General features: G+C 62.6%; 55 protein-coding genes and 1 tRNA gene (2 of these 56 running past the window's edge). 18 read left to right on the top strand and 38 right to left on the bottom strand.

The features are described from left to right. From AAC029_RS03220 to obgE, 8 genes are all read right to left on the bottom strand, one after another. On the bottom strand, positions 1–958 hold the 5' portion of the coding sequence (locus AAC029_RS03220; RefSeq protein ID WP_339743880.1) for a S41 family peptidase. 350 nt of this gene lie to the left of the window's left edge; 958 of the gene's 1,308 nt are visible here — the first part of the coding sequence; its start codon is at positions 956–958; the stop codon falls past the left edge of the window. A gap of 30 nt (positions 959–988) precedes the next feature. Continuing rightward, complete coding sequence (locus tag AAC029_RS03215; protein ID WP_339743878.1) at positions 989–2,215, bottom strand: peptidoglycan DD-metalloendopeptidase family protein; 1,227 nt, start codon at positions 2,213–2,215, stop codon at positions 989–991. A 31-nt stretch (positions 2,216–2,246) separates the two neighbouring features. Continuing rightward, positions 2,247–2,705 (bottom strand): 23S rRNA (pseudouridine(1915)-N(3))-methyltransferase RlmH, encoded by a 459-nt coding sequence (rlmH, locus tag AAC029_RS03210; RefSeq protein WP_339743876.1) that lies wholly within the window; start codon positions 2,703–2,705, stop codon positions 2,247–2,249. A gap of 12 nt (positions 2,706–2,717) precedes the next feature. After that, entirely contained in the window at positions 2,718–3,062 is a 345-nt protein-coding gene (gene rsfS / locus AAC029_RS03205; protein ID WP_339743874.1) for a ribosome silencing factor, read from the bottom strand. A 127-nt stretch (positions 3,063–3,189) separates the two neighbouring features. Continuing rightward, positions 3,190–4,194: an L-histidine N(alpha)-methyltransferase gene (egtD, locus tag AAC029_RS03200; protein WP_339743872.1), complete on the bottom strand. Its 1,005-nt coding sequence runs from the start codon at positions 4,192–4,194 to the stop codon at positions 3,190–3,192. Positions 4,195–4,225: 31 nt separating this feature from the next. Continuing rightward, a complete protein-coding gene (locus AAC029_RS03195; RefSeq protein ID WP_339743870.1) occupies positions 4,226–4,879 on the bottom strand; it encodes a nicotinate-nucleotide adenylyltransferase in 654 nt (217 codons plus the stop codon). After that, complete coding sequence (gene proB, locus AAC029_RS03190) at positions 4,872–6,008, bottom strand: glutamate 5-kinase (RefSeq protein WP_339743868.1); 1,137 nt, start codon at positions 6,006–6,008, stop codon at positions 4,872–4,874. Before proB (AAC029_RS03190) ends, AAC029_RS03195 begins: the two co-directional genes overlap by 8 nt. Then, positions 6,005–7,039 carry a GTPase ObgE gene (gene obgE / locus AAC029_RS03185; RefSeq protein ID WP_339743866.1) on the bottom strand — a complete coding sequence of 345 codons (1,035 nt, stop codon included), beginning with the start codon at positions 7,037–7,039 and terminating at the stop codon, positions 6,005–6,007. Before obgE ends, proB (AAC029_RS03190) begins: the two co-directional genes overlap by 4 nt. A gap of 240 nt (positions 7,040–7,279) precedes the next feature. Here obgE and AAC029_RS03180 point away from each other — a divergent pair, with 240 nt between their 5' ends. Next, a complete protein-coding gene (locus AAC029_RS03180; RefSeq protein ID WP_339743864.1) occupies positions 7,280–7,873 on the top strand; it encodes a hypothetical protein in 594 nt (197 codons plus the stop codon). 104 nt (positions 7,874–7,977) lie between these two features. After that, positions 7,978–8,922 (top strand): hypothetical protein, encoded by a 945-nt coding sequence (locus AAC029_RS03175; protein WP_339743862.1) that lies wholly within the window; start codon positions 7,978–7,980, stop codon positions 8,920–8,922. 15 nt (positions 8,923–8,937) lie between these two features. Here AAC029_RS03175 and AAC029_RS03170 read toward each other — a convergent pair whose 3' ends face one another. From AAC029_RS03170 to AAC029_RS03155, 4 genes are all read right to left on the bottom strand, one after another. Then, a complete protein-coding gene (locus tag AAC029_RS03170) occupies positions 8,938–9,480 on the bottom strand; it encodes a GNAT family N-acetyltransferase (protein WP_339743860.1) in 543 nt (180 codons plus the stop codon). Between the two features lie 122 nt (positions 9,481–9,602). Beyond that, a complete protein-coding gene (gene rpmA, locus AAC029_RS03165) occupies positions 9,603–9,872 on the bottom strand; it encodes a 50S ribosomal protein L27 (RefSeq protein ID WP_339743858.1) in 270 nt (89 codons plus the stop codon). 2 nt (positions 9,873–9,874) lie between these two features. Next, positions 9,875–10,558, bottom strand: coding sequence for a 50S ribosomal protein L21 (locus AAC029_RS03160; protein ID WP_339743856.1), 684 nt, complete (start codon positions 10,556–10,558; stop codon positions 9,875–9,877). A gap of 187 nt (positions 10,559–10,745) precedes the next feature. After that, entirely contained in the window at positions 10,746–11,054 is a 309-nt protein-coding gene (locus tag AAC029_RS03155; protein ID WP_339743854.1) for a hypothetical protein, read from the bottom strand. 209 nt (positions 11,055–11,263) lie between these two features. On the opposite strand from AAC029_RS03155, the gene AAC029_RS03150 reads away from it, so the two are divergent. Both AAC029_RS03150 and AAC029_RS03145 read left to right on the top strand, forming a co-directional pair. Continuing rightward, a tRNA-Ser gene (locus AAC029_RS03150) sits at positions 11,264–11,351 on the top strand. A gap of 113 nt (positions 11,352–11,464) precedes the next feature. Further along, a complete protein-coding gene (locus AAC029_RS03145) occupies positions 11,465–13,342 on the top strand; it encodes an acetyl-CoA hydrolase/transferase C-terminal domain-containing protein (protein ID WP_339743852.1) in 1,878 nt (625 codons plus the stop codon). 9 nt (positions 13,343–13,351) lie between these two features. Here AAC029_RS03145 and mnmH read toward each other — a convergent pair whose 3' ends face one another. Further along, positions 13,352–14,413, bottom strand: a complete 1,062-nt coding sequence (mnmH, locus tag AAC029_RS03140) for a tRNA 2-selenouridine(34) synthase MnmH (protein WP_339743850.1) — start codon at positions 14,411–14,413, stop codon at positions 13,352–13,354. Between the two features lie 71 nt (positions 14,414–14,484). Here mnmH and selD point away from each other — a divergent pair, with 71 nt between their 5' ends. After that, positions 14,485–15,537 carry a selenide, water dikinase SelD gene (gene selD / locus AAC029_RS03135; protein WP_339743848.1) on the top strand — a complete coding sequence of 351 codons (1,053 nt, stop codon included), beginning with the start codon at positions 14,485–14,487 and terminating at the stop codon, positions 15,535–15,537. 24 nt (positions 15,538–15,561) lie between these two features. Here selD and moaC read toward each other — a convergent pair whose 3' ends face one another. The 9 genes from moaC to AAC029_RS03090 form a co-directional block, all read right to left on the bottom strand. Then, positions 15,562–16,044, bottom strand: a complete 483-nt coding sequence (gene moaC, locus AAC029_RS03130) for a cyclic pyranopterin monophosphate synthase MoaC (protein WP_339743902.1) — start codon at positions 16,042–16,044, stop codon at positions 15,562–15,564. A 2-nt stretch (positions 16,045–16,046) separates the two neighbouring features. Then, positions 16,047–16,562: a molybdenum cofactor synthesis domain-containing protein gene (locus tag AAC029_RS03125; protein WP_339743846.1), complete on the bottom strand. Its 516-nt coding sequence runs from the start codon at positions 16,560–16,562 to the stop codon at positions 16,047–16,049. Continuing rightward, positions 16,559–17,029: a molybdenum cofactor biosynthesis protein MoaE gene (locus AAC029_RS03120; protein WP_339743844.1), complete on the bottom strand. Its 471-nt coding sequence runs from the start codon at positions 17,027–17,029 to the stop codon at positions 16,559–16,561. The genes AAC029_RS03125 and AAC029_RS03120 overlap by 4 nt, the downstream gene beginning before the upstream one ends. A 2-nt stretch (positions 17,030–17,031) precedes the next feature. Then, positions 17,032–17,280: a MoaD/ThiS family protein gene (locus AAC029_RS03115; RefSeq protein ID WP_339743842.1), complete on the bottom strand. Its 249-nt coding sequence runs from the start codon at positions 17,278–17,280 to the stop codon at positions 17,032–17,034. 3 nt (positions 17,281–17,283) lie between these two features. Continuing rightward, the gene (gene moaA / locus AAC029_RS03110) at positions 17,284–18,303 is read right to left on the bottom strand and encodes a GTP 3',8-cyclase MoaA (protein WP_339743840.1); all 1,020 of its coding nucleotides are present in this window, start codon (positions 18,301–18,303) and stop codon (positions 17,284–17,286) included. Between the two features lie 170 nt (positions 18,304–18,473). Continuing rightward, positions 18,474–18,905 carry an arsenate reductase (glutaredoxin) gene (arsC, locus tag AAC029_RS03105; RefSeq protein WP_339743838.1) on the bottom strand — a complete coding sequence of 144 codons (432 nt, stop codon included), beginning with the start codon at positions 18,903–18,905 and terminating at the stop codon, positions 18,474–18,476. Further along, complete coding sequence (arsB, locus tag AAC029_RS03100; RefSeq protein WP_339743836.1) at positions 18,902–19,930, bottom strand: ACR3 family arsenite efflux transporter; 1,029 nt, start codon at positions 19,928–19,930, stop codon at positions 18,902–18,904. Before arsB ends, arsC begins: the two co-directional genes overlap by 4 nt. Then, positions 19,930–20,406 (bottom strand): ArsI/CadI family heavy metal resistance metalloenzyme, encoded by a 477-nt coding sequence (locus AAC029_RS03095; RefSeq protein ID WP_339743834.1) that lies wholly within the window; start codon positions 20,404–20,406, stop codon positions 19,930–19,932. Before AAC029_RS03095 ends, arsB begins: the two co-directional genes overlap by 1 nt. After that, positions 20,403–20,765: a metalloregulator ArsR/SmtB family transcription factor gene (locus AAC029_RS03090; protein ID WP_339743832.1), complete on the bottom strand. Its 363-nt coding sequence runs from the start codon at positions 20,763–20,765 to the stop codon at positions 20,403–20,405. The genes AAC029_RS03095 and AAC029_RS03090 overlap by 4 nt, the downstream gene beginning before the upstream one ends. A 250-nt stretch (positions 20,766–21,015) precedes the next feature. Between AAC029_RS03090 and AAC029_RS03085 the strand changes: the two genes are divergently transcribed. Beyond that, entirely contained in the window at positions 21,016–22,260 is a 1,245-nt protein-coding gene (locus AAC029_RS03085) for an MFS transporter (protein WP_339743900.1), read from the top strand. A 48-nt stretch (positions 22,261–22,308) separates the two neighbouring features. On the opposite strand, the gene AAC029_RS03080 is transcribed toward AAC029_RS03085, so the two are convergent. The 4 genes from AAC029_RS03080 to AAC029_RS03065 all read right to left on the bottom strand — a co-directional run bounded on the left by AAC029_RS03080 (position 22,309) and on the right by AAC029_RS03065 (position 27,048). Further along, positions 22,309–24,429 carry a DEAD/DEAH box helicase gene (locus AAC029_RS03080; RefSeq protein ID WP_339743830.1) on the bottom strand — a complete coding sequence of 707 codons (2,121 nt, stop codon included), beginning with the start codon at positions 24,427–24,429 and terminating at the stop codon, positions 22,309–22,311. 170 nt (positions 24,430–24,599) lie between these two features. Then, positions 24,600–25,250, bottom strand: coding sequence for a fructose-6-phosphate aldolase (fsa, locus tag AAC029_RS03075; RefSeq protein ID WP_339743828.1), 651 nt, complete (start codon positions 25,248–25,250; stop codon positions 24,600–24,602). Between the two features lie 128 nt (positions 25,251–25,378). Further along, complete coding sequence (locus tag AAC029_RS03070) at positions 25,379–26,668, bottom strand: FAD-dependent oxidoreductase (protein WP_339743826.1); 1,290 nt, start codon at positions 26,666–26,668, stop codon at positions 25,379–25,381. 32 nt (positions 26,669–26,700) lie between these two features. After that, positions 26,701–27,048, bottom strand: coding sequence for a metalloregulator ArsR/SmtB family transcription factor (locus AAC029_RS03065; protein ID WP_339743824.1), 348 nt, complete (start codon positions 27,046–27,048; stop codon positions 26,701–26,703). A gap of 88 nt (positions 27,049–27,136) precedes the next feature. On the opposite strand from AAC029_RS03065, the gene AAC029_RS03060 reads away from it, so the two are divergent. From AAC029_RS03060 to AAC029_RS03035, 6 genes are all read left to right on the top strand, one after another. Continuing rightward, on the top strand, positions 27,137–27,493 hold the full coding sequence (locus AAC029_RS03060; protein ID WP_339743822.1) for a rhodanese-like domain-containing protein: 357 nt from the start codon (positions 27,137–27,139) through the stop codon (positions 27,491–27,493). An 8-nt stretch (positions 27,494–27,501) separates the two neighbouring features. Beyond that, a complete protein-coding gene (locus AAC029_RS03055; protein ID WP_339743820.1) occupies positions 27,502–28,491 on the top strand; it encodes an efflux RND transporter periplasmic adaptor subunit in 990 nt (329 codons plus the stop codon). Then, complete coding sequence (locus AAC029_RS03050; RefSeq protein ID WP_339743818.1) at positions 28,488–31,757, top strand: efflux RND transporter permease subunit; 3,270 nt, start codon at positions 28,488–28,490, stop codon at positions 31,755–31,757. The genes AAC029_RS03055 and AAC029_RS03050 overlap by 4 nt, the downstream gene beginning before the upstream one ends. Beyond that, positions 31,754–31,948 (top strand): DUF2892 domain-containing protein, encoded by a 195-nt coding sequence (locus AAC029_RS03045; RefSeq protein ID WP_339743816.1) that lies wholly within the window; start codon positions 31,754–31,756, stop codon positions 31,946–31,948. The genes AAC029_RS03050 and AAC029_RS03045 overlap by 4 nt, the downstream gene beginning before the upstream one ends. Before the next feature lie 118 nt (positions 31,949–32,066). Beyond that, positions 32,067–33,302, top strand: coding sequence for an FAD-dependent oxidoreductase (locus AAC029_RS03040; protein ID WP_339743814.1), 1,236 nt, complete (start codon positions 32,067–32,069; stop codon positions 33,300–33,302). Positions 33,303–33,404: 102 nt separating this feature from the next. After that, positions 33,405–34,304, top strand: coding sequence for an acyl-CoA thioesterase II (locus tag AAC029_RS03035; protein WP_339743812.1), 900 nt, complete (start codon positions 33,405–33,407; stop codon positions 34,302–34,304). 100 nt (positions 34,305–34,404) lie between these two features. Here the strand turns inward: AAC029_RS03035 and AAC029_RS03030 are convergent, their stop codons facing one another. Continuing rightward, on the bottom strand, positions 34,405–35,643 hold the full coding sequence (locus AAC029_RS03030; RefSeq protein WP_339743810.1) for a TetR/AcrR family transcriptional regulator: 1,239 nt from the start codon (positions 35,641–35,643) through the stop codon (positions 34,405–34,407). Between the two features lie 166 nt (positions 35,644–35,809). Between AAC029_RS03030 and AAC029_RS03025 the strand changes: the two genes are divergently transcribed. Then, positions 35,810–37,870: a 3-hydroxyacyl-CoA dehydrogenase NAD-binding domain-containing protein gene (locus AAC029_RS03025; RefSeq protein WP_339743808.1), complete on the top strand. Its 2,061-nt coding sequence runs from the start codon at positions 35,810–35,812 to the stop codon at positions 37,868–37,870. Between the two features lie 57 nt (positions 37,871–37,927). Here the strand turns inward: AAC029_RS03025 and putP are convergent, their stop codons facing one another. From putP to AAC029_RS03010, 3 genes are read right to left on the bottom strand one after another with little or no spacing between them, the layout of a single operon-like run. Continuing rightward, the gene (putP, locus tag AAC029_RS03020) at positions 37,928–39,436 is read right to left on the bottom strand and encodes a sodium/proline symporter PutP (RefSeq protein WP_339743806.1); all 1,509 of its coding nucleotides are present in this window, start codon (positions 39,434–39,436) and stop codon (positions 37,928–37,930) included. A 51-nt stretch (positions 39,437–39,487) separates the two neighbouring features. Continuing rightward, positions 39,488–40,744, bottom strand: coding sequence for a glutamate-5-semialdehyde dehydrogenase (locus tag AAC029_RS03015; protein WP_339743804.1), 1,257 nt, complete (start codon positions 40,742–40,744; stop codon positions 39,488–39,490). Between the two features lie 50 nt (positions 40,745–40,794). Beyond that, positions 40,795–41,574 carry a pyrroline-5-carboxylate reductase gene (locus tag AAC029_RS03010; RefSeq protein WP_339743802.1) on the bottom strand — a complete coding sequence of 260 codons (780 nt, stop codon included), beginning with the start codon at positions 41,572–41,574 and terminating at the stop codon, positions 40,795–40,797. Positions 41,575–41,870: 296 nt separating this feature from the next. On the opposite strand from AAC029_RS03010, the gene proB (AAC029_RS03005) reads away from it, so the two are divergent. Next, complete coding sequence (gene proB / locus AAC029_RS03005) at positions 41,871–43,028, top strand: glutamate 5-kinase (protein ID WP_339743800.1); 1,158 nt, start codon at positions 41,871–41,873, stop codon at positions 43,026–43,028. A gap of 7 nt (positions 43,029–43,035) precedes the next feature. Here the strand turns inward: proB (AAC029_RS03005) and AAC029_RS03000 are convergent, their stop codons facing one another. The 7 genes from AAC029_RS03000 to AAC029_RS02970 form a co-directional block, all read right to left on the bottom strand. Then, positions 43,036–44,187 (bottom strand): CaiB/BaiF CoA-transferase family protein, encoded by a 1,152-nt coding sequence (locus AAC029_RS03000; RefSeq protein WP_339743798.1) that lies wholly within the window; start codon positions 44,185–44,187, stop codon positions 43,036–43,038. An 88-nt stretch (positions 44,188–44,275) separates the two neighbouring features. Beyond that, complete coding sequence (modC, locus tag AAC029_RS02995; RefSeq protein WP_339743796.1) at positions 44,276–45,376, bottom strand: molybdenum ABC transporter ATP-binding protein; 1,101 nt, start codon at positions 45,374–45,376, stop codon at positions 44,276–44,278. Then, positions 45,366–46,037, bottom strand: a complete 672-nt coding sequence (gene modB, locus AAC029_RS02990; protein ID WP_339743794.1) for a molybdate ABC transporter permease subunit — start codon at positions 46,035–46,037, stop codon at positions 45,366–45,368. Before modB ends, modC begins: the two co-directional genes overlap by 11 nt. After that, positions 46,037–46,801 (bottom strand): molybdate ABC transporter substrate-binding protein, encoded by a 765-nt coding sequence (gene modA / locus AAC029_RS02985; RefSeq protein WP_339743792.1) that lies wholly within the window; start codon positions 46,799–46,801, stop codon positions 46,037–46,039. Before modA ends, modB begins: the two co-directional genes overlap by 1 nt. A gap of 96 nt (positions 46,802–46,897) precedes the next feature. Then, on the bottom strand, positions 46,898–48,145 hold the full coding sequence (locus AAC029_RS02980; RefSeq protein WP_339743790.1) for a cyclopropane-fatty-acyl-phospholipid synthase family protein: 1,248 nt from the start codon (positions 48,143–48,145) through the stop codon (positions 46,898–46,900). After that, positions 48,145–48,918, bottom strand: coding sequence for a DUF1365 domain-containing protein (locus AAC029_RS02975; protein ID WP_339743788.1), 774 nt, complete (start codon positions 48,916–48,918; stop codon positions 48,145–48,147). Before AAC029_RS02975 ends, AAC029_RS02980 begins: the two co-directional genes overlap by 1 nt. Further along, positions 48,915–50,264 carry an FAD-dependent oxidoreductase gene (locus tag AAC029_RS02970; protein ID WP_339743786.1) on the bottom strand — a complete coding sequence of 450 codons (1,350 nt, stop codon included), beginning with the start codon at positions 50,262–50,264 and terminating at the stop codon, positions 48,915–48,917. Before AAC029_RS02970 ends, AAC029_RS02975 begins: the two co-directional genes overlap by 4 nt. 193 nt (positions 50,265–50,457) lie before the next feature. On the opposite strand from AAC029_RS02970, the gene AAC029_RS02965 reads away from it, so the two are divergent. Beyond that, a complete protein-coding gene (locus AAC029_RS02965) occupies positions 50,458–51,036 on the top strand; it encodes a sigma-70 family RNA polymerase sigma factor (RefSeq protein WP_339743784.1) in 579 nt (192 codons plus the stop codon). Beyond that, positions 51,033–51,725, top strand: a complete 693-nt coding sequence (locus tag AAC029_RS02960) for a ChrR family anti-sigma-E factor (RefSeq protein WP_339743782.1) — start codon at positions 51,033–51,035, stop codon at positions 51,723–51,725. The genes AAC029_RS02965 and AAC029_RS02960 overlap by 4 nt, the downstream gene beginning before the upstream one ends. A 29-nt stretch (positions 51,726–51,754) precedes the next feature. Here AAC029_RS02960 and AAC029_RS02955 read toward each other — a convergent pair whose 3' ends face one another. Further along, complete coding sequence (locus AAC029_RS02955) at positions 51,755–53,926, bottom strand: EAL domain-containing protein (RefSeq protein ID WP_339743780.1); 2,172 nt, start codon at positions 53,924–53,926, stop codon at positions 51,755–51,757. Positions 53,927–54,134: 208 nt separating this feature from the next. On the opposite strand from AAC029_RS02955, the gene AAC029_RS02950 reads away from it, so the two are divergent. Together AAC029_RS02950 and AAC029_RS02945 are read left to right on the top strand one after the other, a co-directional pair. Next, on the top strand, positions 54,135–54,482 hold the full coding sequence (locus AAC029_RS02950; protein ID WP_339743778.1) for an Hpt domain-containing protein: 348 nt from the start codon (positions 54,135–54,137) through the stop codon (positions 54,480–54,482). Positions 54,483–54,652: 170 nt separating this feature from the next. Continuing rightward, positions 54,653–55,256, top strand: the 5' portion of a protein-coding gene (locus AAC029_RS02945; protein ID WP_339743776.1) for a hypothetical protein. The gene runs 734 nt beyond the window's last position; only the first 604 of its 1,338 coding nucleotides appear in the window; its start codon is at positions 54,653–54,655; the stop codon falls past the right edge of the window.

Here is a 55,256-nt window from a genome sequence, read left to right as displayed (position 1 = left end):
CCGAACCCTTGCCGAAACTGGTCATGCCGACCAGTTCGGCGCGTTCGCGATCTTGCAGCGCACCGGCAACGATTTCGGCAGCACTGGCCGAGCCCTCATTGATCAGAACCACGATCGGAGCGCCGTTGAGCCGGTCACCCGGACGCGCATTATAGCGCTGGGTGTCGCGCGGATCGCGATTGCGGGTCGAAACGACCTCGCCGCCATCGAGGAAGACATCCGTCACCCCGATCGCCTGGTCGAGCAGACCGCCCGGATTATAGCGGATATCGAGGATCAGGCCGGGCAGAGGTCCGCCATTTTCCTCTTCCAGATCGGAAATGCCTTCGAGCAGCATTTCCGTGGTGCGCTCATTAAAGCCGGCAATGCGCAGATAGGGAATGCCGTCATCAATGCGGGTGGCGACGGTGCGCAGCGGGATGGTGTCGCGCACCAGCGTGACGTCAAACGGATCTTCGGTGCCGCGCGCAATGGTGATAGTCACCGGCTCGCCAACAGCGCCGCGCATCATTTCGACCGCACTGTCGACGGTGATGCCGATAATGCTGTCGCCGTCGACGGCGATAATGCGGTCATTGGTCCGCAGGCCGGCGCGTTCGGCCGGTGTGTCGCTGATCGGTGAAACAATGGTGATGTATTCGTCGCGCTTGGTCACTTCCATGCCCAGCCCGCCATACTCGCCGCGCGTTGTGACGCGCAGGTCTTCATAGGCATCGGGATTGTGATAGGCGGAGTGAGGGTCGAGCGATGCCAGCATGCCGTCAATCGCGGCTTCGATCAGCGCCGTCTGATCGGTCTCGGTGACGTAGTCGGACTCAATACGGCTCAGCACATCGCCGAACAGCTCAAGCTGGCGGAATGTCTCCGAATGGTCCTCCTGCCGGCCCTCAGCGGCCACACTGATGACCACAGCCCCGAGCGCGAACGCCAGGATTGAAGCGAAGACATTGATGCGCATACCAACTCGCGTCCTTTGTGCGCGAAAGTCCTATCCGGACCGTGCGCCGGATCTGAGCCAAGGCCCGGGATCCATTGCATTACCGTCTCTACGTAGCTCCAGATACAATTCTGGGGCCGTTTGCCCGGCATCGGGCATTGCACCAACCGGTTCGCCTGCCAGAACGCTCTGTCCGGCACTGGCATAGGTTACAGCCATCCCGGACAACACGATATAGTAGCCTTCTCCGACATTAAGGATCAACAGTCCGCCATAAGTACTGAACGGTCCTGCGAACTCAACGCGGGCGTCGAAGGGCGACACTACCTGCGCCTCGCCGCGAGTTCGAATGAAAATTCCTTCAGACGCTGTGCCATCTTCAGCCACATCGGCAAAGCGGCGCACCACTTCGCCGGTCGCGGGCGGCCGCAAGCGACCCCGCGCATCGGCAAAACGCAGGGTCTGCAAGGGTTCGTCGGGGGCACGCGCCGCGACCAGATCGCGCGACGGACGCATATGCGGTGCCGGAATCGTGTCCGGTAATTCGATCCGGCGCGGACTGAGATTCGGCATAACCTCGGCCATATGGGTCAATTCGGTCAGAAGCGAGCGAATCGAACGAGCCCGCTCGCCGGCCGAACTCGACGCCTCAAGGAAGGCGACCGCCTCGTCGCGCCGCCGTGCCTCCAGGCTGCGCCGCTCGGCAATCAGAACCTGCAATTCCAGCCGCTGCGCCGACAGGGCATCTTCGGCACTGGCCAGAACAACGCCCTGGCTCTCGATATCGGCGCGGACTGATCTGAGACGGGCAAGCTGCTGCGACAGGGCCTCGGCCCGCTCCCGCAAGGCTGGCGCGACCTGGGCCATCAAGGAGGCGGCGCGGGCCGCTTGGGCGGCATCGTCGGGGGCGGCCAGGATGGCTGGCGGGGTCTGGGTTTCGATCCGCTGGATGGCGGAGAGGATATCGGTCAGGGATTCGCGCTCGGCGGCCAAGCGGGACAGAATATCCGTCTCCTCGGTACCCAGTTGCGTCAATGCGTTGGTGGCAGCCAAGGCGGCCTGTTCGCTATTGCCAACACGTTGACCCAGCTCGACCAATTGCCTTTGCATCAGCGCGATTTCCGAGGCGACTTCATCAGCCTGTTCGCGCGCGGCCTCGGCGCGGGCCGCCGCCTGGCGCTCTTCCAGTTCCAGCTGTTCCGCGGTTGCCGCATCGGCAGGCACGGGGCCTGCGGGCTGGGCCTGCGACAGCAGGAGGGAGAGGAGGAGAAAATACATCCGCTGACGCTAGCTGCTTCCCGGTTAACGCTTATTCACGATGATAGGGCGTGCCGGCCAGGATCGACACGGCGCGGTAGATCTGTTCGGCGAGCATGACGCGCACCAGCTTGTGCGGCCAGACCGCCGGCCCGAAGGCGAGCATCAGGTCGGGCGCCGGCAACACATCCCGGTCATGACCATCCGCGCCGCCAATGCAGAACACCGCCTCGCGGCAGCCGCCATCGCGCCATTCGCCCAGCTTGCGGGCCAGATCAGGCGATTTGAAGGCCTTGCCGCGCTCGTCCAGCAGCACGAATTTGACATCCGGGCCAAGGCATTCGGCCAAGGCCCGGCTTTCATCGGCTTGTGTTTTGAGATTGCGGTTGTCGATCTGGGTTTCCAACATCGGTCCCAGACCGATGCTGCGTCCCGTGACCGAACAGCGATTGATGTAATCATCGACGAGCTCGCGTTCCGGTCCGGAACGGATACGCCCGATCGCTGCCATGCGAAGCTTCACTCAGACGGCCGCGTCTGCCGAAGATGCCGGCGTTTCCGGATCGACCGACCACATCTTCTCCAGATTGTAGAAGCTGCGCACTTCCGGGCGGAACAGATGGATGACGATATCGCCCGCATCAATCAGCACCCAGTCACAGGTCTGCAAACCCTCGACGCGCGGCTTGACGCGACCGGTTTCCTTGAGGGTATCGATCAGGTGATCGGCGATCGCGCTGACATGGCGCGATGACCGGCCTGACGCGATGACCATGATGTCGGTGACTGAAGACTTGCCGCGAAGATCGATCGCTACAACGTCTTCGGCCTTGTCGTCATCGAGAGTTTCGAGGACTAATGCTTCCATTTCCTCGAGGGGACCGTCTTCTCCGATGACCCGGACGGCTGCAGCCGTTTCTTCCTTGGTCCGGCGCGATGTTTCCGTAGACAGGGCGGGTGTCCTTTCTGACAACCAATACAATCTCGTGCCTATATCACGCTTTCGCGTTTGGTTCGAGCCAATGCAGCGAGAAGAGTTCAGCTGGGTCAGACCAGCTCTGGAGCAGATCGAAGCCGGCCGAGCGGGCCAGAGCCTGGAAGCTCTCCGGCGTGAATTTGTGCGAGTTCTCGGTGTGAAGTCGCTCGCCCTTGGCGAGGGAAAACTCTTGCCCAGAGACTTGAAACCGCTGAGCTTCCAACGCTTCGAGATGCATTTCGATACGGGATTTCTCGGGATTCCAGACCGAAACATGCTGGAGCAGTGCCGGATCGAGCGTGCCGCCAAGCTCCGCATTGATGCGGGCAACCAGGTTCAGGTTGAAGGCCGCGGTGACGCCTTGGGCATCGTCATAAGCAGCTTCGAGCGTCTCAGGTGATTTGACCCGGTCGGCGCCAATCAACACCGCATCGCCTTTGCGCATACCCTTGCGGAAACCAGCCAGCACATCACGCGCGGCGTCAGGTTCGAAATTTCCAATAGTTGATCCCGGAAAGAACAGGATCCGGCGGCCATCCGGCAGAGGCAGATGGTCAAGCGACAGGCCGGTCGTGAAATCGGCGTAGATGGCGCCAATCCGCAGGTCTGGATAATCGCGCGCCAGCTCATCGCAGGCGGCAATGAGATGGTCGCCAGAGATATCAAGCCCGACATAGCCGGCCGGCTGGTCGAGGGCATCGAGCAGTTTTCGGATTTTTACGCTCGAGCCGGAACCCGGCTCAATCACCACTGCGCCCGGGCCGGCACGCCGGGCGAGCTCCGGACCGATCCGGTCGAGCAGGGTCAGTTCGGTCCGTGTCACATAATATTCGGGCAGATCGGTGATCTGGTCGAACAGGGCCGAACCTGCGGCGTCATAGAAGTAAACCGGCGGGATGGATTTCGGTTCCGCCGTCAGCCCGGTCAACACATCGCGCAGGAAATCGCCGGCCGGCGGCTGCTGGTCGTCGAAGAATTCGAGCGCGGCATGAAAGGGGGGTTGGCCGAGGGAGAGGTCGGTCATGAAGAGGCCTGCCTGCTGTGGATCGGAAAGTTCAGGGCCGCGCGCGCAGCGCGGTCGAAGAATGCCAGTCTAACGGTTCTATCAGATAGGTCCACGCGGGTGCCTTTTTTAGAGGCAGCGCAGCAAGGCCCTGTTCACGAACACGTGAGTTCGCATGTAGTCGCACAGCCGGGGCGAGACGGGCCCGGACGGCGTCGTGCGGGCGGGAGATGACGGCAATCGGGAGCGAGGCGAAAATCTGGCGCCACTGGCCCCAGCGGTGGAAGCTCTTGAGATTGTCAGCTCCCATCAGCCAGACAAAGCGCACGCCGGGATAGCGTTGTTGCAGAGCGCGGACGAGGTCGATGGTGCGATTGCTGCCCAGTCGCGCCTCGATATCGCTGACCACCATGCCGGGCCGGTCAGCCAGTGCCGCGACGGCGGCCATCCGGTTGTCCAGTTCGCCGGCGCGGCGGGGTTTCAACGGGTTCTGCGGCGAGACCAGCCACCAGACCCGGTCGAGACCGAGACGTCGTTTTGCAGCTTCAGCGACGTGGAGATGACCCTGATGCGGTGGATCGAACGTGCCGCCGAACAGGCCGACCGTCATGCCGCGCGCCAACGCCTCGCCGCGAAGCGCGGGAGACGGTTTCGGCACGCTGATCAGCCGGCCACGCGTCGTCGGACTGGAGCGGCGTTCAGACATCGAGCCCTCCGATGGCGCCTGCATTGTTGAGCACGATATCGTCGGCATGGATCAGGGCCGCAGCACGCCGGTATCCAAGCAGAGCTTCAATCTCGCTGGTCCTGCGGCCGCATATCCGACGCGCATCGCTGGAAGCATAACCGCTGACGCCGCGCGCTATCACGGCGCCATCCGGCCCGGTAATCCGCACCGCGTCGCCGCGCTCGAAATGCCCGTCGACAGCGATGGCCCCGACTGGCAGGAGCGACTTGCCGGCTCGTAAGGCAGTGGCGGCGCCGGCATCAATGCGGATCTCGCCATTCGGGCTGTTGGCGCCAGCAATCCAGGCGGCACGGGCGCTGACGGCCGATCCGGTCGGGTGGAACCAGCTGCCGCAACCCGCTTGCCGCAAGCGCAGGATGGGCTGCGGTGCCGCACCGGGCCCGATCACCGTGGCGCAGCCCGAGGCCGTGGCGATTTCGGCCGCGAGGACTTTCGAGCGCATGCCGCCCGTACCGACCCCGGTCAGCGCATTGGTGTCGCCCGCCATGGCGTGAATTGCGGTATCGATCCGTTTGATGTCCGGGACAAGTCTTGCATCGGAATGCGTGCGCGGATCGCGGTCGAACAGGCCCTCAATATCCGACAGCAGGACCAGAAGCTCGGCCCCGACCAGTTGGGCAACGCGCGCCGCAAGCCGGTCATTATCGCCATAGCGAATCTCGTCGGTGGCGATAGTGTCATTCTCATTGACCACCGGGATCGCACCGAGATCGAGCAGGGTGTGCAGGGTGGCGCGGGCATTGAGCCAGTGGCGGCGCGATTCGGTGACGTCGAGCGTCAGCAAGGCCTGCGCGGTGGCGCGGCCATGGCGGGCGAAGGCGCGTTCCCATTCGCCAACCAGAACCGGTTGGCCCGCCGCAGCGGCGGCCTGTTTCTGTTCCAGCGTTAGCGACCCTGCGCCGAGGCCCAATCGTGGCCGACCCAGCGCAACGGCCCCGGAGGAAATCAGCACAACACGTTTTTTCTGCCCGGTCAGCGACGCGATATCATCTGCGATCGCGTCGATCACGGACGGGCCCGACTGCAACAGGCTCGATCCGACCTTGACCACAATGCAGCCGGCCGCGTCGAAGCCGGGGCGTGTCACGGCGTCCAGCCTTCCTCGTCGGGTTCAGCGACGCCGGCGCGCACCTGTTGCACGATGCGCCAGGCTTCAGAGCACAACCGCTTCACCCCGTCACCGGAAACACCCGACAGGCGCATGACTTTCTTGCCCGTCGCAGCTTCAAGCAATTTCGCTTTTTCCTCGACGTCTTCGTCGGAAATGGCGTCGGTCTTGTTCAACGCGAGGATTTCGCGCTTTTTGGTGATACCACCGCCATAGGCCGCCAGCTCGTTGCGCACTGTATGATAGGCCTCAACCGGATCCTCTTGGGTGCCATCGATCAGATGAATGATCGAGGCGCAGCGCTCAATATGACCCAGGAAGCGATCACCAATGCCGGCACCCTCATGCGCACCTTCGATCAGGCCGGGAATATCGGCGACGATGAAGCGCGAGCCCGGACCCAGATCGACGACGCCGAGATTGGGATAGAGCGTCGTGAAGGGATAGGCGGCGATCTTCGGATTGGCCTTGGAAACGACGCTGAGAAAGGTCGACTTGCCGGCATTGGGCAGGCCAACCAGGCCGACATCGGCGATCAGTTTCAGGCGCAGCCAGACCCAGCGCTCTTCGCCCGGCCAGCCTGGCGTCGATTTGCGCGGGGCGCGATTGGTCGCCGATTTGAAACGGGCATTGCCCTGGCCGCCATCGCCGCCGCGTGCCAGCAACACGCGCTGGCCCAGCTCGACCATGTCGGCGAGCACTTCTTCCTTGTCCTCGTCGAGGATTTGCGTCCCGACGGGGACATAGAGCACGACCTCTTCGCCGCCCTTGCCGGAGCGGTCACGGCCATGGCCGTGACCGCCGGTATCGCCTTTGAAATGCTGCTTGTAACGATAGTCGATCAGGGTGTTGAGACCCTCAACAGCCTCGGCCCAGACATCGCCGCCCTTGCCGCCATCGCCGCCATCGGGTCCGCCAAATTCGACGAAGGCCTCGCGACGGAATGACATACACCCCGCCCCGCCATTGCCGGAACGGACATAAACTTTAGCCTGGTCGAGAAATTTCATCGGGCCGGTATCGCTTCGCAGTGTGATTGAATTGACCGTCTATATAGGCACTGGCGAGGAAATTCAGTGTTTTTTGCTTTGAGGGCCGTCTGAGCTGCTGATTTGGCGCTGTCCGGACACGGAAAAACTTGCGCCCGACCACCGCCACCCGCTTGAATTGCGGTATGGACACGAAACCCTGCCTGTATGAACCTCAATTCTCTGGATCATGTCCCTGTCCCTGATGAAGCTGACTGACGAATGATGAAACCTGGCCAAGCGCCCAAGCGTCCGTCCAAGAAAACGGAGATGCTGGAACTTCGGGTCTCACCCGAGGAGAAGGCTGCCTTTCTGGACGCCTGCCGCGAACTGGGCCGCTCGGCCAGTGCCGTCATTCGCAAAGCGATGCACGTCGAAATCCGGCGTGTACAGGAAAGAACAGGGAGATTGAAAATGCTTGTAACTATTGGAGCCATGCTGCCCGTTTTGATGCTCGTCGGGACGGAGCCGCAAGTAACCGAGCGGCTTGGGCCGGAATTTCAGGGAGGCTATGAAATCCGGGAGGGCTTTGTCGCACCGGCGCAATGTCCCGGCGATCACGCCATCACGACGGCGCCAAGCTGGCCGACGAGCCCTGAAGGCGTTGCGGGTCAGGTTCCGGAGGATGGAATTCGCGTGTTCCTCACCTTCGACGTCACCGATTCCGGGCGGGTCCGCAATGTGCGCGCCCGGGCACCCGAGGGTTATGAAATCTTCGCGACCTCTGCTGCGGCATCAATGGCAGAATGGTGTTTCCCGCCGGGGGCGGCACGGACCGGTGAGCAACAGGCGTTCGATTTCAAGTGGACGCCTTGAACCTTCCAGAGGTATGAAATTTCAGTGCCCGGACACGAAAACGCTCTGCCCGGGCACATCTTTTCTGGCACAATCCTGATTTGTGAAGACGATCAGGCCTGCCGATGACCAAAGCTGACAAACCCAAACGCCGCCCGTCGAAGAAGACGGAAGCGCTCGAGATCCGGCTCTCCCCCGAGGAGAAATCGGCCTTTCTCGATGCATGCGGGAAAATGGGGCGGTCTGCCAGTGCGGTCATTCGCGATGCGATGCGCGCCTATGCCAATTTCGGCCCAATGGCGCGTCTGCCAGGGAGTCCGATCATGATTATATCTGCCTTTGCCGGCGCCGCACTCGGTGCCTTTGCCCTGATCCAGATCACGCATGCCGCCGATGCACCGCCGCAGGAGCGGCTGTACGGGATGGATGAATTCGCCGCGCTGGACGGGGATTTTGACCGAAGACTGACGCTCGACGAATTTCGCCAAGCGGAGGGTTCGGCGCGCGATATTTTGCGACGGTCGCACGATGGCCGGCAATTCTCTGCCGGACGGACCGGAATGGTGATGGGCATTCTGATCGCCCATGACCTCGACCCAACGCGATTCCTGCGACAGCCTGAAACCGTCAGCACATCGTGCTGGAGCGGCGTGAATGGATATTTCGCCGAATTTCAGGCCCGACGCTTCCAGCACTGGGATCAAGATGGCGATGGTGTGGTTTCGCCCCAGGAGTTCAGCGCCTTGAAACTGGCCGAAATTCGCATGCAGTTCGACGCAAGGGACCGCAATGGCGACGGGATGATCTCCGAACCCGATGATGGACTGCCCGTGCAACAGCCCTCCCGCGAGGCTCTGACAACCGTGCTTGGCCCGGCTCAACCTTCCGCATGGTCCCCAACTACTTGCGATGCCGAGCAGGCATTGCCCCAGCTTTCAACACCGCCCGAACCGGACTCCGAAGCGTTTGAGGACATGGTCATTCAGGCGCAACAAGGTGAGTACCTCGTCTGGGACTTCAATCGTGACGGGATCATTACGTTTGAGGAATATCTCGCCCATCGCTCGTGAACCCTGGCGGCGGCACTACGCCGCCGCCAGATCCATCCTCATTTCCAGGCAATTGGCGCGCGTCAGCCGTCCGAGGCTGAAATGCTCGCTCGCTTCGCCCGTATAGCGAAAGCCGAGCTTTTCCAGCACGCGGCCTGAGGCCGGGTTGTCGTCGTAATGGCCGGCGGTGACGGTCGGGGCGGCTAGCTCATCGCGGGCATAATCGACCAACGCCTGACCGGCTTCGGTCGCGAGGCCGCGGCCCCAGAAAGGCTTGGCGATCCAATAGCCGATTTCCCAATCGCCGTCCGCCGTGCGCCGGAAAATCCCGGCCATGCCGCACATCTCACCGCCATCGGCACCGCGTGTCTGGACGATCAGGTGGCGGTTGGCGGTTTTGTCCCAACCGGCAAGGCGCATCAGGATCCACATTTCCGCCGCCGGCACCGGATAGGGGTGCGGGATCATCATCGTCATTTTCGCGATGTCGTAATCGCCGGCATAGCGGGCGATATCAGGCGCATCCGCCATTTCGGGCGGGCGCAGCAGCAATCTTCTCGTTTCGATCCGCGGACCCATCTTGATCTCCATTGGGCGGCGGGGAGGCAAACAAAAGGGGAGACGGTGGCCCGTCTCCCCTGATGCGCAATTGCGCTGTCGAGCCCCGCTGTATCAGCGACGGCCCGATATGTGCGAACCGTTTATTCTGCGGCGTCTGCGATCGGTTGAACCGATACATAGGCCTTGTTGTTGGCTTTTTTGGCGAAAACCACACGGCCTTCAGTAAGCGCGAACAGGGTATGATCCTTGCCCATGCCGACATTGGCGCCCGGATTCACTTTGGTGCCGCGCTGACGCATAATAATGTTGCCCGGAATGACCACTTGGCCACCGAACTTCTTGACGCCAAGACGGCGACCAGCGGAGTCGCGACCGTTACGGGATGAACCGCCTGCTTTTTTATGAGCCATTGTTAGCCCTCCGTTCCGGAAGCGAGCGCTTTGGCCGCTTCAATCCAGCCATTCTTCTCTGCCTTGGCAGCAACTCCAAGGGCTTCCATGTCGGCCGCCGTCCAAGCCGCGACTTGCGCGAAGGAGGTCACACCGGCTTCATTCAATGTCTTGGCCAGAGCCGGGCCAACGCCCGTCAGCTGGGTCAGATCGTCTTTGGCAGCAGGCGCAGCCTTCTTGGCAGCGGCCTTTTTCGGCGCGGCAGCCTTTGCAGGAGCAGCGGCCTTCGGCGCAGCAGCCTTGGGAGCCGCCTTCGCCTTTGGTGCAGCTTTTGGCGCCTCGACTTCGGCCGGAGCTGCGGTCGTCGTCTTCAGAGCCGTCTTGGCCTTGGTGCCTGGCATCACGATCTCGGCGATGCGCACAATCGTGCCCCACTGGCGGTGGCCTTGGGTGCGGCGGTAATTCTTGCGGCGGCGCTTCTTGAAGACGATGATCTTGCGGGCGCGGTTGGTGTCCAGCAATTCACCGATCACCTGGGCACCATCGATCACGGGCGAGCCGACAGTGATGCCTTCATCACTGCCCAGCATCAGCACAGGACCGAGCGACATTGTGTCGCCGGGCTGGCCTTCGAGCTTTTCGATACGAATTTCGTCGCCGGCTGCGACGCGGTATTGCTTGCCGCCGGTCTTGATCACTGCAAACATGATCTCGGTTTCCTTTGCTCAGCAACGTCCCTCACCGGTTTGCCCGGCATTGGCGTGGCTCTTTTTCTTCACTCCGTATCCCCGGAGCGTTGTTTCAACAATCACCGGCCCGTGCGGCGAACCGTACAGGCAGGAGCGGGCGTTATACGCATGCCAACGCCAGAGTCAACGCGAGCGGTCGGTGAGCCTAGGGGTACATTCCCGGAAATACATCCGGTCGAACCTGGCTTCGGTCGGCGGCGCCAATTGCCTCGACGGCCTCATTGGTCCGGCCCGCCTGCTCTGCCCATTCCGAATCCAGCGTGCAGATGCGCTCGAAGCGGCGCGTCCCGGTGATTTGGATGCGGCGGCAGGTGAAAGTATCGCCATCGGAGACTGCGCCATTGTCGGGCAGGGCGGCGGCGCGTTCAGCGAGTGTCGGTGCGTGTGGTGAAGCGCAAGCGCTGAGCGTCAGAACCGCAGAGCCTGCGATCAGTGCGGCAAGAAACCGGGTCATGGAATTTCCTTTCAATCAAACGTTGTTCAGAATGTGACGAGGACGGGTTGGTGAACAGTTACGAATTGTTAATGTTTCGCCAACTCGCCGCCAGGCTCGCCCTCAAGACTTGCGCTGGCCCGTATGGCGGCGTTGGCAGGGGAGCTGGCATTCTTGCGCCGCCCCCACTTGATTTTCCTGCGGCGCTCGTACAAACAACGCATCCCTGCGGAGAGGTGCCAGAGTGGTCGATCGGGGCGGTCTCGAAAACCGTTGAACCGCGAGGTTCCGAGGGTTCGAATCCCTCTCTCTCCGCCATTTTCCTCGACAATCAAAACTCGTGTCGCCCGCGCCTGACACCGCTAGCGCATGGCGTGATGCTGAGGTCCGCGCTAGGGTCGACAGTGCGCGCCGTTGTTCGAGGACATGCCATGCCAACCACCCCGCAGCAGCATGATGAAGCGGATTCCATCGCCGATGCGATCATCGATGCCGTGGGCCGGCGGATCGTGATGGCGATGCCGCTTGGGCTCGGCAAGCCCAACCATATCGTCAACGCGCTGGTGGCGCGGGCGATGGCGGATCGCGGGTTGGAGCTGACGATTTTTACGGCGCTGACGCTGGAAACACCGCCGCTGGGCAGCGGGTTGGAGCGGCGCCTGCTCGAGCCGGCGATGCAGCGCCTGTTCGGCGCCTATCCACCGCTGAGCTATGCGGCGGCGCTACGCGACGGGTCCTTGCCGGACAATATCCGGGTTGATGAATTCTTCTTCCTCGCCGGGCGCTGGCGCGGTGTGGCGCGGGCGCAGCAGAACTATATCTGCGCCAATTATACCGATGCCCAGCGCTATATTCTTGACCGAGGTGTCAATGTCGTCGGCCAGCTTGTCGCCAAACAGGATGGCGATGCGGGGCCGCTCTACAGTTTGAGCTGCAATCCGGATATCACGCCGGACCTGTTGCAGGCGCGCGCCGAGGGGCGCGCGGATTTCATGTTTGTCGGCCAGGTCAATTCGCAATTGCCCTTCATGGGCGGCGCGTCGGCGCAGGTGGATGCCGGCGAGTTCGCGCACATGCTCGACAGCGAAGCGACGGATTTCGAGCTGTTTTCGGCTCCGAAACGCCCCGTCAGTCTGGCCGAACAGGCGATCGGGCTGCAGGCGGCGCGGCTGGTGCCCGATGGCGGCACCTTGCAGATCGGGATTGGCGCGGTCGGCGATGCCGTCGCCCAGGGACTGATCCTGCGGCAGACCCAGAATGCCGTCTTCGCACCGCTCTCCGCAGCGCTGCATGCCGGCGATTGCGAGGCGCTGGCCTGCGAGGACAAGCCGTTCGAGACCGGCCTTTATGGCAACAGCGAAATGCTGACCGATGGTTTCCTGCAGCTCGAAAAGGCCGATGTGCTCAAGCGCGAGGTTGATGGCGCCGTGTTGCATGCGGCCTTCTTCCTGGAGTGCCGCGATTTCTACACTGCCCTGCGCACCATGCCGGAAGCCCGGCGCAAACGCTTCGAGATGCGTCCCGTCAGCTTCACCAATTCGCTCTATGGCGGCGTCCTCGAGCGGCGGCGGGCACGAACCGATGCACGCTTCATCAATAGTGCCATGATGGTGACCCTGCTCGGCGCGGTGGTGTCCGATGCGACCGGTGACGGCCAAGTGGTCAGCGGCGTCGGCGGTCAGTTCGACTTTGCCGAACAGGCCTTCGCCCTGGAGGGCGCGCGCTTCATCATCACCCTCAATGCGGTGCGCACCTCACGCGGCAAGACGGTGTCGAATATCGTCTGGTCCTATCCCCACACCACCATCCCGCGCCATCGCCGCGATATCGTCATCACCGAGTACGGCATTACAGATCTGCGCGGAAAATCCGATTCCGATGTCATCGCCAATCTGATCAATATCGCCGATAGCCGCTTCCAGGCCGAATTGCTGGCAACTGCAAAGCAGGCCGGCAAGATCGCCGCCGATCATGAAATCCCCGCCGCTTGTCGCAACAACACGCCGGAGCGGGTCCGTGCCACTCTGGCCTCGGCGCGTGCCGCCGGGCATTTGCCGGCCTTCCCCTTCGGCACCGATTTCACCGAGGTCGAGCAGCGCCTACTGCCAGCGCTGGAGCGGATGAAGAACGCCTCGGCCTCACTCGGCTCGATCCTGCGGCTGGCCCTGAAGGGTATGCGGCAAGCCGGGCAGCACGGCATTGATCATGCGGCGCTGGAGCGAATGGGGCTGGACCGGCCAGCCTCGCTGCAGGACCGGCTGTATCGCTGGATGCTGGTGGCTGCGCTCAAGGAGAGTGCTGAGGACTAAACCTTCGGCTCAGGGCCTCACCCCGGCGGCGAGGACCGCATCGGCCAGCTGGCCAATCGCTTCAGGGTCGAGCGTTTCGCTGCGCAGGGTCGCCACCGGATCGGCGCCGTGGTGTTCGCGGGCCCGGTTATAGGCGGCGTCATAATGGGCGGTGATCAGTTCGGCGGCGAGTTCGCGATAATCGCCGGCGGCATGCAATTCGCGCCACTGGGCGATCAGGGTTTTGGCGTGGCGGCTGGCGAGCTGGTCGAGTGAGGCATTGAGCTTGGCGGCATCGCCGGCCAGGTCGGGATAGGCCTCGACCAGATAGGCGGCACGCGCTGGCACCGGGGCTGAAATCGTGATGCGCGGGGCGGCTTTCATCGCGGTCCAGATCCGCGCCGGTAATTGGCGACGCCCGACCATGTTGGATTCCGCTTCAAGATAGATCGGACGGCTCAGGTCCATGCTGCGCAATTGCTCCCAGAGCAGGGTCTCGAAGCGTTTCTGGCTTGGCTGCGGAATGGCGGCGAAATCACCGAAGGCCGAGCCGCGATGTGAGGCCAGGCCTTCCAGATCGATAATTTGGGCGCCGCGGGCGGCGAGTTCGAGCAGGATGGCGGTTTTGGCGGTGCCGGTCTGGCCGTCGATCAGGATGAAGGGCAGCGGCTCGTCCGAATGCTCCAGCTGGGCCACGACTTCACGCCGCCAGGTGCGATAGCCGCCGCGCAGCAGAGTGATCTTCCAGCCCACCGCTGACAGCACCAGCGCCATCGAGCGCGAACGCATGCCGCCACGCCAGCAATACAAAAGCAGGCGCGACTTTTTTGGCAGGCCAGCCAGGGCCGTTTCGAGATGATGGCCGATATTACGGGTCACCAGGGCCGCACCTTCGCGGCGTGCGTCAAAGGTCGAGACCTGCTTGTAGACCGTGCCGACACGGGCGCGCTCATCATCGCTGAGCACCGGCAGATTGATTGCGCCGGGCAGGCGATCCTCGGCAAATTCAGAGGGCGAGCGAACATCGATGACCAGATCGAAGCCGGCCAGACTGTCAGCCTGCGTGTCATCGAGCATCGCGTAATCGGCCATCGGCGCATTATACTCCGTCGCAACGAACCCCGGGCATGGCGACGCGTCATGCCGCCTTGCCAGGATTTCCCATGACCGATCCCACAATGCCGCCCCTGCTGACAAGTCTGGCGCACGGTGGCGGGTGCGGCTGCAAGCTCGACCCGTCGGTGTTGAACCAGATCATCGAGCGCACACCGGGCCTGGCGATGCCGGCCGAATTGATCGTCGACGCGGCGACGCGCGATGATGCGGCGGTGTACCGCTTGGGCGATGATCTGGCGATTGTCGCGACGACGGATTTCTTCACCCCGATTGTCGACGACCCCTATGATTTCGGGCGCATCGCCGCGACCAATGCGCTGTCCGATATCTATGCCATGGGTGCGCGTCCGATCTTCTGCCTCGCCATTGTCGGCATGCCGATTGGCAAATTGCCGCTGGAGACCATCCGCACCATCCTCAATGGCGGTCGCTCGGTCGCTGAGGCGGCCGGCGCACCGATTGCCGGTGGCCATTCCATCGATGCCGCCGAGCCCTTCTATGGCCTGGTGGCGCTGGGGATCGTCCATCCCGACCGGATGTTGACCAATTCCGGTGCCAAGCCCGGCGATGTGTTGATCCTCGGCAAGTCGCTGGGGATCGGAATTTACAGCGCCGCGATGAAGCGCGGGATCATCTCGCCCGAGGACCAGGCGGAAATGATCGCCTCGACCACATTGCTCAACCGGCCCGGTACTGATCTGGCCGCCATTGATGGCGTCCATGCCGTTACCGATGTCACCGGCTTCGGCCTGCTCGGGCATTTGCGTGAAATGTGTGAGGGCAGCGGTGTTGCTGCCGTGCTGACGCGCGACGCGGTGCCGGTCTTCCCTGGCGCGCGGCGTCTGGCTCAGGAGGGTGTGCGCACCGGTGCGTCGGTACGGGTCTGGGCTTCGGTGAAGGATTTCGTGACGCCGCCGGAGAACTGGCCCGATGCCGAGCGCGATCTGCTATGCGATCCGCAGACCAGTGGCGGGCTGCTGGTCTCCTGCGCGCCGCAGCGTGCCGATGAAGTCTTGGCGCTGTTCACGCGGCATGGGCATGAGGCAGCGACGGTGATCGGCCGGATCGAGGCCGGTCAGCCGGGGATTTCGCTGGTCTGATATCTGGGGCTGGGAGCTGGGCCGTCAGGTTCCGCGCTGGTAATCGCCGGACTTTCCGCCCGTCTTCTGCTCCAGCACGATGTCGGATATCCGCATCGATTTATCGAGCGCCTTGGCCATGTCGTAAATCGTCAACGCCGCCACCGAGACTGCCGTCAACGCTTCCATCTCGACGCCGGTGCGGCCGCGCGTCGAAACCTCGGCCCGGATGATGAATTCCGAAGCTTGCGTGCTCGCGCTGATCGCGATCTTCGCCTGGGTGATCGGCAAAGGATGGCAGAGCGGAATCAGGTCAGAGGTTTTCTTGGCCGCCATGATGCCGGCCAGCTCCGCCGTCTTGAGCGCATCGCCCTTGGGCCCCTGACCGTCGCGGATCGCGGCAAAGGCGGTATCGCTCATGGTGATACGGCCGGTCGCGACGGCACGGCGTTCGGTTTCGGCCTTGGCGCCGACATCGACCATGCGGATACGGCCATCAGCGTCCTGGTGGGTGAGTTTGGCGCTCATCATCAACGCTCCGTCAGGCGGGGGATCATTTCGACCAGATTGCACGGGCCATGATTGCGGTCGAATTCGGCTTTGAGAATATGGTTCCACGCATCCTTGCAGCCGCCCATTGAGCCGGGAATGGCGAACAGATAGGTGCCGCCGGCAATCCCGGCGGTGGCGCGCGACTGGATCGTCGACACGCCAACCGATTGGAAGCTGACCTGGTGGAAGACGGCGGCGAAACCCTCCATCTCCTTCTCATAGATCGGCTTGAAAGCTTCCGGCGTGACATCGCGGCCGGTCAGGCCGGTACCGCCCGTGGCGATCACGGCGTGAATGGCCGCATTGGCGATCCAGGTTTGGAGCTGCGCCTGGATGGCGCCGATATCATCGGTGACGATGGCATGATCGATCACGTCATGGCCCTCGCCGGTGATCTGTTCGCGCAGCCAGGGGCCGGTCTTGTCGGTCTTGCTGTCGCGGCTGTCGGAGACGGTCATGACGGCGAAGCCGACGCGCTCGGGAATGGGGGTCATGCGGTCAACTCCTTGCTACCGGCCAGCCAGGCCGCTGCGGCTTCATCATCGCCGGCGCGCGGCTCGACCCAGTGCGAGCCGGTGGCGGTATATTCGCGTTTCCAGAACGGCGCCTGGGTCTTGAGAATATCGATCATGAAGCCGGTCGCCTCCAGCGCCGCCCGGCGGTGCGGTGCGGCGGCGGCGACAAACACGATCGGCTCGCTGATCTCCATCCGCCCGACCCGGTGCACGATCATCGCCGCGCCGAGCGACCAGCGTTGCACGGCCGCGTCGGCAATACGGCCCAGCGCCTGCTCGGTGACGCCGGGATAATGCTCCAGCTCCAGCGCGACCAGATCATCACCGCCGCGCACTTGGCCGACAAAACTGGCAATGGCGCCGCAGCGGGAATCCTGGCCGGTGAGCGCATTGGTCAGCGCGCCCGGATCAAACGGCTCCGTTTGAACCCTGACCGAAACCGCCATGGCTAGCCTCCCGAAAACGGGGGACAGAAAGCGATGGTATCACCATCGCGCAAGGCCTGGCTGCGCGGCGCGATCTCGTCATTGATGATCAGGCGCACCGAGGGTTCGGTCAGCGCCAGCGCCGCCGGATCGCGGGAGATCAACCAGGCGACCAGTGCGTCGCCCGTCTTGCCCGCACCGTGATCAACGGATTGTTCAGCCATGCCCATCCTGTCGCGCAGGGCGGCGAAATAGCGGATATTGAGGGCCATTGTTCAGCCTCCGGTATGGGCCATGGTGCGCTCGACCTTGGTCGCGGCCCCGACGGAGACGTCGAAATCATGCGCCTGCGGCTTCAGCGCCATCGCCTCGTCGAGCAGGGCGTCGACAGCGGCCATCCCGCCTTCGCGCAAAGCGGCGCGCAGATCGAGGCGGCCATTGCGGCCCAAACACATATAGAGCTGGCCGGTACAGGTCAGACGGACCCGGTTGCAGCCGGCGCAGAAATTCTCGGTCAAAGGCGTGATCAGACCCAGCCGGCCACCCGTCTCCTCGATGCGGTGATAGCGCGCCGGTCCGCCGGTATTGTCGGTCAGCGGGGTCAGCGTCCATGTCCGCTCAAGATCGGCCCGCACCTGTTCCAGCGACAGGAATTGATCAGAGCGCGCCGCGTCGACCTCGCCCAGCGGCATGATCTCGATCAGGGTCAGATCGAAGCCGCGGCCATGGGCCCAGCTGATCAGTTCGCGCAGCGAGTGCTCGTTATCATCCTTGAGGGCGACGGTATTGATCTTGATCTTCAGCCCGGCAGCATCCGCCGCATCAATCCCGGCCAACGTATCGGCCAACCGGCCGCCGCGTGTCAGCCGCGAGAACGTCGGCTCGTCCAGCGTATCAAGCGAGACATTGACCCGCTTGATGCCGGCGGCGACCAGATCGCCGGCAAAGCGTGGCAATTGGGTCGCATTGGTGGTCAGACAAATCTCGTTGAGCGCGGTCGTGTCGAGGCGGGCACCGAGATTTTCGATCAACGTCATCACATCGCGCCGCACCAGCGGCTCACCGCCGGTGACGCGGATCTTGGTCACACCGCGCGCGATAAAGGCGTCGCTCAACTGGGTCAGCTCTTCGAGGCTGAGAAGCTCCGACTTGGGCAAAAACTCCGGCCGCGCCTTCATGCAATAGACACAGCGCAAATCGCAGCGGTCTGTCACCGACAGACGCAGATAGGTGATGTGACGCCCGAAATGGTCGATCAGCGGGCGGGCTTGCGGTACCGTTATCGTGCCGTCCACGGAATTTCCTGTCCTGTCAGTCCAATTGCAATTCTTGACAAACATCAAAAACCGCCACGTGGCGAGGCGGCGTCTGGTCGCAGTCTAACGCGAACTGGGGCAGCACGCGAACGGGGAGATGTGTGGGTGGCGGAAATGTGATGTGAAGGCGGGTTTTACCCAGCGCCCCGTCACGCAGACGCGGGCCTGTTTCCGGCGGCATCAATGATCATGTCGCCGTCTTCCTTGAAGACGGGGCCCGGCGGCCAGCGGTCCAACAGATCGAGGATCGCTTCGCTGGGACGGCAGAGCGCGGTGCCCTTTGACGTGACAACGATCGGCCGGTTGACCAGCACCGGATGGGCGAGCATGGCTTCGAGCAAGCTTTCGTCATCAACCGACGGATCGAGCAGGCCGAGTTCGGCGGCGGGAGATTTGGTTTCGCGCAGCGCCGAGCGGGGCGTCAATCCGGCCGTCGCCAGCAGGGCCTTGAGTTGGTCACGCTGCCAGCCAGTGGTCAGGTAGTCGATCACTTCGACCTGGTATCCAGCCGCTTCAATCACCGCGAGAACATTGCGCGAAGTGGCGCAGGCCGGGTTGTGATAGATCGTCACGGCCGTCATCGGGTGGCTCCGGGAAAATGCCCCCGTGTCCGATTGGCGAAGGCGACCAGCGAAAGCATTACCGGCACTTCGACCAGCACGCCGACCACTGTCGCCAGGGCCGCGCCGGAATTGAGCCCGAAGAGCGAGATGGCCACCGCGACAGCGAGTTCGAAGAAATTCGAGGTGCCGATCATGGCGCAGGGCGCGGCGACATTGTGCGGGATTTTCCACGCCCAGGCGGCGCCATAGGCGAGCGCGAAAATGCCGTAGGACTGGATCAGGATCGGGACCGCAATCAGGGCGATGATCAGCGGCCGTTCCAGGATCACCTGACCCTGGAAGCCGAACAGCAGCACCACGGTCAAAAGCAGGCCGGCGATCGAGAAGGGTTTGATCCGGTCGGTGAAGGCGGTGACGGCAGCGGGGCCGCCGCGCCGGATCAGCGCCTGGCGCGTTGCCAGTCCGGCCAGCAGCGGGATCACGACATAGAGCCCGACGGAGATCAGCAATGTCTCCCACGGCACCGCGATATCGGTGACGCCGAGCAGGAAGGCGACCAGCGGTGCGAAGACGAAGACCATGATGGTGTCATTCACGCTGACCTGGGCCAGGGTATAGGCCGGATCGCCCTTGGTCAGTTGCGACCAGACGAAGACCATCGCCGTGCAAGGCGCGGCTCCGAGCAGGATCAGGCCGGCGATATAACCTTCCGCCTCCGCCGCCGGGATCAGGCCGGCGAAAACATGCTTGAAGAACAGAACGCCGAGCGCGGCCATGGTGAAGGGCTTGATCAGCCAATTGACCACCAGGGTGAGGATCAGGCCTTTCGGTCGGTCAGCAACCTGTTTCAGGCTGGCCAGCTCGACCCCGATCATCATCGGCCAGACCATCGCCCAGATCAGGATCGCGACGGCGAAATTGACCTGGGCATATTCAAAATCAGCCAGGGCTGAGAACAGGCCCGGCGACATTTGGCCGAGCCCGATCCCGATCACGATGGCGAGCGCCACCCAGACCGAGAGATAGCGTTCGAACAGGCCCATCAGCAGCAGGCGCCCTTGGTTTCGGTTTTGGGGGCGCAGCAGGCGGCGGTTTCGGCGACGGCCATCCCGGTCGCGGTGCGGGCCGGCTGGACCTCGCCCTCGCCGCCATAGACGGCGCTGTCGCCGACGGTGTGGAAGACTTCCCACGCCACGCCCGACGGGTCTGTGATCCAGCTCTTCTCCGATTTGGCATAGCAGCAGGTGGTTGCGCCCTCTTCGAGCACCGGGGCACCGGCGTTCGACAGGCGTTGATAGACCTCGGCGAGTTCGCCGCCATCCTCGGCCTGGATGCCGAGATGTTCGATGCCGGTCTTGGCGCCGCGGGCGCTGATCGCGAAATTGACGCGCGGATCGTCGAGCATCCATTTGGCGTAATCGGGCTTCTCGACCGTCGGATCGGTGGCGAACAGGGTCGAGTAGAAGTGGATTGATTGCGCCAGGTCTTCAACGGCGACGTGAACATGCAGGCGTTTCATGAGCAGGCTCCATGTTGGTTGGGTTGGCAGGTGCTGCGGCGGGCGGCGTCGGCAACGGGTTGGCAGACGCCGGCATTTCCCTGGCAGCAATCCTCGACCAGATAGACGAGCAATTCGCCCATATGGTCGAACTGGGCGGAGTAGACGATTGAGCGGCCCTCGCGCCGGCTGGTCGCCAGACCGGCCTGGGTCAGCACGTTGAGTTGGGCCGAGAGCGTATTGGGGGCCACATCAAGCGCGCGGGCGATCTCTCCGGCTGGCAAGCCATCATGGCCAGCCCGAACGAGCAGGCGGAAGACGGCGAGCCGGCCCGGCTGGGCCAGGGCGGAGAGGCGGAGGACGGCAAGGTTTATTTCCATATTTCAACGATAATTGAACTAATATCGACGCGCAAGCGCAAAATATCACAGAGGCTACGGGTTCTCCGCCGGTGTGCCTCAAGATTGGACTTTGGATTTTCGGCGCATCTGTGTATCCGTCAATCTGTCGCCAAAGCGGAAATTGACGCGTTGAGTCCTGCGATCTTCAACCCGGACAGGTGGGCGCGAAGACTGCAAGACCCACACTTGCGCCGCCCGCATCCTGTCCGGGATTGAAGCTGCCGTGTTGATGCCATCCATCGCCGTCTTCCGGCACGATGCATATTTGCGCTACTGGATCATGCGCCAGGCGAATTCCGCCGCGCGCCAGATGATGGCGGTGGCGATCGGCTGGCAGGTCTATGACATTGCCCGCCAGACGCGCTCAGTCGAAGAATCCGCCCTGATGCTGGGTCTGGTCGGGCTGGCGCAATTCGCACCAGTCCTGCTGCTCTCTCTGGTCGGTGGCCAAGCGGCCGACCGGCTCGACCGCAAGATGATCCTGGTGGTCTCCAATATCGGCCGCGCCCTGTGCATGCTGGCGCTAGCCGCGAGCCCGTTCCTGGCAGGCCCGACCGCGCTGTGGCTGATCTACTCGACCGCACTGGCGATGGGGGTGATGCACGCATTTTCACCGGCCGCGTCCGGGGCCCTGTTTGCGCGCCTGATCCCGCGTGATGAATTGCGTCAGGCCATCGCTTGGAATTCGCTCGGCTTCCAAGCCGCCGCGATCATCGGCCCGGCCATCGCCGGCCTGCTCTACATCGCTGGCCCGACCACGGTCTATGTCGCCAGTTTCGTGCTTACCCTGATCTCGATCTATGCCATTTGGAGCGCCCAAACGCCGAAGCACGAGCATGTTCGCGGCGTCAATGGCCGCGCCTTGATCATTGAGGGCCTGCGCTATGTGCGCAATAATCCGGTCGTGCTCGGCGCGATCTCGCTCGATCTGGTCGTGGTGTTGTTTGGCGGCGTTACGGCCCTGCTGCCAGTATTCGCACGCGACATTCTCCACACTGACACGGTCGGGCTCGGCCTGTTGCGCACGGCGCCAGCGGTTGGCGCCGCGTTCATCGCCCTGTGGCTGGCGGCCAAGCCGCTGACGCGCCATGTCGGCGCCTGGATGCTCGGCGCGATCGCGATTTATGGCGTTGCGATGATCGGGTTCGCGCTCTCGAGTGTTCTGCTGCTGTCGATGGTGGTGCTCGCTATCACCGGAGCGGCCGACATGATCTCGGTCTATATCCGCCAGTCGATCATTCAGCTCTCGACGCCGCAAATCATGCGCGGCCGGGTCTCGGCGGTCGAGTTCATGTTTATCTCGGCGTCCAACGAGCTGGGCGAGTTTGAATCCGGCGTCGCGGCGCGGTTTCTCGGCCCGGTCGGCGCTGTGCTGATGGGCGGCGTGCTGGCGCTGGTCACGGCGGCCAGCTGGTTCAAACTGTTTCCCGACCTGTCCAAGACTGACGAGCTGAAACCTGCCGACGAGGAATAACCGCGAGCGGCGATGACGGCCCGGCCGCCATCGCCATCCCGCTTGAGACTATTCGCCTGAAGGCTTGGTCTTCTTCTTCGCTTTCTTCAGCACGGCTCCACCCGGAGCGGCACTTTCGGTCGGCGAGCGGCGCTTGATCGGGGCCGTGGCGACACCGGGATCCCAAGGCGCACTCGGACGCGGCGAACCGGCCTTGGCGCCGGGTTTGCGATCGGCGCTGAACGGCTTGGAACGCGGCTTGGCCGGCGCGCCGCTTTCACCAAAGCGAGGTTTGGGCTTCGGTGCGTAGGGCTTGTCGCCATCAGCGCGGGGTTTTGGTTTCGGCGAATACGGCTTGTCGCCGTCGGCGGCCCGCGGCTTGGCTTTTGGCGCATAGGGCGCGGTGAATGCGGCATCGTCATGCGACTTGCCCTGATAGGGTTTGTCCGACTTGCCGGCATAGGGCTTGGGCCGCGGTGTGAAATCGCTGCCGCTCTCGCCATCGCGGGCCGGTTTTGGCCGGCCGGTATAGGCAGCGGGTTGGCGCGGCGTGCGTGGACGGTCGAGCGGCGCGTCGGCACCACCTTCATCGCGGGTGATGCGGATCGACTTTTCGCCGCCGCCCGCCTTCTGGACGGCCTCCATGAAACGGTCAGAGGCCGAGCCGAGAATTTCGAAACGGCTTTCCTCCTCGCCGATCTGGATTGCACCGATTTCACGCTTGGTGATATGGCCGAGACGGCAGATCAGCGGCAGGATCCAGCGCGGTTCGGCACGGTGTTTGCGCCCGGCGGTGAGGCGGTACCAGACGCTGTCGGTGAAGGGCTCGCGGCGCTTTTCAGGTGCGCCGCCGCTGTCATTGGAATAATTGCTGCCGGGGCTTTCAATCAATTCCTCGGCAGACGGCATGTCGGCCTGGCGGCGATTGAGGAAGGCGGCGGCGATCTGTTCGGCCGGATAGCGGGCGAGCAATTCCTGCGCCATGGCGATGGCGGCTTCGTCATAGGTTTCCGACAGCGACGGGTCGGACATGACGCGTTCGCGATCTTTTGCGGTGATGTCTTCCAGGCTCGGTGCGCTGCCCCAACCCGCTTCAATCTTGGCATCGCGCAGCAGACGCTGGGCGCGACCACGCCGGGTGTGCGGCACGATCAGGACGCAAGTGCCTTTCTGGCCTGCGCGTCCGGTCCGGCCGGAGCGGTGCAGCAGGGTGTCGCTATTGGTCGGCAGATCGGCATGGATCACCAGTTCGAGGCCCGGCAGATCAATCCCGCGCGCCGCGACATCGGTGGCGACGCAGACGCGGGCGCGGCCATCGCGCATCGCCTGCAGCGCCGAAGTGCGGTCCTTCTGGCTCAGTTCACCGGACAGGGCGACGACCGAGAAGCCGCGATTGCCAAACCGGCTTGAGAGCCGGCTGACCGCTTCGCGCGTTGCGCAGAACACAATGGCGCTGGGGGCATCATAGAAGCGCAGCACATTGATGATGGCGTGTTCGCGATCGCTCGGGGCGACGGCGAGGGCCTTGTATTCGATATCGCTGTGCTGGGCGCGCTCGGAAACGGTCGAGATGCGCAGGGCATTGCGCTGATAGCGCTTGGCCATGTCAGCGATGGAACGGGGAACTGTCGCCGAGAACATCAGCGTACGGCGGGTCGAAGGTGCAGCGTCGAGAATATATTCAAGATCTTCGCGGAAGCCGAAATCGAGCATTTCATCGGCTTCATCGAGCACGACGGCGCGCAGGGACGACAGATCCAGCGCTCCGCGTTCGAGATGGTCGCGCAGACGGCCCGGCGTCCCGACAACGATATGACAGCCCGCTTCGAGCGCACGGCGCTCAGTGCGTGTGTCCATGCCGCCGACGCAGGTGATGATGCGGGCGCCCGTCTCGGCATAGAGCCAGACCAGTTCGCGCTGGACCTGAAGTGCCAGTTCGCGGGTTGGTGCGACGACAAGCGCCATCGGTTCGGCACCGCGTTCGAAGCGCTCGGCCTCCCCGAGCAGGGTCGGGGCGATGGCCATGCCGAAAGCGGCGGTTTTGCCAGAGCCGGTCTGGGCCGAGACCAGAAGGTCGGCACCATCGGCTTCCGGCGCGAGCACCGATTCCTGGACTTCTGTGAGGGTCGCAAAACCCTTCTTTTCAAGCGCGCGGGCCAATGCCGGCGCAATGCGGGTATTCAGTGACATGAGGTCAATTTCCAATCCGGGCGCGTGTTAGCTCCAGATCATGCCTCATGATGCCAGCGTACTGGCTCGGCCGACTGGTCCGATATTCGGGGAACGCGTCAGCGCCCCCTTAACACGGCCAAACCAGTTATGCACATTTTATATTGCGCTGCAGCAGAGCGCGGTTGAGCTCAGATTTTCTGGCCGGTCGCATCCCAGTCAGCCAGGAAGCTCGCCAGACCCTTATCGGTCAGCATGTGCTGGGCCAGAGATTTGACGACTTCTGGCGGAATGGTGGCGACATCGGCGCCGGCAAGGGCGCAGGCCTCAACATGGGCGGGGGAGCGGATCGAGGCGGCGAGGATTTCGGTCTCGAAACCATAAATATCGTAGATCGCGCGGATTTTGTGGATCAGCTCCATGCCGTCAACTCCGAGATCGTCGAGACGTCCGATGAAGGGCGAGATGAAGCTGGCGCCGACCTTGGCCGCGAGCAGGGCCTGATTGGCGGAAAAACACAGCGTGACATTGGTCGCGATGCCTTCGTCAGAGAAAGTGCGGCAGGCTTTCAGCCCGTCCCAGGTCAGAGGCAGTTTGACGGTGACATTGCTGGCGATCTGCGCCAGCAGCCGGCCTTCGCGCAGCATGCCCTCCACATCCATCGCCACGACTTCCGCTGAAACCGGCCCGGGAATGATTTCGCAAATTTCGGCGATGACTTCGCGGAAATCGCGGCCGGACTGTTTGATCAGCGAGGGATTGGTTGTGATGCCATCGACAAGGCCGGTCGTTGCCAATTCGCGGATTTCGGCAATTTCAGCGGTATCGATAAAGAATTTCATGACGGCATCACCCCGGGTAGCCCGCCGCTCCATGCGAAACGGCAACCGGCTGAGCTTAGCCGACCGGCCTCAGCCGACAAGCCTGAACGCCAGCATGGCGTGTGATGTCACTGAAACCCTACATGGCCTCATTCAGCTGGTGCCTTCGGCTTGATCTTGTGAATGCCGAGCATGTCGAAGGCGGCCTTTTCGTAGAAAGGCTCGCCGGTGCCGCTGCGTATCTTGCCCATGAAATAACTCTCGAAGGCTTCCTTGGCCATGTGGACCCATTTGCCTTCCGCAGCCCAATTGACATTGCGCGGCGGGATTTGCGGCATGGCGACAAAGGCGACGCCGCCATCGCCGAAATCGGCGATACAGATGGCATTCCAGGTCGCCTCATTGACGGGCTCCTTGCCATCCATCACGGCGCGCATATTGCGGGCGGCGGCCACGACCATGGATTCGATCATGAAGCCGGTTTTGGGCACGCCGACCGGAACGGCGTAGTTGCCGACCGGCGGTATCGCGATGCATACCCCGATACCGTAGATATTCGGGAAGGTCGGATTGCGTTGCGACTTGTCGACGATGACAAAGCCGCGTGGATTGACTAGGCCTTCGATGCCGCGAAGCGTCGGGATGCCGCGGAAGGGCGGCAGCATCATCGAGTATTTGAACGGCAATTGATGCGTCTTGGCGACGGAGCCGTCCTCGGCAACCTGCTCGACATGCATCATGCCGTCTTCAACCTTGGTGACGCGGGCGCTGGTGATCCATTTGATATGCCGGTTTCGCATTTCGCTTTCCAGCATGCCCTTCGTATCGCCGACGCCATCGAGGCCGAGATGGCCGATATAGGGCTCGGAGGTCACGAAGGTCATCGGCACCTGGTCGCGGATTTTGCGGCGGCGCAGATCGGTTTCCAGGATCATGGCGAATTCATAGGCCGGTCCGAAGCAGGATGCGCCTTGCACCGCGCCGACGACGATCGGGCCCGGATCCTTGACGAAATCATCCCAGACGAGTTTTGACGTGGCCGCATGATCGACATGGCAGACAGATTGGGTGAAGCCATTGTGCGGGCCCAGCCCCTCGATCTCGTCAAAGGCGAGCTCGGGGCCGGTGCAGATCGCGAGATAGTCGTAGGTGACCGTCTCGCCATTGGCGAGGTTGATCGCATTCTCTTCTGGACGGAGCTTGGTCGCGGCAGAGTGGATGAAATTGATGTTCTTCTTCGCGAACATCGGGGCCAGCTCGACCTTGATCTGGTCGGGCTGACGCCAGTCGACGGCGACCCAGGGATTGGAAGGCGTGAAATGGAAGGTCGCGCTATCGCTGATCACGGTGACGCGATCGGTCTTGTTGGCCTGCTTGCGGGCCTCGAGCGCCATCGGCACGCCACCCAGTCCGGCTCCCAGTATAACGATATGTGCCATGTCACGCTCCTTCAGTGTTGAGGGGAGCCGCTTCAGCCTGGCAGGCTATCGGCGGCGATGCAGAAGTCTTGCTTCAGGTGCTTGAGAATCCCGTGGCAGCGCTCGTCCGCGATCGAATAATGGACCTGCAGCCCGGATTTTCGGCCGGCGACCAGGCCTTCGCTGCGCATCTTGGCGAGGTGTTGCGACATCGCCGATTGCGACAGATCCGCCATCTCGCACAGCTCCGACACCGTCGCCTCGCCGACCGCCAGACGACACAGGATCAACAGCCGCTTCTCGTTCGCGAGCTGTTTGAGGAAAGCGGCCGCGTCTCCGGCCTGTTGTTGCAGCTCGGCGAAATTCCGGTCATCGAGGGGCTGATTGAGGGGCGCGGTCATGAGGACTCCAAACATTAGTTGACACTAAAATATCTTTCACTACATTAGTTGTCAATTATGTTTTCTTCATCTCCAGGGAGATACCCCGATGAGCCTGCGCGAGCTGGACCCCAAGACCGCCCTCGAAGCGGTGCAGTCGAAAAAAGCCGTCCTGATCGATGTGCGCGAACCGCGAGAATATGTCGCCGAGCGGATTCACGGCGCCTTGCTGTTTCCGCTCTCCACATTCGATCCGTCCGCCCTGCCGTTAGACAAAACGCGCGAGATGATCTTCCATTGCGGCTCCGGTAAGCGCTCCGCCGATGCTCTGGCGCGCTGCCGGGCTGCGGGCATCCCGATCACCGCCCATATCCGCGGTGGGCTGATGGCCTGGAAGCAGGCCGGGCTGTCAACGCTCGCCATTGACCCGGCAACGGGCGCAATAATCGACCCACAAGCCGGATGAGGCCTGCCATGCGACTGACCGGATTTATGCTCATCTCGGCCCTCGCGGCCTTGGCACTGCCGGCCGCGTCCGTTGCCCAGGCGGGCGAGGTCTACACCGTCGTTCAGCAGCAGGTCGTCGACCGTAAGGCTGTTTTTGCGACCGTCGAGAGCATCGATGTCGTGAGCGCGCGCGCCCGGATCGGCGGCACGATTGGTGAATTGCGGGTCGATGAAGGCGCGGCGGTCGAGGCCGGAGATATCCTTGCTATTGTCGTTGACGACCGGATCTCGCCGCAGATCGGCGCAATGAATGGCCAGGTCTCGGCACTTGAATCGCAACTGGCCCAGGCGCGGATTGATCTGACCCGGGCCCAGGATCTGTTTGACCGCGGGATTTTCCCGCAAGCCCGTCTCGATCAAGCGAATACCGCCGTCGATGTGCTCGACGGCCAGCTTGCCGCTGCGCGCCAGAACCGCAATGTCGTGGTGCAACAATCGCGGCAGGGCGATGTGCTGGCGCCGGCCTCAGGCCGTGTACTTCAGGTTCCGGTGACCTCGGGGAGTGTCGTGCTGCCCGGTGAGGCCGTCGCGGTGATCGCATCAGACCTCTATCTGCTGCGCCTGCGTCTGCCCGAGCGGCATGCCCGCAGCATTCACGAAGGCGATGCGGTGATGGTTGATGTATCCGATCTGACAGGCGATGTGTCGCCATCGGGCTATATCCGCCAAGTCTATCCGCAAGTCGAGGACGGCCGCGTGATCGCTGATGCGGTGGTCGAGGGCTTGGGCAGTTATTTCGTCGGCGAGCGCGTGCGAGTCTATGTCGCCGTCGATCAGCGTGCAGCCATTCTGGTGCCGGCCGATTATCTGACGACCCGCTATGGCGTTGACTATGTCCGGCTGCAACACGGTGACGGCTCGCAGACCGACGTCGTGGTCCAGCGCGGTCTCGAGAGCGCCGAGGGCGTCGAAATTCTTGGCGGTCTGGCCGCCGGTGACCTGCTGGTGCAGCCATGAAGCTCGGCCTGTCCGGAAACCTCACCAAGGCCTTCATCAACTCGCCGCTGACGCCGCTCATCCTGCTGGCCTCGCTGGCGGTCGGCCTGCTGGCACTGATGGTGATCCCGCGCGAGGAAGAGCCGCAGATCTCTGTGCCGATGGTCGATGTGATGGTTCGCACAGACGGGTTGCGCGCCACCGATGGCGTCGAGCTGGTGACCGAACCGCTCGAGGCGATCGTCCGCTCGATCGACGCGGTCGAGCATGTCTATTCCCAGACCAGTGACGATCAGGTGATGGTGACGGCGCGTTTTGACGTTGGCACCGACCCCGATACCGCCGTCTTGCGCGTGCATGACCGCATTCGCGCCAATATGGACCGGATCCCGCTGGGCATCCCCGAACCGCTCGTTGTCGGGCGCGGTATTGATGATGTCGCCATTGTCTCGCTCACCCTCTCGCCCAAGCCGGGCGAGGCTCAACACTGGGACGACAATGCGCTCTACAATATCGTTGAGGAATTGCGCGCTGCCGTGCTCTCGGTCGAGGATGTCGGACTGAGCTATATCGTCGGTGGCCGCGCTGACCAGATCCGGATTGAGCCCGATCCGGAGCGGCTGTCGCAATATGGCGTAACGCTGCAACAACTCGCGGCCCGCATCGCCGAGGCCAATCGCTCCTTTCCCGCCGGCGATCTCACGGCCACCGATCAAACCTGGTCGGTCATTGCTGGCCAGACCTTGCAGGGTATTCCCGATATTGGCCTGTTGCTGGTCACGACGCGCGATGGCCGCCCGGTCTATGTCCGCGATGTCGCGACGGTCGTGGTCGGCTCGATGCCGACCGATGCGCGCGCCTGGATGCTCAATCGTGAGGAGGGCGCCACCGAATGGAACCACCTGCCCGCCGTCACGCTGGCGATTGCCAAGCGTGAAGGTGCCAATGCGGTTGTCGTCTCCGAGCATATCCTCGAACGCGTCGAATCCCTTCGGGGCACGCTGATCCCCGACGGACTCGACGTCACCATCACCCGAAATTACGGCGAGACCGCGAATGAGAAAGCCAATGAGCTTCTCTTCCACCTCGCTTTGGCGACCATCTCCATCGTGCTGCTGGTCACCTTCGTGATCGGCTGGCGCGAGGGTGCCGTCGTGTTTGTCGTCATCCCGACGACCATCCTGCTGACCCTGTTTGCCTCCAATCTGATGGGCTACACGATCAATCGCGTCTCGCTGTTCGCTCTGATCTTCTCCATCGGCATCCTCGTCGATGACGCCATCGTCGTGATCGAGAATATTGCCCGCCACTGGGCGATGCGCGATGGACGCAGCCGCGTCCAAGCGGCGATCGAAGCGGTGGCTGAGGTGGGGAATCCGACCATTGTCGCGACCCTGACGGTGGTTGCGGCTCTGCTGCCGATGCTCTTCGTCTCCGGCCTGATGGGCCCCTATATGGCGCCGATCCCGGTCAATGCCTCGGCGGCGATGATCTTCTCCTTCTTTGTCGCCATGGTGCTCACCCCCTGGCTGATGAAAGTCATCGCCGGCGGCAAGCCCGACAAGCCCGGCGATGAGACGGCGCACGCGCATGAAAGCGAAGGCCCGCTCGGCCGGCTCTATCGCCGCGTCGCGACCCCCATCATTGCCACGCGCGCCCGCGCCTGGACTCTGCTGCTGGTGATCGGCGTGCTGACGCTGGGCTCGATGGGCCTCTTCTTCACCCGCACGGTGACGGTCAAGCTCTTGCCCTTCGACAATAAATCGGAATTCCAGGTCGTGATTGATCTGCCCGAAGGTGCGACGGTGGAACGCACCGAGCGCGTACTAACCGAGGCGGCTGACCGTTTGGCCGCACTACCGGAAGCGACCTCGATCCAGCTCTATAGCGGCACATCGGCGCCGTTCAATTTCAACGGACTGGTGCGCCATTACTATCTGCGCAACCGGCCCGAACTGGGCGATCTCCAGGTCAATCTGGCACCGAAATCCGAGCGCGACCGCGCCTCGCACGAGATTGCGCTCGAGGCGCGCCAATTGCTCGACGGTCTCGACATGCCCGAGGGCACAGTCGTGCGCGTTGCCGAAATCCCGCCGGGACCGCCGGTAATGGCGACCTTGCTGGCCGAGATTTACGGGCCCGACGCGGAAACGCGCCGCGCCGTCGCCACCGAGGTCCGTGCGGCCTTCGCTTCGGTGCCCTATATCGTCGATATCGACGATAGTTTCGGAGTGCCGCGGCCGCGCCTGCGGATCGCGATCGACCAGGACAGTCTGGAATTCTTCCAGGTCCAGCAGAGCGATGTCTATGACACCATCCAGGCCCTGATTGGCGGCATGCCGGTGGGCTATTCGCATCGCGGTGAGGGTCGTGATCCGATCGAAATCAGTGTGGCGCTGCCCCGGAGTGGACGCAGCTGGAGCGAACGTCTCGCCTCGACGCCGGTGCCCGCCAACGCCTTGCCAGGCGCCACGGGCGTGGTCGAGCTGGGCGATGTGGTTTCGGTCACCGAGGAGCCGGGCTCCTACCCGATCTATCGCCGCGATGGCCGCTATGCCGAAATGGTAATGGGCGAATTGGCCGGCGCCTATGAAGCCCCGATCTACGGCATGGGCGCCGTCGCCGACGCGCTTGATGCCCGGACCTGGAGTGAAGCGGTGCCGCAGCCGGTGATCCGTTTGCACGGCCAGCCTGCCAGCGATGCCGAGCCGACCCTGCTCTGGGATGGCGAGTGGGAGATCACCTATGTCACCTTCCGCGATATGGGGGCCGCCTTTATGGTCGCGCTATTGGGTGTTTATGTGTTGGTAGTGGCGCAATTCGGGTCCTTCCGGGTGCCATTGATCATCCTCACACCGGTGCCTTTGACCTTTATCGGCATCATGTTCGGTCACTGGATTTTCGGCGCCGCCTTCACCGCGACCTCGATGATCGGCTTTATCGCCCTGGCTGGGATCATCGTACGCAATTCGATCCTGCTGGTCGATTTCATCCGCCATGGCGCAGTCGAGGGCGAGCCTTTGCGCGAAACCCTGCTGCGGGCCGGCGCGATCCGCTTCAAGCCGATTCTGCTGACCGCGATCGCGGCGATGATCGGTGCTGTCGTCATCCTGGGCGATCCGATCTTCCAGGGATTGGCGATCTCACTCCTGTTCGGCCTGGCCTCCTCGACCCTTCTCACGGTCCTGGTGATCCCGGCCATCTATGTCGTCTTCAAGGATCCGGACGTGGCTTACGTCCCCAATACCGGTGATGAACCGGTCCAACCCCAAGGGAGTGCATCATGACTGTCGGACGCGCCGTAACGCTGCTTGCGGGCAGCTTCGTACTTCTTTCCATCGCCCTGGCTTGGCTGGTCCATCCATTATGGATCTTGCTGGCGGTCTTCGTCGGGCTCAATCTGGTGCAATCCAGCTTCACCGGCTTCTGCCCGGCCGCCAATATCTTTCGCGCGCTGGGTCTGCGTGGAGAAACCTGAGCCAAATCGGGCACTGAGCGGTCATCGAAGTGATTTGCCGGTTGCTTGCCGATGCGGTTATGCGGTCTGATTGATCAGAGACCAATCCCGCCTTCACGCCGCCGAAAGTCCAAGCGCCATGACCCTAGCTTCGAGCCCGCCACAGCGTGTCGTCATTATCGGTGCCGGCCATGCAGGCGGCTCCGTCGCGGCGCAGTTGCGACAGGACGGGTTTGCCGGAGCGATCACGCTGATCGGCGAAGAGCCGGTCGTGCCTTATCAGCGACCGCCGCTCTCGAAGGCCTGGTTGGCGGGCACCAGCAGCCTCGACCATGTCATCCTGCGGCCACAGGAGTGGTATCACGACAATGATGTCGATCTGCGGCTCGACACGTGCGTTGCCGCAATCGACCGCGTCGCCAAGCGCGTCACACTGCACGATGGCGAGGCGGTCGGCTATGATGCGCTGGTGATCGCCACCGGAGCGCGGCCGCGCGTGTTGGGCCTGCCGGGCGAGGATCTCGCTGGTGTGCTCAGCCTGCGCAGCCTCGCCGATGCCGAAGCGCTCAAGGCGGCGATGGTGCCGGGCAAGACCATCGTGCTGATTGGCGCCGGCTATATCGGCCTGGAAGTCGCGGCCACGGCCCGCAAGGCAGGGCTGAAAACGATTATCGTCGAACGCGAAATGCGCAGCGCCGCCCGGGTCGCCAGCGAGACGATGTCGAATTTTCTTGAGCGTTATCACGGCGATCACGGTGTCGAGTTTATCTTCAACGCCGCCGCGAAGGGCTTCTCCGGTTCCGGCAGCGTCAGCGCGGTCGAGCTGGCCGATGGCCGGGTTCTGGATTGTGATCTGGTGCTGGTCGGCGCTGGCGTTGTGCCCAATGACGAGCTGGCACGCGAGGCCGGGCTGGAGTGCTCCAACGGCGTCAATGTCGACGGCGAGGCCCGCACCAGCGATCCGGCGATTTTCGCCGTCGGCGATGTCTCCTTCCGGCCGCTGGAGCTCTACAACACCAACTTCCGGCTCGAGAGCGTGCCGAATGCGCTGGAGCAGGCGCGCTGTGTCGCCCATGTTCTGACCGGAAAACCACCGCATGCTCCGGAAGTACCCTGGTTCTGGTCGGACCAATATGATCTGAAAATCCAGCTTGCCGGCCTGCCGCTCGACGCCACCAGCCAGCTGGTGCGCGGCGATCCCGCGACAGGCAAATTCGCCGTGTTTCACCTGCAGGGTAATGTCGTGCGCGCTGTCGAAGCGGTCAATGCGCCGCCGGAATTCATGTTCGGCCGCAAACTGATCGCCGCCGGAACACGGGTCGATCTGGAACGGCTGGGAGATACCTCGCAATCGATGAAAGACGTTGTGCTCTGAGACCTGCCAGCTTGTTGCGCTGCACAAAACTCGTTGACCGCTTGCATTTCTGCCGCGAATTTCCGACCTCTAGCCTGACCGACCGACAAGAAGGACGCGGCGATGCCTGCCACTGACACCTCCGACGCCCGACCGACCCCCGCCGCATTGATGGAGGGCCTGGAGCGTCTGCTCTCGGTCGAGGAGCTCGACACCGATCTTTATCGCGGCCTGCGCAATCCGGGCGGCCAGGGCCGGGTGTTTGGCGGTCAGGTGATTGCCCAAGCGTTGATGTCAGCCGCCGCCTCGGTCGAGCCGGACCGGGTGGTGCATTCGATGCACGCCTATTTCATGCGGCCTGGCGATGAGGATTTGCCGATCATCTGCCGCGTCGAGCGCGATTTTGATGGCCGCAGTTTTTCCACCCGGCGCGTCGTTGCGATGCAGAAGGGCAAGCCGATCCTCAATATGGCGACCTCCTTCCAGGTGCCCGAAGAGGGGTTTTCGCACCAGGCTGAAATGCCCGAGGTTCCCCAACCGGAAGATCTGGTCAGTGACGCCGAACTGATCAAGCGCGAGAGCGCTGCACTGCCGGAAGCTTTCGTGAAGGCGATGACGCGGCCGCGGCCGATTGAAATGCGGGCGGTCAAACCCTGGTCGCTATTGCATCCGCAGAAGAGCGAGCCGGTCCGGCAGATCTGGATGCGTGCGGTGGGACCAGTGGCCGGTGATCAAATGATGCACCGCGCCATCCTCGCCTATGCATCTGACATGGCCTTGCTCAGCACCAGCATGCAGCCGCACGGCGTCAGCTGGATCAGCCCGAATATGCAATCGGCCAGTCTCGATCATGCCCTGTGGATGCATGATGATGTGAAGGCCGATGAGTGGATGCTCTACGTCACCGACAGCCCTTGGGCCGGCGCCGGGCGCGGCTTCAATCGCGGCCAGATCTTCGCCCGCGATGGCCGTTTGATTGCCAGCACGGCGCAGGAAGGCCTGATCCGTCAGCGCCGTAGCTAGAGCATTTTCATTGAATTCAAAGTCAATAAAAATACTCTAACTCTTTGTTTTGTCGCATTTTCGAACCGCAAAACCGGTTCCCACTTTTGCTGAAAATGCTCTAGCTATCGGCGAACAGACCGTGTGCGACGGTGGAGCTGTAAAGCCCGATGGCGGTCTCCTGCGGCAAGGGTGCGATCCAGCCGCGCAGATCATAGGCGGAATTGAGCGCCCCCATCACGAACTGGCTGGCGATCAGCGGATCGATTGTGCGCACCGTGCCGTCAGAAATACCGTCAATCATCATGCCGGCAAAGCGCCGCGCCAGACGCGTTGAGCGTTCCAGCATATCATTGCGCCATTCGCTGGGCAGGACTTGCAGAGCGGTGGTGCGCAGCAGCGGGAAATCGCTGCATAATTGAACCTCGAGCAGGGTGGCAATCGATCCCGCCAGCTGATCAAGCTGGCTGCCGCCCGCCTCGATCGCGGCGCGCTGGACCAGCCAGATGCGCTCATGACTGCGCCGGAAGCACTCCAGCACCAGCTCATCCTTGGCCTCGAGATGATGGTAGAAACTGCCCTTGGTGACATTGAGTTCCGACGCAATCTGCTCGACGGAAGCACCGCGATAGCCCTTCTCATTGATCAGACAGGTGGCCGCGCGCGCGAAATTCTCGGGCATGCCTTCGGTTTCAAGCGTTTGGGCCCGGGGTGAGACCTGGAGCAGTCGCGGCGTCCAGTTGGCGCCGTCCGGGGCGATGCCGTGTTCGAGCGTCTCGATCATGCGGCGGGCGATGCGTGGATAATCACTGACCGAATACAGCGGCAGCCAGCCGGGTAGCCAGAACATGTTCTGCACCAGGATATGGGCCCGGATCGTGCGCAATATCTTATCGCGGTCACTGCGCGGCGGCTCGAAAAAGTCGCGAACCTTGCGCATGGCGCTGACATAGCGCGCCGTCAGCTCGCTACGAAACGGCTCACCGAGCGCGCGGATGTCGGAGAGCACGGTGATCGGACGCGCCTGTTTCAACTCGATGCGGGCGTGCAGCTCGAGATGGGCCTCGACATAGCGGGCGACCCGGGTTCGCGGCGTGGCTTGCGCACCGGCATCGCGGATCAGCCCCTCAAGCCGGTCGATCGTGCGGCCGAGCACGGCAGCGGCGAGCAATTCCTTGCGCTTGAAATAATAGGTGACGCTGGTGGTGTTCAATTCGACCAGTTCGGCGACATCAACAAAGGTCATGCCCTTGACGCCGTGCCGGTTGATCAGCCGCGTCGCGGCATCAAGGATGCGCTCGCGTTTTTGCTGAAACCGTTGTGTGGTGGCGTCTTCGCCGGGGTCTTGTCTGGAATCCATATTATCCGCTTAACAGAGTTTCGCGCGAGCGTCACCGAAGGTGGCAGGCGGCGTAGATCCAGCGCTCACGCCTTGCGATACGCCCGCCCTTGGGGTCCAATCGATGACGCAAGGTCCGGCGCGGCGATCATCGCCCCGATCAAACCGGAACCAGCTGGAGGGGCGAATGTCTGTGATCACCACACAACGCATCGGCGATGTCTTCGTCATCATCGCCGACAATCCGCCGGTCAATGCGCTGGGCCAGGCCGTGCGCGCCGGTCTGGCCGAGGCCATCGGGCAAGCGGCGGACGATGACGGTATCAGCGCGGTGGTGATTCGCTGCGATGGCCGCACCTTCTTCGCTGGCGCTGACATTACCGAATTCGGCAAGCCGCCGGTCGGCCCGTCCTTGCCCGAAGTGGTCGATCTCATCGAGCAATGCCCCAAGCCGGTCATCGCCGCCATTCACGGCACGGCGCTCGGCGGCGGTCTGGAAGTCGCGCTGGGCTGCCATTACCGCATAGCCATTGCCTCGGCCAAGCTCGGCCTGCCGGAAGTGAAGCTGGGACTATTGCCCGGTGCAGGTGGAACCCAGCGTCTGCCGCGCGTCGTAGGTGTTGCCGATGCGCTCTCAATGATCGTGAGCGGTGATCCGGCGACGGCAAAGCGGGCGCTGGAGATCGGCCTGATCGACCGGCTGGCTGATTCAGAGAGCTTGGCCGATGCGGCGATCAGTTTCGCGCAGGAGATGATCGGTCGCGCCGATCATCCCGTCTCCAGCCAGCGCAATGACCGTATCGCCGAAGCGGCCAATGATCCGCAAGTGTTCGACAAATTCATTGCCGAAAATTCGCGCCGTCTGAAGGGTTTTGACGCGCCAAGAGCCTGTATCGAGGCTGTCAGGGCAGCGGTTGAATTGCCATTCGAGCAGGGCATCAAGCGCGAACGCGAGCTGTTCACGACACTCGTCACCGGCACCCAGTCGAAAGCGATGCGGCACCTCTTCTTTGCCGAACGTCTCGCCGCGAAGATCGACGGCATCCCCGCCGACACACCGCTGATCGACATCGCCAGGGTCGGCATTCTCGGCGCTGGCACGATGGGCGGTGGGATTGCGATGAATTTCCTCTCCGCCGGATTGCCGGTGATCATGGTCGAGCGCGAACAGGCCGCGCTTGATCGCGGTGTCGCGACGATCCGCAAGAATTATGAGCGTTCCGCCGCACGCGGCCGGCTGACCGGCGAACAGGTCGAGCGGGCTATGGCGCTGCTGACCCCGACGCTGGAGTATGACGATCTCGCCGAGTGCGATCTGGTGATTGAGGCCGTGTTCGAGCTGATGCAGATCAAGAAAGACGTGTTCCGCCGCCTCGACGCCATCGTCAAACCGGGCGCGATCCTGGCGTCGAATACCAGCTATCTCAATATCGACGAGATGGCCGCCGAGACGAAGCGGCCCGAGGCCGTGGTCGGGCTGCACTTCTTCTCGCCAGCCAATATCATGCGCCTGCTCGAAGTGGTGCGCGGCGCAAAAACCTCGCCATCCGTGCTCAGGACGGTGATGGCGCTGGCGAAGCGGATCGGCAAGATCGCCGTCGTTTCCGGGGTCTGTCCCGGCTTTATCGGCAACCGCATGCTCAGCCCGCGTCAGCGCGAGGCGCAAAAACTTCTGCTCGAAGGCGCAAGCCCGTGGGAGGTCGACGCGGCCCTGACCGAATTTGGTTTTCCGATGGGCCCGTTCCAGATGGCCGATCTGGCCGGTCTGGATCTGGGTTGGACGGCCGAAGGCTCGACCAGCTCCACGATCCGGGAAGTGTTGTGTGAGCAGGGCCGGCGCGGTCAGAAGACGTCCAAGGGGTTTTACGACTACGACGCGAACCGCCGCGGCTCGCCCTCGCCGGAAACCGAAGCGATCATCGCCGATTTCGCCGCCAGGAGCGACCTGCCGCAGCGCAAATTCTCAGGCGAGGAGATCCGTGAGCGTCTGCTGTATCCGATGGTCAATGAGGGTGCGAAAATTCTCGAAGAAGGCATGGCCCAGCGCGCCTCCGATATCGATATCGTCTGGCTCAATGGCTATGGCTGGCCGGGCTTCACCGGCGGTCCGATGTTCTGGGCCGATACCATCGGACTGCAGACCGTGCTCGACGGGCTGAAGCGCCATGCGGATGCGCTGGGGTCGGATTTTACGGTCTCTGCCCTGCTGAAGGCCAAGGCCGTAGCGGGCGAAAGCTTCAACCCATAGAAAAAGGGCCGGCGGGGAATGCCCCGCCGGCCCTCGATCTCATTTGTGAGACGCGTGCTATTTCGGCGTGATGACACCGGTGCGCATGGCCTCTTTCATGGTGTCGAAATCTTCCGTCAGCGCGCTGGTTGGTGTGCGCGTCATGAAGCCGACCACCAGGGTCGCGATCAGGCTGAGCGCGAAGCCCGGCACCATTTCATACATCACGGCGGATGGATGCATGCCGTTGATCTCGAACGGGGCATAGATCCAGATCAGCACCGTTGCGGCACCGGTGATCATGCCGGCCAGCGCGGCCGAACGGGTCATGCCGCGCCAGAACAGGCTGAGAAGGATCAGCGGACCGAAGGCCGCGCCAAATCCGGCCCAGGCGTTGGAGACCAGGCTGAGGATGGTACTTGAGCGGTCAAAGGCCAGCGCAATCGCAATCAGCGACACAGCGAGCACCGAAAGCCGCCCGACCAGAACAAGTTCCTTCTGGCTGGCGCCGCGGCGCACGAAATGCTTGTAGAAGTCCTCGGTCAGCGAGCTGGAGGAAACCAGCAACTGGGAAGAGATCGTGCTCATGATCGCCGCCAGGATGGCAGCAAGCAGGAAGCCGCCGACCAGCGGATGGAACAGGACCTGCGACAGCAGGATGAAGATGGTTTCCGGGTCGGTCAGCTCCGCGCCAGTCAAGGTGACGTAGGCGAGGCCGAGAATACCCGTCGCGACGGCGCCAATCAGGGTGACCAGCATCCAGCTCATGCCGATATAGCGCGCTGTGCGGACTTCCTTGAGGGTGGCGATGGCCATAAAGCGGACGATGATGTGTGGCTGGCCGAAATAGCCCAGCCCCCAGGCCATGCTCGAAATCACGCTCACGACCGTCACTCCGGCGGTCATCTGCAACAGGGTCGGGTCGATCGTGTTGAGCTCGGTCAGGATCGGCTCCATACCGCCGAGCACCATGTAGGTGACGATGGGCACAGTGACCAAGGCGACGAACATGATGCAGCCCTGGACGAAATCAGTCAGCGAGACGGCAAGGAAGCCGCCGAACAGGGTGTAGGCAACAACGACGCCAGCCGTGAGGAAGAGGCCGATCTCATAGCTCAGCCCGAAGGAGGCTTCGAACAGCTTGCCGCCAGCAACGACGCCGGCCGAGGTGTAAAGGGTGAAGAAGACCACGATCACCACCGAAGAGATGACGCGCAGCAGGCGCGACTTGTCCTTGAAGCGCTTCTCGAAATAATCCGGGATCGTGATCGCGTCGTCGGCGATCTCGGTATAGGCACGCAGGCGCGGCGCCACGAGTTTATAGTTGAGATAGGCCCCGATCAGCAGCCCAACCGCGATCCAGGCGCTGCTCATGCCCGAGACATAAATTGCGCCAGGCAGGCCCATCAGCATCCAGCCGCTCATATCCGACGCGCCAGCCGACAGGGCGGCCACCGCCGGGTGCAATTGTCGGCCACCCAACATGTATTCCGCGACATTGCCGGTCGATTTTTTGTAGGCGTAATAGCCAATCGCCATCATCAGGACGAAATACAGGGCGAGGGAAATCAGGGCTTCAACTTGCATGTCACGCTCACGATCATGGATTGGATGTTGTCTGGGCGGCGAAAGGGATCGTTACGGCCGGGTCTGGCCGTCGCCGAGGACGAGATATTTGTAGATGGTCAATTGCTCGAGCCCGACCGGGCCGCGCGCATGCATCTTGCCGGTGGCAATGCCAATTTCCGCCCCCATGCCGAACTCGCCCCCGTCGGAAAACTGGGTCGAAGCATTATGCATCACGACCGCTGAGTCGATAGTGCGCAGGAAGGCGGCTGCAGCCTCGCCATCTTCGGTGATGATCGCATCGGTGTGATGTGAGGAGTGGGCCTCGACGAATATCATCGCTTCCGCAGCATCATCGACCAGTTTCACCGACAGGATGGCGTCGAGATATTCGGTATCCCAGTCTTCGGCCGAGGCGGGCAGGATGCGGCCATCGATGGCGATGGATTCCGCCTCGCCGCGCACTTCACAGGCGCCCAAGGCGTCGAGCAGGGCGGGCAGGAAGGCCGGAGCAATGGCGCGGTCGACGACCAGGCTCTCCGTGGCACCACAAACGCCGGTGCGGCGCAGCTTGGCATTGACGACAATGGCGACCGCCTTGGTCAGATCGGCGGCGGAATGGATATAGGTGTGCACATTGCCGTCGAGATGCAGCAGGGTTGGCACGCGCGCTTCGCGCTGGACCAGCGAGACCAGGCCCTTGCCGCCGCGCGGGATCACCAGATCGACATAATCGGCGCAATGCAGCAGGAATTTCACCGCTTCGCGATCAGTCGTGTCGACCAATTGCACCGCATCTTCCGGCAAGCCGGCGGCCTTCAGGCCGGTCGCCAGGCAGGCGACGATCTGACGGGTTGAATTGAGGCTTTCCGAGCCGCCGCGCAGAATGATCGCATTGCCCGACTTCAGGCAAAGCGCGCCAGCATCGGCGCCGACATTCGGGCGTGATTCATAGACCATGGCGATGACGCCAATCGGCACCGAAACGCGCTCGACCACCAGCCCGTTGGGGCGTTCGAAGCGGGCCAGCTTGCGCCCGACCGGGTCGGGCAGGTCAGCGATTTGTTCCAGTGCCGAGGCCATCGCCTCGATCCGGCCGGCATCAAGCACGAGGCGGTCGATGAAGGCGGCGTTCTTGCCTTTTCCGGCGACGCTTTCGACATCCTTGGCGTTGGCGGCCAGCAGGGCTGGTGTGGTCGCGCGCAGCGCCTTTGCGGTGGCGCGCAGGGCGGTGTTTTTCTGTTCGGTGGTAGCGCCAGCGAGGGCGTTGGCAGCGTGTTTGGCCTTGCGGCCCAGCTCATTGACATAGTCTTGCACGGTCTCGGACATTATTTTCCTTGTGGTCGATCTGGAGGTCATGGGTGCGCGGGCTGCGGTCGTTATCGCAGTTCGATGGCCCGCGCGTAAGCGGCTTTTATTGTGTTCTCGAGCAGGGCATCGAGTTGGCCGTCCCGCATCAGGGCCCCAAGCCCCGCCTGGGTCGTGCCATTCTTGCTGGTCACATCATTGCGCAGGGTTTCGAGCGGCTGGTCGGATTGGCGCGCCATCTCGATCGCGCCGGCCAGGGTGTCGAGCACCAAGGTCCGCGCGGTTGCAGTGTCGAAGCCGAGCGCCTCGGCGGCGGCGGCATAGCTGCGGGCGATTTCGAAGACATAGCCCGAGCCGCTGCCAGCGACGGCGGTGATACGGTCGATCTTGTCCTCATCCTCAACCCAGATGGCCGAGCCGGTGGCCTCGGCCAACGCGGTGGCGGCGTCGCGATGGACCGCTTCGCACAGGGCATTGGCGAACAGGCCGTTGACGCCTTGGCCGATCATGGCCGGCAGGTTGGGCATCAATCGTATGACCGGGTGGTCACCCACCAGGGTCGTCAGGCGGGCGCTGGAATAGCCGGCCGCAATCGAAACCAGGCAGCCACCCGGCGCCAGATGCGCCATATAGGGCGGCAGGGCGTCGTCGATCATTTGCGGTTTGACGGCAATGATCAGCATGTCGAAGACTTGGTCACCCAGCTCGGCCGCCGAGCGGACATGGCGCACGCCATCCGGCACTGAGCCGCCATTCGGTGCGGCGACGGTGAATTGCACGATATTCGTGCCGAGCCAGCGGCGCAGCATTGCACCGCCCATTTTTCCGCACCCAACCAACAAGATTTGCATCAATAATCCTCTATCATGACCCAGTTGAAAGCCATCACAGAAGCTGGTGGAGCACTGGCCTGCGGTCAAATTTGTTCGTGTAGTATCGTATAAGCAAAAATAACGCAAATTTGGGTCTGTGAGTAATATGAGATAAAATATGTAGACCAAGATAGACGCGAAAATCTGCGAAATCAGGCGAAAATACGGCTGAATGTATTTGTGATTACAGGGTTCGGCTGTTGAAAAACGGCATGCGTTCAGTTATACACTCAGCTATTCCCAATTTATCCCCTGAAATCGGACGGAGACCTGTTTTGAGTGCGCGCAAGAGAATTGTTGTAAAAATCGGCTCGAGCCTTTTGGCCAACAGCAAGCGACTAACCCTGAGATACGCCTTTATGCACGGGCTTTTAAGCGATATCGCAGATCTGCGCGAGCAGGGCTATGACGTGGTCCTGACATCCTCCGGCGCTGTTGCGTTGGGACTCAATGCCGTCAACAAATCGCCTGAAGATGCCGATGTGCTCGACAAGCAGGCCGCTGCCGCCTGTGGTCAGCCGCTTCTGCTCAACGCCTATGGCCAGGTTGCCGCCGAACACGGCTTCATCATCGGCCAAGTATTGGTGACGCTCGGCGATATCGAAGAGCGCCGCAGCTTCCTCAATATCCGCAATACAATCCAGCGCCTGTTCGAACACGGCGTGATGCCGGTCGTGAACGAGAATGACACGGTGACGACCCAGGAAATTCGCGTTGGCGATAATGACCGCCTCGCGGCCAAGGTCGCGCACATGATCCAGGCCGATCATCTGATCATCCTGACCAGTGTCGACGGCCTGTATGATCGTGACCCGTCGCAGGAAGGCGCCCAATTCATCGAGTCGATTGACGATGTCAGCGACTATCTGGCCGTCACCGACAGCACCAGCGCGCTGGGAAGCGGCGGCATGCTGACCAAGATGCATGCCGCCAACATGGCCCAGGATGCCGGTTGCACCACCTTGATTGCGCGCGGGATTATCGAACGCCCGATCTCAACCATTCTGGCGAATGAACGTCGTCACACGCGCTGCATCGCCAAGGGCACACCGACCTCGTCCTGGCAGATCTGGCTGGCTAACCGTCTGCAGATGGCCGGTAGCCTGGTCCTGAAACAGGAGCGGATCGACGCCATGCAGGCGGGCGATCTCGGCGTTGAGCGCGAAGACATCGTCTCGACCCATGGCGATTTCCAGAAGGGCGATGTGCTGCACATCTATAACGAGGCCGGCGATGAATGCGCCCGCGGGCTGACGAATTTCTCGTCCAACGAGACCCTGCTTCTGGCCCGGCATCTGGATCAGCCGATCTCCGAATTGCTCGGTTATGACGGCGGTTCGCGCGTCATCAGCCAGGAAAATGTCGTGATGCTGCAGAACCACCACTTGCAGTGGGATGTGCCGACCGACCAAGTCACCCTGGTCGCCTCCTGATCAGCGGCTAGTCCCAGAGACGCTTGCGGATTTCGGTGCCATGCTCGTCGAGTCCCGGCGAGCGCTTGCCTGAACCGATTTGCGTTCCGGACATCCGGATCGGATTGCGTATGCCCGGTATCCCGTCCGCCGCTTCGGCGAGACCACGGTGCCGGGCCTGCACGTCCTGGAAGGCCTGTTCAACCGTATTGATCGGTCCGGCCGGAATGCCGTCCTTTTCAAGCGCTGCGAGCAGATCCTCGCGTGTGAAGCGGGCCATGGCGGCGGCGATCAGCGCCACCAGCTCAGCCCGGTTGGCAGCCCGCTCGGCATTGGTGCGATTGCGCGCCAGCACGTCCGGCGCGAAGTCCAGCAGAGCGCAGAGCCGCTCGAACTGGCCGTCATTGCCACAGGCGAGGATAATATGGCCGTCGCTGGCGGCGAATTCCTGGTAGGGCACGATATTGGGATGGCTATTCCCGAGCCGGTGCGGCGCAATGCCGGTGGTGAGATAGTTCATCGCCTGATTGCCCAACACCCCGATCATGGTGTCGAACAGGGCCATGTCGACATGCTGGCCGAGCCCTGTCTTTTCGCGCTGGGCCAATGCCGCCTGGACACCGATCACGCCATAGACGCCGGTGAAAATATCGGCGAAGGCGACGCCCATCCGTTGCGGTGGCCGGTCGGGCTCGCCGGTCAGGTCCATGATCCCGCTCATCGCCTGGATCATCAGGTCATAGCCGGCGCGGTGCGCATAGGGCCCGGTCTGGCCGAAGCCGGTGACCGAGCAATAGACCAGGCGCGGATTGCGCGTGATCAGGCTGTCATAGTCGAGCCCGTATTTGGCCAGCCCGTCGACCTTGAAATTCTCCACCAGCACATCAGCGCCATCGACCAGTTTGAGCACCAGATCGCGGTCTTCGGTCTTGGTGAAGTCCAGCGCGATTGAGCGTTTGCCGCGATTGCAGGAATGATAATAGGCTGCCGCGCGTCCACTCTCATGCTCGATCCAGGGTGGTCCCCAATGGCGGGTGTCGTCACCGTGCGGCGATTCGACCTTGATCACATCGGCGCCGAGATCGGCCAGCGTCTGCCCGATCCATGGCCCGGCGAGCACCCGCGCCAGCTCCAACACTTTCACTCCGGCGAGCGGCTTGGTGTCTGGGGCCTGGGTCATGGAGATTCCTCAGAAAGATAGCTGGCGACGGCTTGCTCATACGCTGTCCCGGCAGTGCCGCAAAGCCGCACGCCTTGCCGTGCGGCGATTAGCCCGGCCTGCGGTCGAAACTGGCGCTTTTGACCAGGGCATAGACGGCTTGCCCCGGCACCAGCTCCAGCGCCTCCACTGAGGCCCGGGTCAGGCGCGCTTTTATCTGGCTGGCCCCAATCGAGACGACCAGGTCGCAATAGGGAGAACCCTCAGCCGGGGTCAGGCTCACAATCCGCCCGTCAAGCACATTGCGGATGCTGATCGCTTGCGGCCGAAGGGTGGCGATGGCGACGTCGCGGGCCCGGATCCTCAGCCTGACAGTATCGCCGGGCTGTAGCGCGACCGGCATCGGCAATTCCAGGACCTGTCCGCCGATATCGACCCGGCTGAGCTGCAGCCGCTCATCCGTACCGATCAGCGTGCCGGCCAGCACCGAGCCGGCCTCGAACTCGCGCTCCAGCGGTTCGATTTCGAGCTGGTCAAACACGGCCTCGGCCGGGCCCATCGCGACGCACTGGCCTTGTGCCAGCGCCAGCACACGGTCGGCCAAGCGCACAACCTCTTCAACGGAATGGCTGACGTAGAGCGCCGGAATCTCCAATTGCCGCAAAGTGGTATCGAGATAGGGCAAAAGCTCGGCCCGGCGGGCATGGTCGAGCCCGGCCATTGGCTCGTCGAGCAGGAGCAGGCGTGGCTGGGTCAAGAGCGCCCGCCCCAGCGCCACGCGCTGCGCCTCACCGCCCGAGAGCGAGGCTGGACGGCGCGGCAATAACGGTACCAGATCGAGCGCCTCGATGATCGTTTCGGCATCGAAACGGCCGACACCGCGCACGGCGCGGCGCTGGGCAAAGTCGAGATTGCCGGCAACGCTGAGATGGGTGAACAGGCGCGCGTCCTGAAACACCAGTCCGACCGGACGCTGATGCGCCGGTGTGAAGGTTCGCCGGGCGCTATCGCTCCAGACCTCGCCGCCCATCGCGATGCGGCCCTGATCGGGCCGGTCCAATCCGGCGATCAGGCGCAACAGGCTGGTCTTGCCGCTGCCACTGGGGCCGAAGATCGCCGTGATGCCGGCCAGCGGAATCTCTGCCTCAATATCGAGATCGAAAGCGCCGCGCGTTGCGCGCAGTTGCAGGGAGAGCCGATCATCCGACATGGAGGCGGAACCGTCGGTTGAGGCTGTAGACGAGCAGCAGGGTGATAAAGGAAAACGCGATCAGAATACCCGACAGGACATGGGCTTCGCCATATTGCAGGCTCTCGACCTGTTCGAAGATCGCAATCGAGATCACGCGGGTGCGGCCGGGAATACTGCCGCCAACCATCAGTACGACGCCGAACTCACCGATTGTATGGGCAAAGCTCAGAATCGAGGCGGTTAGAAAGCCCCGGATCGAAAGCGGCGCCGCCACGCGGAAGAAGGCGTCCAGCGGCGAAGCGCCCAAGCTGGCCGCCGCTTCGAGCGGGGCGCGCCCAACGCCCTCGAATGCGCTCTGGAGGGGCTGCACCATGAAGGGCAGGGAATAGATTACCGAGGCCACGACCAGGCCTGTGAAGGAGAAGGTCAGCGTTTCGCCGGTCAGCGACAGCCAGAAACTGCCGATAGGCGAGGTCGGATTGAGCAGGAGAAGGAGGTAAAAGCCGATCACGGTCGGCGGCAGGATCAGCGGCAGGGCGGTCAGCGCCTCGATCGCCGGCTTCAGGCCTGAGCGGGTTCGCGCCAGCCACCAGGCCAGCGGTGTGCCCAGCGCCAGCAGGATCAGCGTCGTCACCGAAGCCAGTCCCAGGCTGAGCCAAAGCGGACCGAGATCGGGCATCACTCGCCCACACCATAGCCATGGGCGCGAATGATTGCGCGCGCTTCCGGGCCGGCGAGAAAGTCGAGCCAGGCGAGCGCCGCTGCATTGCTTTGCCCGTGCACCGTCAGCACGGCATCTTGGTGGATCGGGGTGTAGAGTTCCTGCGGTATCTCCCAGTAATTCGCGTCCCCGCTCATATCCGTGCCGGCAAATTGTGACACCGGCACGAAGCCAAGATCGGCATTGCCGGTGATCAGCATCGCCTGCACGGCTGCAATGCTTTCGCCGGTGATAAGGCGGCCTTCAACCGATGACCATAGCTCCAGCGTTTGCAGGGTTTCGCGCGCGGCGGCGCCATAGGGCGCCAGCTCAGGATTGGCGATGGCGAGCGTGCGGTATTGGCCCTCGCGCAGCCTGTCTGCGACCGGTCCATCCGCGAGCGCGCCTGTGGCCGACCACAGAGCGAGACGCCCGGTCGCATAGGTGAATTGCGTGCCCGGCACGGTTCGGCCCTGCGCCGCAAGCCGGTTCGGTGTCTCTTGGTCAGCGGCGAGCAGGACATCGAAGGGCGCGCCGTGCAGGATTTGCGCGTAGAGCCGTCCGGTCGATCCCGAAGTGATCAGGAGGGTGTGTCCGCTGGACTGTTCGAACCGGGTTTGCAGGTCGCGCGCCGTCGCAGTGAAGTTCGACGCCACGGCGATCAGGGCTTGCTCGGCAACTGCAGGAGCCGGTTGGAACAGGCCGGCGAACGTCAGCAGCGTTGCCGCAAGCAAGCCTCGCATTTTTACTGTCCAAGACAATGACAATCGCTCCCGGTGGCCGATGCGCTCCCGCCCGGCATTTGACGGCGGATCGGGCGCGCGGTCCAGAGGCACGGCTCAGGAAGTGGCGGTTACCGGTCTGCGATAGACAAATTGACCGGCATCGCACCGCCCCGACCGGAAGCCCGCCTCGCAATAGGCGAGGTAATACCGCCAGATCCGGGCAAAACGTTCATCAAAGCCGAGTTCGCCGATCTGTGGCCAAGCGTCGTTGAAGCGACTATGCCAGCGATGCAGGGTTTCGGCATAGTCGCCGCCAAACATCGTCGCACCAACCACTTCCAACCCTGAGCGTTCGGCTTGGTCGGTCAGCGCCGAAGGCGGCGGCAGCATGCCGCCCGGGAAGACGTATTTCTGGATGAAATCCACCGTGCCGCGATAGCTCTCGAAATCTTCCTCGCGCAGGGTGATGATCTGCAGCGCGGCATGCCCGCCCGGTTTGAGGCAATCAACCAGCTGGTCAAAATATATCGGCCAGTGAGCTTGGCCGACGGCCTCGAACATCTCGATCGAGACGATGGCATCGAAGCGCTGATCGATATCGCGGTAATCACGCAGTTGCAGCTCAACCTGCCCGGTCAACCCGGCCTCGGCGATCCGGTTTTGGGCATAGGTCAATTGTTCGCTCGACAAGGTCACGCCTGTGACGCGGCAGCCGAAATCGCGCGCTGCAACTTCGGCAAACCCACCCCAGCCGCAACCAATTTCAAGTACGTGATCGCCGGGTTTCAGCTGTGCCGCCACGCAAATCCGGCGGTATTTTTCCGCTTGGGCGGCTTCCAGGCTTTGCTCCGGCACTGTGAAACAGGCGGAAGAATAGGTCATGCTCTGGTCGAGCCAGAGCGCGTAGAAGGAATTGCCGAGATCGTAGTGGAAGGCGATGTTTCGGCGGCTGCCGGTGCGCGTATTGGCATTGAGCCAGTGCTGGATCTGACCGATTATCCGGCTTGGCCCGGCTTGCGCTTGGGCAATATCGATTTGGTCGAAGGCGCGAGCCAGTACATCGAGCAGGGCCCGCAGGTCTGGAGTCTCCCAGTCCCCATTCACATAGCCCTCGGCAAAGCCCAAGGCCCCACTTGCACCGAGCCGCAAGAGCGCATTCCAGCGGTAAATTCGCCATTCGGCTACCGCGCCTGCGGCCGGATCTCCACACGATACCCGGTAGCCCGAAGGCAATTCTACGACGAGATGGGCCGCGTCCAGGCCGGACAGCGCGTGTTGCAGATGCTTCGCGACGAAGCGATCAAGCACGCTGCCGGGTTTTGGCTCGCCTGTTTCACCGGCGCGATCCGAATAGATATCCATCATTGTCTCCAAGGTGTGGTGTCGATGGAGCCGTGCCGGGGAGTATACATCTTCAAGCCCTTGAGACGAAGACACAGGGCTTCCAGCAGGATGGCACCGACGATTTTGAGTGTGTTGAAGGCCATTGAGAGCGGCGTGCGCAGCAGACTGCCGGTCTTGAGCGGCCGAATCGCGCATTTCTGGACGGCGCTCAGTATGCAGGCACCGTCGCGGTAAAGCTGGATGCCCAAGCGCAGGCTTGTCAGGTCGCGGTCGAGCTTGAAACGGTATTCGCCGCCACCAGGATTGAAAGGGGAAACGAAGAAACGCTTGCCGCAGGAAAATCGCAGGCTTTCAGGCGTGGTCGCGGGCGGGAGCACGAAGGTGTAGGCGCAGCGCCCGTCATGGAAATTGCTGACCTGAAATATGACGGCGCGCAGCACGCCCGCCTGGTCGTGGCAAAACAGGATAGTCACCGGATTGAACACCAGGCCGAGCACACGCGGTGCGGCCAAAATCTGCACGCGGCAAAGCTCGAAATCAGCCGCCTCCGCCGCTAGCTGATCCTCGACCCAGGGCCTGAGTTCGCGCTCGCCGCGACCGTGATCGCTGGGATAGAAGCTGACAAGATTGAAGCGGTTGACCGAGAAAAGCGGAGCGCGAATCTGCGTCAGTTCCGGGCCGTCGATATCGAGCAGGATCGAATGCATGCGATATCGCAGCCTGTGGCGCTTTGGCCCAATCCGTGTGTGGCCGACATCCCCGTCGAGCAGAGAGGCTGACAGCGGCGTCATTCAGCAGCGATCATGCGCGGAGCATCTGCGCGGCTTCCTCTATGGTCTGGCCAGACGATGCGTTCGGTCATACCCTCCAGACCCCAAGGGCGAATTGGGGCGCCGAGCGCTTCGGCCACGGCGAGACCGGACTGCAGTCCGTCCTCGTGAAAGCCCGATCCCAGCCAGGCGCCGCAAAACCAGCTGCGATTTGCTCCCTGAATTCGATGGATTTGCCGCTGAGCGGCGATCGCGGCGGCATCGAACACCGGATGTGCGTAATGATCTGTGTGCAGGACGAGTTCTGGCGCGGGCTCGATCTCGGGGTTGAGCGTCACCAGGACCGGCTTCGCGGTTGGCAGAGGTTGCAGCCGGTTCATCCAGTAGGTCAGACTGATGCGTTCCTCGCCGGCGCTGTCGGGCGTATCGAGATAATTCCAGCTCGCCCAAGCCGATTTGCGCCGCGGCATCAGCCGCGTGTCCGTATGCAGGACGGCGATATTATCGCGATATTGGATGGCGCCGAGCAGGCTGGCTTCCTGCGGCGAAGGGTCGGCCAGCAATGACATGGCCTGATCGCTGTGACAGGCAAAAATCACTTCGTCGAAAACCGGTGCCAGGCCATTTTCGAGCTGCAGCGTCACCGCTTCCGCGGTGCGCGTGACTGACTGGACCGGCGTGGAAAGCCGCAAATCCCCGATAAAGAGATCGATCATCGCGTCGATATGGTGGCGGCTGCCGCCTGCGATTGTGCGCCAAGCGGGCTGATTCAAGACCTGCATCAGGCCGTGATTACGGAAAAACTCGAAAAAGGCGCTGGCCGGATAGCCACGCATCGCCGCCACCGGCGACGACCAGATCGCCGCACACATCGGTAGGATGTGATCGTCGCGGAAAGTGCGCGAATAGCCTTCATCGCGCAGAAAATGGTCGAGGCTGCGGTGCTCCGTGCCGGCATCGAGCGTCTTTGATCGCGCGTGCAGGCGTAGCAGGTCGCCGAGCATACGCCACATGCGCGGCCGCAACAGATTGCGTTTTTGGGCAAACAGGCCGCCCGGACGCGAGGAGTATTCGAATCCGTGCCCGTCAAGCGAGGCCGCGAAGGACATGTCGCTGGGGGCGGTCTCGACGCCGAGCAGGTCGAGCATGGCAGTGAAGTTGGGGTAATTGGCCGGATTGAACACGATGAAACCGGTGTCGACATGGGTCGTGATCCCGTCGACGTCCACCGTCACGGTGTGGGCGTGGCCACCCGGTCTCGGCGCCGCCTCAAACAGGGTGACATTATGGGTCAGCGCCAGACGCCAGGCCGCCGAAAGTCCGGCGATCCCCGATCCGATCACTGCGACCCGCATTTTCCGTTTCATTCCACCCATTGGCCGCGTCCGATAATTATGATCAACACAAGGGTCTACGCAGCTGGACTTTGTCTGGATCACTGCGTTTCCATGTGATCCGGGCGGCAATCGGCTACGTAGTGTGGGCATGCACGCTGCCGCTCAGATACTGACCTGCCATCGGCCACCCGCTCGGGACGGCCTGGAAAAAGGACGAATTGGAATGGCTGCGGGGCTGCGGGCAGAGGCGATGGACGGCACTGCACTGGCGCGGCTCGTAGAGCGTGTCGCCGCGACCCAGGACCGCGCGGCCTTTGGTGCGCTATTCGACCATTTCGCACCGCGGGTGCGCGGGTTTTTGATCCGGCGGGGCCTGCCACAGGCCCAGGCCGATGAGCTTGCCCAAGAGACCCTGCTCGCGATCTGGCGCCGGGCCGGAAGTTATGACGTCGCGAAATCCGCCGTTTCGACCTGGGTCTATACGATTGCCCGCAACCTCCATATCGACCAGTATCGCAAACTGGTTCGAGCCGGACGTGTTGATCTGACCGATCCTTCCCTGCGCCCCGGCGAAGCGCCTGCCGCCGACGAACTCTATGCGCGCGGGCAGGATGTCAGCGCGGTCACCGAGGCGCTCGCGACCCTGCCGAATGACCAGCGCCGCGTCCTCGAGCTGGCCTTTATGGAAGGGCTTTCGCACAGCGAAATTGCTCTGAAGATTGCGCTACCGCTGGGAACCGTTAAATCGAGAATTCGCCTCGCGATGGACAAGTTGAAACTCGGCCTTGGAGGTCTGCAATGAGCCGGAGAGGCTATTTTCTTGAAGAGAGCTGGTATCTCGATCACGCCGCTGGCGCCGCGATGACACCGGGTCAGGACATGCTACTGCGCTCACATCTGGAGGTGTCGCCGCAAGCGCGGGCGCATGCCGATTCGATGGCGCGCATTGGCGGCGCCCTGCTGGAGACGGTCGGTGATGAGTCTCCACTCGCTTTCGATGCCGCAGATATTTTCGCGCTCGATGCGGCCCGGTCACAGACCGTTGCAGCGACAGATGATGGCGCTGAGACCGATACGGCATCGCCCGCGCGTTCGGCCGATTTGCCCAATTGCCTGCCCGACGTGTTGTGCGAGTTTATCGACCAAGCCGGAATCAAGCTGCGCTGGGAGTTTCTCGGCCCCGGCTTGAAGAAGGCGATGCTGTGGCGCAGCGAGGCTGATGAGCGTTTATGGCTGCTGCGTGCCCGTCCCGGCGTCGCCATACCGCATCACGGCCATCGCGGTGCGGAGCTGACCCTGGTGCTTCAGGGCTCTTTCCTCGATGGCGAGCAGCGTTATGTGCGCGGCGATGTCGAAGAGGCCGACACCGAGGTCGAGCACGATATCCAGATTGGCGATGGCGAGGAGTGCATCTGCCTCGCCCTGACCGTTGGCAAGCTGCGCTTTGACGATCCGCTATTGCGGGCCTTGCAGGTGTTCACCGGTCTTTGAGGTCGCGGGCAGGCCTGGCCCGCTGGTCATTAACCCCTGTCGGCGCGTGGGCTCGATGCGTCGGCAACGTCCTTGCGCAGGCGGAGCTGTGCCCGGGTTGCGGCGGTGATCGGACGGCCGAAATGCCAACCCTGCAGATAATCGAAGCCAAGCAGGCGCAGCAGCGATGCCTGGGCCTCGGTCTCGACGCCCTCGGCAACGATCTCGAGCCGCATCGCCTCGCTGAGCAGGGACATGGCCTGCAGCATCTTGTTGGCGCTCTCGCTTTTGCCAATGGTGTCAATAAAGCTCTTATCGACCTTGATCTTGCTGAACGGCAGGGTGTGCAGATAGCTGATGCTGGCGAAGCCGGTGCCGAAATCATCCAGGTTGAGCCGGAAACCGGCCTCGCTCAGCTCGTCCATACGCGCCTTGGCGCGGCCGAAATCCTCGATCAACACCGTCTCGGTCAGCTCCAGCTCGATTTGCGCCGGGGTGAGCTCGTATTGCGCAAGCTTGGCCACGAAGCGGCGGCAGAGGTCCGGGTCGTTGAGCTGGGTGGGCGACAGATTGATCGAGACGCTGATGCCCGAATCCCGATCAAATTCCCGGCATACGGAATCAAGCACGAGATCGCCCAGCGCGTGGATCATTTTGGAATGTTCGGCGGCCGGGATGAAGACGTCCGGCGGAATATTGCCACGTGTGGGATGCTCCCAGCGCAACAGGGCCTCAAGCGAAGCCGTCTCGCCGGTTGAGGCCAGTACAATCGGTTGATAGGCGACGTAGAATTCCTGCCGACCGAGACCGGCTTCCATGTCGGCATCGAGCGCGCGCCGATTCTCGTCGACGGCAGCGAAATCGGCATCATAATACAAGGGGTAATCGAGCTGGTCGGCCTTGGCGCGATACATGGCGAGGTCGGCCTCGTCGACCAGCGCCAAAAACGTCTTGGTCGCGTCGGCCGAGGATTCCGAGACGCCAATCGCGGCGCCAATGTCGAACAGGCGTCCATCACAATCGATCGGCGTTTGTAGCGAATCCAGCAGAGTCCGGGCGATATCGAGCACGTCCCGTGCATCGTCCGGGTCGATCAGGATCGCGGCAAACTCATCGCCGCCCATGCGCGCAATATAGGCGCGTGGCGGCAGAACAGCGCGGAAGCGTTGCGCGACCTCGACGATCACGGCATCGCCGGCCTGGTGGCCCGCCTTGTCATTGACGGCCTTGAAGCCGTTCAGATCGATATAGATCACTGCGGCCTGTCCACCGCTGGCCGCACTCTTCGCGGCCTCGCTATCTATGAAGTGGGTAAAGCCGTGCCGGTTGGGCAGGCCGCTCAGGCTGTCGGTCGAGGCCGCGAGGCGGGCGCGGCGTTCATTCTCTTCCGCGTTCCGCGCCAGACGGCGGGCATGACGTCCGATCACTTGGGAGGCCGCGAGGAAGGCCAGGATATAGGCGATCAGCGGTATCAGCGCGACACGCAGGGTCTCGATCCCGGGCAGGGATGATCGCCAGATCAGCTGACCGACCTGGTGCCCGCTACGATCCCGAACCGGGACGGCGCCGTTGATCGGCGCGACCGTCGGGGGAAAGAATTGGATGTTGTGGACGAGGTAGTGCTCCTCAAGGGTCATAAAAAATGCGTCATCCATTTCCGTGCCGATGATCAACAGGGTGTCGTGCAGCGGATCGGTGGCGGAGCGGTCTTCATATTCACCCAGCACCGTGATTGAGGCGATATAGCTGCGATCATCCATCGAAACGAAATGCGAGCCGAGATATTTGCCCTGCCCGTATTCCCCGGCCAGTTCCTGACGAATGACGCCCATCTCATCCGGGCTCAGAATGTCATCGCGAATCGTCAGCCCGCTCGCGCGGTGCCAGCCGTAAATCCGCCCCTCTGCCTCATTGCTCAAAATGACAAAATCGAAGCCGGAGTGGTCCTGTAAAGGCTCGGCCATGCTGGCCTCAAGCGCGTCGGTCTCGCCAGCTTCGAAATAATCGACCGCCGCGTCCCACCACCCGTAATCGACGGCCCAGTTTTCATTCTGCTCGGCGGCGGCATCGATTCCCTGGGCCAGAAGCAGGCTGTCGGTGCGGCGGGCATTTGCGTTCAGGCTGCCGACAAAGAAGTAGATCGTCAGCACCGAAGCGATCAGGCTGACGAGCGCTGCCACATTGATGTAGAGGCCGAGTTTCTTGTCGAGCGCCTTGTTCATATTTCGCCTGTTCAAATCGAATTTCGTCTCCCCGTCCTGACATAAAAAAGTAAACGGGCGACTTGCGGACTGTCATGCAGCCGCGTCCCGACCCTACCGGTTTACCGCCTGCTCACATTGTCGCGCTAGTTTGATGGTGAAGCCTGACAAGCCGGGTTGCGGTTCGCTTGGCAGGGGCGGTGGAAATTTTGTGAAGGACGTACCGACAATGACAGATCAGGCTATCGATTGGCGGACATGCCCGAAAGTCGACACGTCGATAGTGGGCGCCTTGGTCGCTGCGGTTGGCCCGGACACCTTCGCGGCGTTGAAAACCCAGTTTGCCGAGGATTTGCAGGCCCAGGCTACCGCCCATTTGCAGGCGCGACACGACGGCGATGACCCGGCGGCGCACCAGGCCGCCCACGCGCTGCGCGGCGCGGCGCTAAATATCGGCCTGACACAGCTGGGCCATCTGGCCGGCGCGCTTGAGCGCGGCGAGCGTGGCGATGAGGGCGAACTCCCAGGCGTGCTGACCGTGTCGATCTCAAGCCTGATGGCGTCGGGCAAGTCTTGACGGCGGCCTTGGCGGGCGATCACCCGCTACCGATTTGAAAAATGTAAGAAAATGCCTTCATTCAGCTAGGGTTCACCCAGAAAATCTTCTATTGTGGACTTCTGGCATTTGCCGGGGCGGCTTGCACGGGGTGGGCCAAGCCTCTGGCGAGCGTACAAGGGGAAACCACGATGAAAGCATTTTTGCTCGCGACGGCATCTGTCGCACTGATGGCGGGCGGCGCGCTCGCCCAGGATTATTCGGCACCGCCAAGCTATGGCAGCGTCAATCTCAATGCCGGCTTCACGCCCGATCCATATAACGTCAACATCACCTCGGGCGGCTCGATCCCGGCCAGCAATGTCTCCGGCGAATGCCGCGGCTGGGTTGCGAATGCGCCCGATTATTCGGTCAATTATTCTGCGGGTGGCTATGATCTGACCATCGGCGCCACGTCGAGCTCCGACACGACCTTGTTGGTCAACGGACCGAATGGCGAATGGTATTGCGACGATGATGGCGGCCAGGGCCTCAACCCGCTGGTCCAGCTCAATAATCCGCGCTCCGGTCGCTATGACGTCTGGATCGGCTCCTATTCCCAGGGCGACTACGCCTCAACAGTCCTGTCGGTTTCCGAAATCGGTTTGACCCAGGGCAATTCCAACACGCCAAACACCTACGCGCCTGCGACCTTCGGCAGCGCGAATTTGAACTCCGGCTTCACGCCTGACCCCTATACGGTCAATGTGACGTCGGGTGGTGTCCGCAGCGCCCGCGCCATGTCGAGCTCTTGCG

Source organism: uncultured Maricaulis sp. (assembly GCF_963975345.1).
Lineage (GTDB): Bacteria > Pseudomonadota > Alphaproteobacteria > Caulobacterales > Maricaulaceae > Maricaulis.
This window is presented reverse-complemented; position numbering and strand designations above follow the sequence as displayed.

What these genes read in the sequence shown, in the direction of transcription:
- AAC029_RS03215 (WP_339743878.1), bottom strand. Translation starts at nt 2,215, where the DNA reads ATGTATTTTCTCCTCCTCTCCCTCCTGCTGTCGCAGGCCCAGCCCGCA.
- rlmH (WP_339743876.1), bottom strand. Translation starts at nt 2,705, where the DNA reads ATGGCAGCGATCGGGCGTATCCGTTCCGGACCGGAACGCGAGCTCGTC.
- rsfS (WP_339743874.1), bottom strand. Translation starts at nt 3,062, where the DNA reads ATGGAAGCATTAGTCCTCGAAACTCTCGATGACGACAAGGCCGAAGAC.
- egtD (WP_339743872.1), bottom strand. Translation starts at nt 4,194, where the DNA reads ATGACCGACCTCTCCCTCGGCCAACCCCCCTTTCATGCCGCGCTCGAA.
- AAC029_RS03195 (WP_339743870.1), bottom strand. Translation starts at nt 4,879, where the DNA reads ATGTCTGAACGCCGCTCCAGTCCGACGACGCGTGGCCGGCTGATCAGC.
- obgE (WP_339743866.1), bottom strand. Translation starts at nt 7,039, where the DNA reads ATGAAATTTCTCGACCAGGCTAAAGTTTATGTCCGTTCCGGCAATGGC.
- AAC029_RS03180 (WP_339743864.1), top strand. Translation starts at nt 7,280, where the DNA reads ATGATGAAACCTGGCCAAGCGCCCAAGCGTCCGTCCAAGAAAACGGAG.
- AAC029_RS03175 (WP_339743862.1), top strand. Translation starts at nt 7,978, where the DNA reads ATGACCAAAGCTGACAAACCCAAACGCCGCCCGTCGAAGAAGACGGAA.
- AAC029_RS03170 (WP_339743860.1), bottom strand. Translation starts at nt 9,480, where the DNA reads ATGGGTCCGCGGATCGAAACGAGAAGATTGCTGCTGCGCCCGCCCGAA.
- rpmA (WP_339743858.1), bottom strand. Translation starts at nt 9,872, where the DNA reads ATGGCTCATAAAAAAGCAGGCGGTTCATCCCGTAACGGTCGCGACTCC.
- AAC029_RS03160 (WP_339743856.1), bottom strand. Translation starts at nt 10,558, where the DNA reads ATGTTTGCAGTGATCAAGACCGGCGGCAAGCAATACCGCGTCGCAGCC.
- AAC029_RS03155 (WP_339743854.1), bottom strand. Translation starts at nt 11,054, where the DNA reads ATGACCCGGTTTCTTGCCGCACTGATCGCAGGCTCTGCGGTTCTGACG.
- AAC029_RS03145 (WP_339743852.1), top strand. Translation starts at nt 11,465, where the DNA reads ATGCCAACCACCCCGCAGCAGCATGATGAAGCGGATTCCATCGCCGAT.
- mnmH (WP_339743850.1), bottom strand. Translation starts at nt 14,413, where the DNA reads ATGGCCGATTACGCGATGCTCGATGACACGCAGGCTGACAGTCTGGCC.
- selD (WP_339743848.1), top strand. Translation starts at nt 14,485, where the DNA reads ATGACCGATCCCACAATGCCGCCCCTGCTGACAAGTCTGGCGCACGGT.
- moaC (WP_339743902.1), bottom strand. Translation starts at nt 16,044, where the DNA reads ATGAGCGCCAAACTCACCCACCAGGACGCTGATGGCCGTATCCGCATG.
- AAC029_RS03125 (WP_339743846.1), bottom strand. Translation starts at nt 16,562, where the DNA reads ATGACCCCCATTCCCGAGCGCGTCGGCTTCGCCGTCATGACCGTCTCC.
- AAC029_RS03120 (WP_339743844.1), bottom strand. Translation starts at nt 17,029, where the DNA reads ATGGCGGTTTCGGTCAGGGTTCAAACGGAGCCGTTTGATCCGGGCGCG.
- AAC029_RS03115 (WP_339743842.1), bottom strand. Translation starts at nt 17,280, where the DNA reads ATGGCCCTCAATATCCGCTATTTCGCCGCCCTGCGCGACAGGATGGGC.
- arsC (WP_339743838.1), bottom strand. Translation starts at nt 18,905, where the DNA reads ATGACGGCCGTGACGATCTATCACAACCCGGCCTGCGCCACTTCGCGC.
- arsB (WP_339743836.1), bottom strand. Translation starts at nt 19,930, where the DNA reads ATGGGCCTGTTCGAACGCTATCTCTCGGTCTGGGTGGCGCTCGCCATC.
- AAC029_RS03095 (WP_339743834.1), bottom strand. Translation starts at nt 20,406, where the DNA reads ATGAAACGCCTGCATGTTCACGTCGCCGTTGAAGACCTGGCGCAATCA.
- AAC029_RS03090 (WP_339743832.1), bottom strand. Translation starts at nt 20,765, where the DNA reads ATGGAAATAAACCTTGCCGTCCTCCGCCTCTCCGCCCTGGCCCAGCCG.
- AAC029_RS03085 (WP_339743900.1), top strand. Translation starts at nt 21,016, where the DNA reads ATGCCATCCATCGCCGTCTTCCGGCACGATGCATATTTGCGCTACTGG.
- AAC029_RS03080 (WP_339743830.1), bottom strand. Translation starts at nt 24,429, where the DNA reads ATGTCACTGAATACCCGCATTGCGCCGGCATTGGCCCGCGCGCTTGAA.
- fsa (WP_339743828.1), bottom strand. Translation starts at nt 25,250, where the DNA reads ATGAAATTCTTTATCGATACCGCTGAAATTGCCGAAATCCGCGAATTG.
- AAC029_RS03070 (WP_339743826.1), bottom strand. Translation starts at nt 26,668, where the DNA reads ATGGCACATATCGTTATACTGGGAGCCGGACTGGGTGGCGTGCCGATG.
- AAC029_RS03065 (WP_339743824.1), bottom strand. Translation starts at nt 27,048, where the DNA reads ATGACCGCGCCCCTCAATCAGCCCCTCGATGACCGGAATTTCGCCGAG.
- AAC029_RS03060 (WP_339743822.1), top strand. Translation starts at nt 27,137, where the DNA reads ATGAGCCTGCGCGAGCTGGACCCCAAGACCGCCCTCGAAGCGGTGCAG.
- AAC029_RS03055 (WP_339743820.1), top strand. Translation starts at nt 27,502, where the DNA reads ATGCGACTGACCGGATTTATGCTCATCTCGGCCCTCGCGGCCTTGGCA.
- AAC029_RS03050 (WP_339743818.1), top strand. Translation starts at nt 28,488, where the DNA reads ATGAAGCTCGGCCTGTCCGGAAACCTCACCAAGGCCTTCATCAACTCG.
- AAC029_RS03045 (WP_339743816.1), top strand. Translation starts at nt 31,754, where the DNA reads ATGACTGTCGGACGCGCCGTAACGCTGCTTGCGGGCAGCTTCGTACTT.
- AAC029_RS03040 (WP_339743814.1), top strand. Translation starts at nt 32,067, where the DNA reads ATGACCCTAGCTTCGAGCCCGCCACAGCGTGTCGTCATTATCGGTGCC.
- AAC029_RS03035 (WP_339743812.1), top strand. Translation starts at nt 33,405, where the DNA reads ATGCCTGCCACTGACACCTCCGACGCCCGACCGACCCCCGCCGCATTG.
- AAC029_RS03030 (WP_339743810.1), bottom strand. Translation starts at nt 35,643, where the DNA reads ATGGATTCCAGACAAGACCCCGGCGAAGACGCCACCACACAACGGTTT.
- AAC029_RS03025 (WP_339743808.1), top strand. Translation starts at nt 35,810, where the DNA reads ATGTCTGTGATCACCACACAACGCATCGGCGATGTCTTCGTCATCATC.
- putP (WP_339743806.1), bottom strand. Translation starts at nt 39,436, where the DNA reads ATGCAAGTTGAAGCCCTGATTTCCCTCGCCCTGTATTTCGTCCTGATG.
- AAC029_RS03015 (WP_339743804.1), bottom strand. Translation starts at nt 40,744, where the DNA reads ATGTCCGAGACCGTGCAAGACTATGTCAATGAGCTGGGCCGCAAGGCC.
- AAC029_RS03010 (WP_339743802.1), bottom strand. Translation starts at nt 41,574, where the DNA reads ATGCAAATCTTGTTGGTTGGGTGCGGAAAAATGGGCGGTGCAATGCTG.
- AAC029_RS03000 (WP_339743798.1), bottom strand. Translation starts at nt 44,187, where the DNA reads ATGACCCAGGCCCCAGACACCAAGCCGCTCGCCGGAGTGAAAGTGTTG.
- modC (WP_339743796.1), bottom strand. Translation starts at nt 45,376, where the DNA reads ATGTCGGATGATCGGCTCTCCCTGCAACTGCGCGCAACGCGCGGCGCT.
- modB (WP_339743794.1), bottom strand. Translation starts at nt 46,037, where the DNA reads ATGCCCGATCTCGGTCCGCTTTGGCTCAGCCTGGGACTGGCTTCGGTG.
- modA (WP_339743792.1), bottom strand. Translation starts at nt 46,801, where the DNA reads ATGCGAGGCTTGCTTGCGGCAACGCTGCTGACGTTCGCCGGCCTGTTC.
- AAC029_RS02980 (WP_339743790.1), bottom strand. Translation starts at nt 48,145, where the DNA reads ATGGATATCTATTCGGATCGCGCCGGTGAAACAGGCGAGCCAAAACCC.
- AAC029_RS02975 (WP_339743788.1), bottom strand. Translation starts at nt 48,918, where the DNA reads ATGACGCCGCTGTCAGCCTCTCTGCTCGACGGGGATGTCGGCCACACA.
- AAC029_RS02970 (WP_339743786.1), bottom strand. Translation starts at nt 50,264, where the DNA reads ATGAAACGGAAAATGCGGGTCGCAGTGATCGGATCGGGGATCGCCGGA.
- AAC029_RS02965 (WP_339743784.1), top strand. Translation starts at nt 50,458, where the DNA reads ATGGCTGCGGGGCTGCGGGCAGAGGCGATGGACGGCACTGCACTGGCG.
- AAC029_RS02960 (WP_339743782.1), top strand. Translation starts at nt 51,033, where the DNA reads ATGAGCCGGAGAGGCTATTTTCTTGAAGAGAGCTGGTATCTCGATCAC.
- AAC029_RS02955 (WP_339743780.1), bottom strand. Translation starts at nt 53,926, where the DNA reads ATGAACAAGGCGCTCGACAAGAAACTCGGCCTCTACATCAATGTGGCA.
- AAC029_RS02950 (WP_339743778.1), top strand. Translation starts at nt 54,135, where the DNA reads ATGACAGATCAGGCTATCGATTGGCGGACATGCCCGAAAGTCGACACG.